General features: G+C 71.5%; 50 protein-coding genes. 34 read left to right on the plus strand and 16 right to left on the minus strand.

From position 1 onward, the window contains the following. On the plus strand, positions 1-828 hold an 828-nt coding region (locus tag E1286_RS17905; protein ID WP_132613919.1), incomplete at its 5' end, for an alpha/beta hydrolase. Next, positions 821-1,921, plus strand: a complete 1,101-nt coding sequence (locus E1286_RS17910; RefSeq protein ID WP_132613921.1) for an acyltransferase family protein — start codon at positions 821-823, stop codon at positions 1,919-1,921. The genes E1286_RS17905 and E1286_RS17910, both read left to right, overlap by 8 nt. Before the next feature lie 51 nt (positions 1,922-1,972). On the opposite strand, the gene E1286_RS17915 is transcribed toward E1286_RS17910, so the two are convergent. After that, a complete protein-coding gene (locus E1286_RS17915; RefSeq protein WP_132613923.1) occupies positions 1,973-2,599 on the minus strand; it encodes a MerR family transcriptional regulator in 627 nt (208 codons plus the stop codon). 16 nt (positions 2,600-2,615) lie between these two features. Next, a complete protein-coding gene (locus E1286_RS17920; RefSeq protein ID WP_132613925.1) occupies positions 2,616-3,626 on the minus strand; it encodes an N-acetylglucosamine kinase in 1,011 nt (336 codons plus the stop codon). 61 nt (positions 3,627-3,687) lie between these two features. Here E1286_RS17920 and E1286_RS17925 point away from each other — a divergent pair, with 61 nt between their 5' ends. From E1286_RS17925 to E1286_RS17950, 6 genes are all read left to right on the plus strand, one after another. Then, positions 3,688-4,617, plus strand: a complete 930-nt coding sequence (locus E1286_RS17925; protein ID WP_246074944.1) for a MurR/RpiR family transcriptional regulator — start codon at positions 3,688-3,690, stop codon at positions 4,615-4,617. Further along, positions 4,614-5,363: a sugar isomerase domain-containing protein gene (locus E1286_RS17930; protein WP_132613929.1), complete on the plus strand. Its 750-nt coding sequence runs from the start codon at positions 4,614-4,616 to the stop codon at positions 5,361-5,363. The genes E1286_RS17925 and E1286_RS17930 overlap by 4 nt, the downstream gene beginning before the upstream one ends. 65 nt (positions 5,364-5,428) lie before the next feature. Then, positions 5,429-6,790, plus strand: coding sequence for a cellulose binding domain-containing protein (locus E1286_RS17935; RefSeq protein ID WP_132613931.1), 1,362 nt, complete (start codon positions 5,429-5,431; stop codon positions 6,788-6,790). A 63-nt stretch (positions 6,791-6,853) separates the two neighbouring features. Further along, on the plus strand, positions 6,854-8,113 hold the full coding sequence (locus tag E1286_RS17940; protein ID WP_132613933.1) for an extracellular solute-binding protein: 1,260 nt from the start codon (positions 6,854-6,856) through the stop codon (positions 8,111-8,113). Beyond that, on the plus strand, positions 8,113-8,997 hold the full coding sequence (locus tag E1286_RS17945) for a carbohydrate ABC transporter permease (RefSeq protein ID WP_132613935.1): 885 nt from the start codon (positions 8,113-8,115) through the stop codon (positions 8,995-8,997). The genes E1286_RS17940 and E1286_RS17945 overlap by 1 nt, the downstream gene beginning before the upstream one ends. Further along, entirely contained in the window at positions 8,994-9,812 is an 819-nt protein-coding gene (locus E1286_RS17950; RefSeq protein ID WP_246074945.1) for a carbohydrate ABC transporter permease, read from the plus strand. The genes E1286_RS17945 and E1286_RS17950 overlap by 4 nt, the downstream gene beginning before the upstream one ends. Positions 9,813-9,825: 13 nt before the next feature. On the opposite strand, the gene E1286_RS17955 is transcribed toward E1286_RS17950, so the two are convergent. Together E1286_RS17955 and E1286_RS17960 are read right to left on the minus strand one after the other, a co-directional pair. Then, positions 9,826-10,320 (minus strand): GntR family transcriptional regulator, encoded by a 495-nt coding sequence (locus E1286_RS17955; protein WP_132613937.1) that lies wholly within the window; start codon positions 10,318-10,320, stop codon positions 9,826-9,828. 35 nt (positions 10,321-10,355) lie between these two features. Next, complete coding sequence (locus E1286_RS17960) at positions 10,356-10,832, minus strand: GntR family transcriptional regulator (protein ID WP_165969785.1); 477 nt, start codon at positions 10,830-10,832, stop codon at positions 10,356-10,358. 110 nt (positions 10,833-10,942) lie between these two features. Here E1286_RS17960 and E1286_RS17965 point away from each other — a divergent pair, with 110 nt between their 5' ends. Beyond that, entirely contained in the window at positions 10,943-11,266 is a 324-nt protein-coding gene (locus tag E1286_RS17965) for a hypothetical protein (RefSeq protein ID WP_132613941.1), read from the plus strand. Positions 11,267-11,276: 10 nt separating this feature from the next. On the opposite strand, the gene E1286_RS17970 is transcribed toward E1286_RS17965, so the two are convergent. After that, positions 11,277-12,221, minus strand: coding sequence for an N-acetylglucosamine kinase (locus E1286_RS17970; protein WP_165969786.1), 945 nt, complete (start codon positions 12,219-12,221; stop codon positions 11,277-11,279). A 79-nt stretch (positions 12,222-12,300) separates the two neighbouring features. On the opposite strand from E1286_RS17970, the gene E1286_RS17975 reads away from it, so the two are divergent. From E1286_RS17975 to E1286_RS17995, 5 genes are read left to right on the plus strand one after another with little or no spacing between them, the layout of a single operon-like run. Next, positions 12,301-13,170: a MurR/RpiR family transcriptional regulator gene (locus E1286_RS17975; RefSeq protein ID WP_132613945.1), complete on the plus strand. Its 870-nt coding sequence runs from the start codon at positions 12,301-12,303 to the stop codon at positions 13,168-13,170. Further along, entirely contained in the window at positions 13,171-13,905 is a 735-nt protein-coding gene (locus E1286_RS17980) for a sugar isomerase domain-containing protein (protein ID WP_132613947.1), read from the plus strand. A 19-nt stretch (positions 13,906-13,924) separates the two neighbouring features. After that, positions 13,925-15,334 (plus strand): N-acetylglucosamine/diacetylchitobiose ABC transporter substrate-binding protein, encoded by a 1,410-nt coding sequence (gene ngcE, locus E1286_RS17985; protein WP_132613949.1) that lies wholly within the window; start codon positions 13,925-13,927, stop codon positions 15,332-15,334. Further along, positions 15,334-16,245: a carbohydrate ABC transporter permease gene (locus tag E1286_RS17990; RefSeq protein WP_132613951.1), complete on the plus strand. Its 912-nt coding sequence runs from the start codon at positions 15,334-15,336 to the stop codon at positions 16,243-16,245. Before ngcE ends, E1286_RS17990 begins: the two co-directional genes overlap by 1 nt. Before the next feature lie 48 nt (positions 16,246-16,293). Beyond that, the gene (locus E1286_RS17995) at positions 16,294-17,160 is read left to right on the plus strand and encodes a carbohydrate ABC transporter permease (protein WP_246074946.1); all 867 of its coding nucleotides are present in this window, start codon (positions 16,294-16,296) and stop codon (positions 17,158-17,160) included. 67 nt (positions 17,161-17,227) lie between these two features. On the opposite strand, the gene metE is transcribed toward E1286_RS17995, so the two are convergent. After that, positions 17,228-19,369: a 5-methyltetrahydropteroyltriglutamate--homocysteine S-methyltransferase gene (gene metE, locus E1286_RS18000; protein ID WP_132613955.1), complete on the minus strand. Its 2,142-nt coding sequence runs from the start codon at positions 19,367-19,369 to the stop codon at positions 17,228-17,230. Between the two features lie 85 nt (positions 19,370-19,454). Here metE and E1286_RS18005 point away from each other — a divergent pair, with 85 nt between their 5' ends. Beyond that, complete coding sequence (locus E1286_RS18005; RefSeq protein WP_246074950.1) at positions 19,455-20,294, plus strand: LysR family transcriptional regulator; 840 nt, start codon at positions 19,455-19,457, stop codon at positions 20,292-20,294. On the opposite strand, the gene E1286_RS18010 is transcribed toward E1286_RS18005, so the two are convergent. Both E1286_RS18010 and E1286_RS18015 read right to left on the minus strand, forming a co-directional pair. Continuing rightward, positions 20,287-20,967, minus strand: coding sequence for a DNA alkylation repair protein (locus E1286_RS18010; RefSeq protein WP_132613959.1), 681 nt, complete (start codon positions 20,965-20,967; stop codon positions 20,287-20,289). The two genes, E1286_RS18005 and E1286_RS18010, sit on opposite strands and share 8 nt — an antisense overlap. Further along, positions 20,964-21,641: a TetR/AcrR family transcriptional regulator gene (locus E1286_RS18015; RefSeq protein WP_132613961.1), complete on the minus strand. Its 678-nt coding sequence runs from the start codon at positions 21,639-21,641 to the stop codon at positions 20,964-20,966. The genes E1286_RS18010 and E1286_RS18015 overlap by 4 nt, the downstream gene beginning before the upstream one ends. A 125-nt stretch (positions 21,642-21,766) precedes the next feature. On the opposite strand from E1286_RS18015, the gene E1286_RS18020 reads away from it, so the two are divergent. From E1286_RS18020 to E1286_RS18030, 3 genes are read left to right on the plus strand one after another with little or no spacing between them, the layout of a single operon-like run. After that, positions 21,767-23,131: an alkaline phosphatase D family protein gene (locus E1286_RS18020; RefSeq protein WP_223190073.1), complete on the plus strand. Its 1,365-nt coding sequence runs from the start codon at positions 21,767-21,769 to the stop codon at positions 23,129-23,131. A gap of 26 nt (positions 23,132-23,157) precedes the next feature. Further along, positions 23,158-24,636: a glycoside hydrolase family 3 protein gene (locus tag E1286_RS18025; RefSeq protein ID WP_132613963.1), complete on the plus strand. Its 1,479-nt coding sequence runs from the start codon at positions 23,158-23,160 to the stop codon at positions 24,634-24,636. 4 nt (positions 24,637-24,640) lie between these two features. After that, positions 24,641-25,315, plus strand: coding sequence for a pentapeptide repeat-containing protein (locus tag E1286_RS18030; RefSeq protein WP_132613965.1), 675 nt, complete (start codon positions 24,641-24,643; stop codon positions 25,313-25,315). Between the two features lie 18 nt (positions 25,316-25,333). Here E1286_RS18030 and E1286_RS18035 read toward each other — a convergent pair whose 3' ends face one another. Beyond that, positions 25,334-25,987, minus strand: a complete 654-nt coding sequence (locus E1286_RS18035) for an NIPSNAP family protein (protein WP_132613967.1) — start codon at positions 25,985-25,987, stop codon at positions 25,334-25,336. Positions 25,988-26,190: 203 nt separating this feature from the next. Here E1286_RS18035 and E1286_RS18040 point away from each other — a divergent pair, with 203 nt between their 5' ends. Both E1286_RS18040 and E1286_RS18045 read left to right on the plus strand, forming a co-directional pair. After that, positions 26,191-26,478, plus strand: a complete 288-nt coding sequence (locus E1286_RS18040; RefSeq protein ID WP_132613969.1) for a hypothetical protein — start codon at positions 26,191-26,193, stop codon at positions 26,476-26,478. Positions 26,479-26,523: 45 nt separating this feature from the next. Further along, positions 26,524-26,781 (plus strand): hypothetical protein, encoded by a 258-nt coding sequence (locus E1286_RS18045; protein ID WP_132613971.1) that lies wholly within the window; start codon positions 26,524-26,526, stop codon positions 26,779-26,781. Positions 26,782-26,992: 211 nt separating this feature from the next. Here E1286_RS18045 and E1286_RS18050 read toward each other — a convergent pair whose 3' ends face one another. Beyond that, positions 26,993-27,739 (minus strand): SDR family oxidoreductase, encoded by a 747-nt coding sequence (locus E1286_RS18050; RefSeq protein ID WP_132613973.1) that lies wholly within the window; start codon positions 27,737-27,739, stop codon positions 26,993-26,995. 65 nt (positions 27,740-27,804) lie between these two features. Further along, entirely contained in the window at positions 27,805-28,674 is an 870-nt protein-coding gene (locus E1286_RS18055; RefSeq protein WP_246074947.1) for a flavin reductase family protein, read from the minus strand. Between the two features lie 1,021 nt (positions 28,675-29,695). Here E1286_RS18055 and E1286_RS18060 point away from each other — a divergent pair. The 3 genes from E1286_RS18060 (at position 29,696) to E1286_RS18070 (ending at position 32,031) form a co-directional block, all read left to right on the plus strand. Continuing rightward, positions 29,696-30,433 carry a GntR family transcriptional regulator gene (locus tag E1286_RS18060; RefSeq protein WP_132613975.1) on the plus strand — a complete coding sequence of 246 codons (738 nt, stop codon included), beginning with the start codon at positions 29,696-29,698 and terminating at the stop codon, positions 30,431-30,433. Positions 30,434-30,635: 202 nt separating this feature from the next. After that, a complete protein-coding gene (locus E1286_RS18065) occupies positions 30,636-31,238 on the plus strand; it encodes a GNAT family N-acetyltransferase (protein ID WP_132613977.1) in 603 nt (200 codons plus the stop codon). A 112-nt stretch (positions 31,239-31,350) separates the two neighbouring features. Beyond that, positions 31,351-32,031: a copper homeostasis protein CutC gene (locus E1286_RS18070; RefSeq protein WP_132613979.1), complete on the plus strand. Its 681-nt coding sequence runs from the start codon at positions 31,351-31,353 to the stop codon at positions 32,029-32,031. A gap of 4 nt (positions 32,032-32,035) precedes the next feature. On the opposite strand, the gene E1286_RS18075 is transcribed toward E1286_RS18070, so the two are convergent. Genes E1286_RS18075 through E1286_RS18085 form a run of 3 tightly spaced genes read right to left on the minus strand, consistent with a single transcriptional unit; the run spans position 32,036 to position 35,662 of the window. Then, positions 32,036-33,178 carry a DUF6986 family protein gene (locus tag E1286_RS18075; RefSeq protein ID WP_132613981.1) on the minus strand — a complete coding sequence of 381 codons (1,143 nt, stop codon included), beginning with the start codon at positions 33,176-33,178 and terminating at the stop codon, positions 32,036-32,038. Further along, entirely contained in the window at positions 33,162-34,463 is a 1,302-nt protein-coding gene (locus E1286_RS18080; RefSeq protein WP_246074948.1) for an FAD-dependent oxidoreductase, read from the minus strand. Before E1286_RS18080 ends, E1286_RS18075 begins: the two co-directional genes overlap by 17 nt. Positions 34,464-34,489: 26 nt before the next feature. Further along, the gene (locus E1286_RS18085; protein WP_132613983.1) at positions 34,490-35,662 is read right to left on the minus strand and encodes a class I adenylate-forming enzyme family protein; all 1,173 of its coding nucleotides are present in this window, start codon (positions 35,660-35,662) and stop codon (positions 34,490-34,492) included. 114 nt (positions 35,663-35,776) lie between these two features. Between E1286_RS18085 and E1286_RS18090 the strand changes: the two genes are divergently transcribed. From E1286_RS18090 to E1286_RS18100, 3 genes are all read left to right on the plus strand, one after another. Then, positions 35,777-36,259: a hypothetical protein gene (locus tag E1286_RS18090; protein ID WP_132613985.1), complete on the plus strand. Its 483-nt coding sequence runs from the start codon at positions 35,777-35,779 to the stop codon at positions 36,257-36,259. Between the two features lie 147 nt (positions 36,260-36,406). Next, the gene (locus E1286_RS18095; protein ID WP_132613987.1) at positions 36,407-37,078 is read left to right on the plus strand and encodes a hypothetical protein; all 672 of its coding nucleotides are present in this window, start codon (positions 36,407-36,409) and stop codon (positions 37,076-37,078) included. Positions 37,079-37,165: 87 nt separating this feature from the next. Continuing rightward, on the plus strand, positions 37,166-38,911 hold the full coding sequence (locus E1286_RS18100; RefSeq protein WP_187368184.1) for a proline--tRNA ligase: 1,746 nt from the start codon (positions 37,166-37,168) through the stop codon (positions 38,909-38,911). A gap of 43 nt (positions 38,912-38,954) precedes the next feature. Here E1286_RS18100 and E1286_RS18105 read toward each other — a convergent pair whose 3' ends face one another. Further along, positions 38,955-39,479: a ferritin-like domain-containing protein gene (locus E1286_RS18105; protein ID WP_246074949.1), complete on the minus strand. Its 525-nt coding sequence runs from the start codon at positions 39,477-39,479 to the stop codon at positions 38,955-38,957. Beyond that, positions 39,476-39,982: a hypothetical protein gene (locus E1286_RS18110; RefSeq protein ID WP_132613989.1), complete on the minus strand. Its 507-nt coding sequence runs from the start codon at positions 39,980-39,982 to the stop codon at positions 39,476-39,478. Before E1286_RS18110 ends, E1286_RS18105 begins: the two co-directional genes overlap by 4 nt. A gap of 222 nt (positions 39,983-40,204) precedes the next feature. Between E1286_RS18110 and rimP the strand changes: the two genes are divergently transcribed. The 8 genes from rimP (at position 40,205) to truB (ending at position 48,038) form a co-directional block, all read left to right on the plus strand. After that, positions 40,205-40,690, plus strand: coding sequence for a ribosome maturation factor RimP (gene rimP / locus E1286_RS18115; RefSeq protein WP_132613991.1), 486 nt, complete (start codon positions 40,205-40,207; stop codon positions 40,688-40,690). A gap of 11 nt (positions 40,691-40,701) precedes the next feature. Further along, positions 40,702-41,706, plus strand: coding sequence for a transcription termination factor NusA (gene nusA, locus E1286_RS18120; RefSeq protein ID WP_132613993.1), 1,005 nt, complete (start codon positions 40,702-40,704; stop codon positions 41,704-41,706). After that, a complete protein-coding gene (locus E1286_RS18125) occupies positions 41,690-41,989 on the plus strand; it encodes a YlxR family protein (RefSeq protein ID WP_111180649.1) in 300 nt (99 codons plus the stop codon). The genes nusA and E1286_RS18125 overlap by 17 nt, the downstream gene beginning before the upstream one ends. A 125-nt stretch (positions 41,990-42,114) precedes the next feature. Continuing rightward, positions 42,115-45,207 (plus strand): translation initiation factor IF-2, encoded by a 3,093-nt coding sequence (gene infB, locus E1286_RS18130; protein ID WP_132613995.1) that lies wholly within the window; start codon positions 42,115-42,117, stop codon positions 45,205-45,207. A gap of 120 nt (positions 45,208-45,327) precedes the next feature. Continuing rightward, the gene (locus E1286_RS18135) at positions 45,328-45,624 is read left to right on the plus strand and encodes a DUF503 domain-containing protein (RefSeq protein WP_111180647.1); all 297 of its coding nucleotides are present in this window, start codon (positions 45,328-45,330) and stop codon (positions 45,622-45,624) included. 39 nt (positions 45,625-45,663) lie between these two features. Then, positions 45,664-46,128 (plus strand): 30S ribosome-binding factor RbfA, encoded by a 465-nt coding sequence (gene rbfA, locus E1286_RS18140; protein WP_132613997.1) that lies wholly within the window; start codon positions 45,664-45,666, stop codon positions 46,126-46,128. Further along, a complete protein-coding gene (locus E1286_RS18145) occupies positions 46,125-47,165 on the plus strand; it encodes a DHH family phosphoesterase (protein WP_132613999.1) in 1,041 nt (346 codons plus the stop codon). Before rbfA ends, E1286_RS18145 begins: the two co-directional genes overlap by 4 nt. Next, entirely contained in the window at positions 47,166-48,038 is an 873-nt protein-coding gene (truB, locus tag E1286_RS18150; protein WP_132614001.1) for a tRNA pseudouridine(55) synthase TruB, read from the plus strand. Positions 48,039-48,196: the final 158 nt, after the last annotated feature.

Consider the following 48,196-nt stretch of genomic DNA (forward strand, 5'->3'; position numbering starts at 1 on the left):
CCCGTGCCCCCGCTGGTCGCGACCCCGGCCGCACTCGCCGAGCGGTACGCCGCCGGCCGCGCCGAGATCCTGGCGGCCGAACGGGCGGCGGCCCGGCACGGCGACCACCGGCGCGCCGCCGTGGTGCGCGCGATGGCCGACCCCGCGCGGCGCTTCCTGTCGTTCGACGGACGTGACGGCGGCCGGACCGTCGAGGTGTTCGGCGATCTGGCCGGCGCCGAGCGCATCGCCGTGCTGGTGCCCGGCGCCGGCATCAGCCTGGACAAGTACCGAGCCTTGCGCGACGGCTCGACGAGCCTCAAGGACGCGCTCGGCGACCGGTCGGCCGTCGTCGCCTGGCTCGGGTACGCCACGCCGAACGGCGTGAGCCTCCAGGCGGTCACCCCCGGCCGCGCCGAGGAGGCCGCCCCCCGCCTGCGCGCCTTCGTCCGCGAGCTGGCCGCGGCCAAACCGGGCGCCAGGATCTCGCTGCTGTGCCACTCGTACGGCTCCGTCGTGTGCGGCCGGGCCGCGCCGGGACTGGACGTGGCCCACCTCGTCCTGTTCGGCAGCCCCGGCGCCGGCGTGCCGGACGCCGCCGCGCTGCGCACCCGTGCCACGGTGTGGGCCGGCCGCACGGCGGGGGACTGGATCGGCGGCCTGCCGCACGCCTCCATCGCGTTGCCGTTCGCCACGGTCGGGCTCGGCGAGGACCCGGTCGCGCCCGGGTTCGGCGCCCGGGTCTTCGCCGCGGGCGGCGGCGGGCACGGCGACTACCTGGCTGCCGGGTCCGCGGCGCTGGCGAGCATCGCGCGCATCGTTGGCGGACGGGCCGGCGGCGATGCGTGACCTGCTCACGCGGCTCGACGCCGCGACGCCCGCCGATCGCGACCGCGCGCTCGACGCGCTGCGCGCCCTGGCCGTCCTCGGCGTGGTGATCGGGCACTGGCTGGTGACCGCGCTGGTCATGGAGAGCGGGACGGTCCGCGTCGCCAGCCCGCTGCGGTCCATGCCGCAGCTCGCCCCGGTGTCCTGGGTGTTCCAGACGCTCGCGGTGTTCTTCCTGGTGGGCGGTCTGGTGGCGACGCGCGGTCACCTCCGTGCCCGGGCGCGCGGCGTGTCGTACGGGCGGTGGCTCGCGGGGCGGGCGGCCCGGCTGTTCCGGCCGGCGGCGGCCCTGGTGGCGGTGTGGGCGGTGGCGGCGCCGGCCATGCTGGCCTGGGGCGCCGAGCTGGAGAGCGTGTGGGCGCTGGTCAAGCTGGTGCTGTCGCCGATGTGGTTCCTGCTGGTGTTCGCCGCGCTGACCGCGGCGACTCCGCTGGTGTCACGGCTGCATCCGGCCTGGCCGCTCGCCGTGGTCGGGGTGGTCGATCTGGCGCGGTTCACCGTGGACGGAGCGGATGGGCTCGGGTGGGTCAACGTGGTGGCCGGGTGGCTGGTGCCGTACTGCATGGGGGCGGCCTGGGCCCGTCGCGGCCTGCCGGGGCGCGCGGCGGGATGGGCGCTGCTGGCCGGGGGTGGGGCTGCGGCCGTGGCGCTCGTCACCTGGGGCGGCTACCCAGCCGCCATGGTCGGCGTGCCGGGGGCGCCGCTGTCGAACCTCGACCCGCCCTCACTCGCCGCCGTCGCCTTCGGGCTCGCCCAGAGCGGCGCGGCCGTGCTGCTGCTCGGCCCGCTGCGGCGGCTGCTGCGCCGCCCGGCGGCCTGGGGCGCGGTGGCGCTCACCAACCTCGCCGCGATGACAATCTTCCTCTGGCACCAGACCGCGACGATCGCGGTCGCCTCGGTCGCCCTGCTCGCCGGGAGACTGCCCGGCCTGCACACCGCTCCCGACGGGCTCGGCTGGGTGCTGGCCCGGCCGGCCTGGCTGCCGGTGTTCGCAGCGGTGCTGCTGGTCTGCTGCACCGCGTTCCACGTCCACGAACGCCGTGCGGCCGGTTGAGCGTTTCACCGCGCGGGGGTGACGGGGGGACCGACTCGGCCTGCTGGCCGGTTACCGCGCGGGGGTGACGCGGAGGGCGGACTCGGACTCCTGGGCCATGCGGCGCAGCGTGTCGAGCGCCCGGCCGTACAGGACCGTGCCGAGCACCATCGCCTCGACGGCGGCGTCGCGCGGGCCGTCGAACGGGATCGCGTCCATCTCCACCTCCGCCACCAGCCTGCGCGCCGCCTCCGCGTACGGCGCCAGGTCGATCCGCAGGCCCAGCTGACGCATCCGGACCAGGGTGTGGGCCAGCTCGTCACGGGTGGGCGCGGCCGGGGCGACCTCCCAGCCGAGGTCGCCGAGGAGAGCGTCGACCTGGGCGCGCGCCGCCCGCCACTCGTCGCCGGGCTCGGGCTCGACGGGCGCGCTCAGGGCGTTGTGGGCGGTGCCCAGCGTCACGTGCATCGGCAGCGACGGGTCGTCGACGGCGGCGACGACCTTCTTGATGGAGGCGACCGAGAGCCGGCCGACGTCGAGCAGGGTGCGGATCAGGCGCAGCCGCCGCAGGTGGGAGTCGTCGTACTCGGCCCTGGTCGCGGCGGTCTGCTCGCCCGGGTGCAGCAGCCCTTCGCGCAGGTAGTACTTGATCGTCGGGATCGCGACACCCGACCTGACGCTGAGCTCCGAGATCCGCATCCGGCAGATAATAACGCTATCCACTCTCCGTCCCGCTTCTGGCTCGCTCCCCGTGCGGCCGGGCTCCGGTGAAGCGGGCATGGCGGGCGCGCGACTCCCGTAGGTCCAGGAACGCCTGCGCGGCCAGCCAGGCCGCCGCCCCCGCGGCGTCGCCCGCCACGGTGACCGTCCCGGCGCCTTCCAGGAGATCTCGTACGGCATCCCGTACGGGGCCCTCAGGCGTGAGGACGCCGCCGGACAGGACGATCGGCAGGCCCGGCTCGTGCACCGCCGAGACGGTCCTGACCAGGCGGCGTGCGGCTTCCTCGACGATCGACACGGCCGCCGGGTCGCCGGCTCGCGCCGCCCGGCTCACCAGCGGCGCCAGCTCGGCCAGCGCCAAGGGGTGGCGCGCGTGCACCGCCTCCGCCAGCCGCGCCACCGGATCGCCGTGGGTGGTGGAGGCGCCCTCACCGAGGAGGTGGCGGACGACCAGGGAGGTGAGCGGGCCCGGGGTGGCGGCGGCGGCGCGGATGGCGGTGCGGGCGGCGGCGCGGCCGATCCAGAAGGCCGAGCCTTCGTCGCCGAGCTGCCAGCCGTATCCGTCGGCGGTGGCGACCGGCGCATGACCGCGGATGCTCGCCGCCACGGCCCCCGTGCCCGAGATCAGCACGGTGCCCGACGGCGACGCCGTGCCGGAGACGAACGCGGTCACGACGTCGCCCACCGTACGCACGCGCGGGGCGGCGTCCTCCGTTCGCGCGGGAAAGGCTTCTGGGAGGGCGGCGCGCAGGACGCGGTCGGACAGGGACGCGCACAGCGCCGGGTTTCCGGCCAGCCCGACCACCACCGCCTTCACCCGCGACGGCGAGACCCCGGACAGCGCCGCCCACACGGCCTCGGCGAGGTTCGCGGAGGCGGCCTCCATGCCGAGCGTGACGGGGTTGGCTCCGCCGGCCGACCCGCGCCGCACCGGCTCGCCCTCCACCGTGAACAGCGCGGCCCGCGAGGATGTGCCGCCCGCGTCGACGCCCAGCACCAGCTGCATGTCAAAAATTATTGCCCAAATGCCCCTTGACTGCACCAGATATGGGCATAATTATCGCCGCGTGGACCTCCTCAACCGCATCGCGACCGACCGGCACGACATGCCCGAGGCGCTGCGCAAAGTGGCCGACGCCATTCTCGGCGGCCCGGCCGACGCCGCCCGGATGACCATCGTCGATCTGGCCGAGCGGAGCGGGACGTCCACCGCCACCATCACCCGTTTCTGCCGCGCCCTGGGCTTCACCGGGTACGCCGAGTTGCGCGTGGCCATCGCGACCGAGACCGGGCGGGTGGCGCAGCAGACCTGGGAGACCGACATCGGCCAGGAGATCCTGCCCGACGACAGCCTCGACCGGGTGCTCGGCGTCGTGTCCGCCAACGACATCCGGCTGATCCAGCAGACGCGCGACCAGCTCGACCTCGCCGTCGTCGACAAGGTCGCCCAGGCCGTGGCGCGGGCGGGCCGGGTGCTGCTGTTCGGGGTGTCGAGCAGCGCGGCGGTGGCCAGCGAGATGGAGTACCGCCTGCAGCGCATCGGGGTGCCGACCTGGAGCAGGTCCGACGCCCACACCGCGCTCACCGACGCGGCGCTGCTCGGCCAGGGCGACGTGGCCATCGGCATCTCCCACAGCGGCAGGACGCGCGAGGTCATCGAGGTGCTCGCGGAGGCGGGCAGCCACGGCGCGATCACCGTGGCCGTCACCTCGCAGCCCCGCTCGCCGCTGGCCGAGGTGGCCGAGCTGGTGCTCACCACGGCCAGCCGGGCGACCAGCTTCCGGTCGGAGGGGTTCGCCGCCATTCACTCGCAGCTGCTGGTGCTCGACGTCGTGTACGTGTCGGTCGCCCAGCGCACCTACGAGCGGACCAAGCAGGCCTTCGACGTCACGGTCCGCGCCGTCGCCGGACACCGTCTACCGGAGCAGCGTCCACCGGAGCAGCATCTTTCCGAGCAGCACCTTCCCCAGCAGGGCCTTCCAGAAGAGGAGTCATGACAGTAAGCCGCGAAGACTACGCCGGGCACGTCGCCGACCTCGTGCGGGTCATCCCCGAGGACCCGGAGATCCCGCGCGCCGCCGACCTGTTCACCAAGGCCCTGACCGCGGGCGGCGTCATCCAGGCGTTCGGCTCGGGCCACTCCGAGGCGGTGGCGATGGAGATCGCCGGCCGCGCGGGCGGTCTCGTGCCCACCAACCGCCTCGCGCTGCGCGACATCGTGCTGCACGGCGACGCGCCCCGCTCCGAGCTCGACCGCTACGACCTCGAACGCGACCCCACCATCGCCCGCACCATCCTCGACCTGGCGCCGGTCCAGGACCACGACCTGTTCGTCATCATCTCCAACTCCGGCGTGAACGGCGTCGTCGTCGAGCTCGCCACTCTCGTGAAGGAGCGCGGTCACGACCTGATCGCGATCACCTCGCGCGCCCACGGCGCAGCCGTCGCCTCCCGCCACCCCTCGGGGCGCAAGCTCGCCGACCTGGCCGACGTCGTCCTGGACAACCGTGCGCCGTACGGCGACGCCGTCCTGTCCCTGCCCGGGGGAGGCGCCTCCGTCGGAGCCGTCTCCACGATCACCTCCGCCCTGCTCGCCCAGCTCGTCGTCATCCAGACCGTACGCAACCTGCTCGAAGCCGGCGAAGTCCCGCCCGTCTACCTCTCGGCCAACGTCCCCGAGGGTGACGCGCACAACCTCCGGCTGGAGGCGCTGTACGCGGGCCGTATCCGCCGCGGCGCCTGACCCGGCCCCACGCCTAAGGGGCACGCACGACATCCGGGGACCACACACCCAAGGAGACCCCCGCCATGTCCCGAAATTTCGGAAAACTGCTCCTCTCCTTGTCCCTCACCCTCCTGCTCGCCGCCGTCGGCGCGCTGGCCGTCGTCGCCCCGGCCAGCGCCGACCAGGCCGTCCGCCTCCAGTACCGCACGAGCGCGCCCGGCGCCACCACCGCCCAGGCCGAGCCCTGGCTGCGCCTGTTCAACGACGGGACGACCACGATCCCGCTGAACCAGGTCAAGATCCGCTACTACCTGACCGGAACCGAGACCTACCGCTTCGCCTGCTCATGGGCGGTGGTGAGCTGCTCGACGGTCACGGGGGCCTTCGTCCGGCAGGAGGGCTCGGGGCAGTACCTGGAGGTCGGCTTCACCTCCGGCAGCCTGGCCCCGGGCCGGAACACCAGCGACCTGCAACTGCGCTTCTACCGCGCCGACTGGCAGACGTTCACCCAGAGCGACGACTACTCCTACGGCCCGCAGACCGCGTACTCCGACTGGGAGAAGATCACCGTCTACGTCGGCGGGGAGCTCGCGTGGGGCGAGCCGACGGGCGGCGACCCGGACCCGACCGACCCGCCGACCAACCCGCCGGGCGGAAGGGGCGTGCTGTTCGACGACTTCAGTTACGCCGGGCCGGCCGACCCGCTGCTGTCGCAGCGCGGCTGGACCGTGCGCTCCAGCTCGGGCGGGCCGGGCGTGCCCGGCGCGACCTGGTCGCCGTCGGCCGTGTCGTTCCCCGGCGGCCTGCTGACCCTCGACTCCTCCACGAACGGCACCGCCGCCGGGACCGTGCAGACCGAGCTGTCCACCGCCGCCCGCAAGTTCCACGAGGGCACCTACGCCGCCCGGGTGCGCTTCAGCGACGCTCCCACCAGCGGCCCGGACGGCGAGCACGTCGTGCAGACGTTCTTCACCATCACCCCGCTGGCCTTCAGCCTCGACCCGAACTACGGCGAGCTCGACTTCGAGTACCTGCCGAACGGCGGCTGGGGCGAGCCGTCCACCATCCTCTACGCCACCAGCTGGGAGACCTACCAGGGCGACCCGTGGCAGGCGGTCAACACCCACACCGCCGAGCGCACGTCCTTCGCCGGCTGGCACGACCTCGTCATCCAGGTCGCGGGCGGCCGGATCAAGTACTACGTGGACGGCCGGCTCTTCGCCGACCACGGTGACATGTACTACCCCGAGACCCCGATGTGGATCATGTTCAACCAGTGGTTCATCGATCTGCAGGGCGCGACGGGGACCCGTACGTACCGGCAGCAGGTCGACTACGTCTACCACAGCAAGAACGAGGTCGTCGCGCCCGCCGACGTCCTGAGCCGGGTCGCAGCCCTGCGCACGGCCGGCACCTCCTTCACGGACACCGTTCCCAGCCCGTGAACCGTCCCGCGCCCGTCCCCGCAGGGGGCGGGCGCGGGTCCACCCCCCACCAGAAGGAACACCATGAAATACCGCATTCTTGCCCTGGCGGCCGTGTTCGCGCTCAGCGCGTGCGGCGGCGGCGGTGAGCCCGAGCCCGGGGCGGCCTCGGGGGCCGCCTCCACGACGCTGACCGCCTGGATCATGGACGGCAGCGTCACGCAGGACCTGCTGAAGAAGTTCGAGACCGAGTACGAGGCGGCCCACCAGGGCATCGACCTCGACATCCAGATCCAGGCGTGGGACGGCATCGGCGAGCGCGTCACCGCCGCCCTGGCCAGCACCGACGCCCCCGACGTGATCGAGGTGGGCAACACCCAGATCGCCCAGTACGCGGCCAGCGGCGGCGTGACCGACCTGACCGGCAAGATCGCCGACCTGAAGGGCGAGGACTGGCTGCCGGGCCTGGCCCAGCCGGGCAACATCGACGGCAAGCAGTACGGCATCCCCTGGTACGCCGCCAACCGCGTGGTCGTCTACAACAAGGACCTGTTCGCCGACGCCGGCATCACAGAACACCCGAAAACCCGCGACGAATGGATAGAAGTCACGACAAAACTCAATAAAGACGGAAATCAGGGCATCTATTTAACCGGCCAGACCTGGTACGCCCTCGCCGGCTTCGTCTGGGACGAGGGCGGTGACCTGGCCGTCCAGGAGAACGGCCAGTGGAAGGGCGCGCTCGACACCCCCCAGGCCATGGCCGGCATGCAGTTCTACAAGCAGCTGCAGGCGCTCGGCAAGGGCCCCAAGGACGCCGACGAGGCCACCCCGCCCCAGCACGAGGTCTTCGCCCAGGGCAAGGTCGCCCAGATCGTCGCCGTCCCCGGCGCCGCCGCCCGCGTGCTGGAGGTCGAGCCAGGGATGAAGGACAAGATGGGCTTCTTCCCCATCCCCGGCAAGACCGCCGACAAGCCCGGCACCGTCTTCACCGGCGGCTCCGACCTCATCATCCCGGTCGCCTCGCAGCACCAGACGGAGGCGTACGAGCTGGTCAAGGCGCTGGCGGGGGAGAAGTTCCAGACCGAGCTCGCCACCACCATGAGCTTCGTGCCGAACCGCACGTCGCTGGCCGGCGTGCTGTCGGGCGACGAGGGCACCGCGGCCATGGCCGTGGGCGCCGCCAACGGCCGCGCCACCCCGAACACCCCGAACTGGGCCGCCGTCGAGGCGACCTCGATGATCAAGCAGTACATGACCGCCGTGCTCACCGGCGCCGACCCCGCGACGGAGGCGAAGAAGGTCTCCGAGTCGATCACCACGACGTTGAACAGCGGATCCTGATGTGGGCCAGGACCCGGTCGTACTGGCCCTACCTGCTCATCGCGCCGGCGGTGGTGGGCGGGGCCTTCCTCCTGCTCTATCCGCTGTTCAAGGCGGCGGTGATCTCGTTCCAGCACTTCCGCATGGGGGAGCTGATCAGGGGCGGCGCGGTCTTCGTCGGGCTGGACAACTACGCGGAGCTGCTGACCGGCACCGAGTTCTGGGAGGTGCTGCTGCGCACGGCCGTGTGGACGGCGATCAACGTGGTGCTCATCGTGGGGCTCTCCACCGGCATCGCGCTCATGATGGTCCGCCTCGGCCGCGGCCTGCGCCTGGCCCTCATGAGCGCCCTGGCGCTGGCCTGGGCCATGCCGATCATCGCCGCCACGACCGTCTTCCAGTGGTTGTTCCAGTCGGAGCTGGGGCTGGTCAACTGGCTGCTGGTCACACTCGGCCTCGAGTCGTTCCAGGGCTACACCTGGTTCGCGAACGGCACCGCCACGTTCGCCGTGCTCGTCGTGCTCGTGGTGTGGCAGTCGGTGCCGTTCGCCGCGCTCACCCTCTACGCCGGGCTCACCACGATCCCGGCGGAGCTGTACGAGTCGGCCAGGATCGACGGTGGCACCGGCTGGCAGGTGTTCCGGCAGATCACCTTCCCGATCCTGCGCCCGTTGTTCGCCCTGGTCGCGTCGCTGGAGGTCATCTGGGTGGCCAAGTGCTTCCCGCAGATCTGGGTGCTCAGCCAGGGCGGCCCCGACGACGCCACGACCACCCTGCCCGTGTACGCCTTCAAGATCGCGCGGGTGCTGCACCGCTATGACCTCGGTTCGGCGGTGGCCATGCTCACGGTCGTCATCCTGGCGATCGCCCTGGTCAGCAACCTGCGCAGGATGGTGCGTCAGTGAAGAGGCTCCTGCTCAACACGGCGGCCGTCGCCGTACTCGTGACCACGATCTTCCCGGTCTACTGGATGTTCCTGACCGCGTTCAAGCCGACCAGGGACATCCAGTCGCCCACGCCGACGTTCTGGCCCGCCGATCCGACGTTCGACCACTTCGTCACGGCGATCAACGCACCGGGGTTCTGGACCTACTGGCGTAACAGCCTGCTGGTCACCGTGGGCGCGGTGCTGCTGGCGCTGATCGTGGCGCTGCTGGCGTCGTTCGCGATCGCGCGGATGCGGTGGCGGGGGAGAGGCGTGTTCGTCGTGGCGGTGTTCGCCGCGCAGATGGCGCCGTGGGAGGCGCTGCTGGTGCCGGTGTTCATCATCGCCCGCGACACCGACCTGCTCGACTCGCTGGCCATGCTGACCGGCGTCTACTTCATGATCACGTTGCCGTTCACGATCGTCACGCTGCGCGGGTTCCTGGACGCGATCCCCCTGGAGCTGGAGGAGGCCGCCCAGGTGGACGGGTGCAGCCGGATGGCGGCCTTCCGCCGGGTGGTGTTCCCGCTGCTCGCGCCGGGCCTGATGGCGACCTCGCTGTTCGGCTTCATCACGGCGTGGAACGAGTTCGCGTTCGTCAACGTGCTGATCATCAAGGACCAGGACCAGCGGACGCTGCCGGTGTGGCTGTCGTCGTTCCGCGACGTGTTCGGCACCGACTGGGGCGCCACGATGGCCGCCGCCAGCCTGTTCGCGCTGCCGGCCCTGCTGCTCTTCCTGTTCCTGCAGCGCAACGTCGGCACCGGGATGACGGCGGGAGCGGTCAAGGGGTGAGCGCCGCCGCGGGTCACCCGGACGCTTCCTCGGGCCACTCTCCGGGATCGCACACGTAGGTGCCCCGCTGCGGCACCGTGACGACCCAGCGCCGCTCCCGCAGGTGCGAGACGGCTCGCCGCGCGGTGCCCCGGGCGACGCCGTACTGCCGCATCAACGTCGTGTCACTGGGGATCGGCCGGTTGGGCCGGAGCTCGCCGCGCCTGATCCGGGCGACCAGGTCCTCGGCGATGCGGGCGTGCAGAGCCCTCGTCGGCTTCACCCGGGGCACGCCCGCGGGCCCGACGAACGTGCCCTCGCCGCGGACGGTGTGGACGAGCCGCCGCCTGCGCAGCTCCCTGGCCACGTTGCGCGCGGTGGTCCGCGCGATGCCGAACTCCGCCTCCAGCGCCGCCTCGCTCGGCACGGGCTCACCGGTGCGCAGCTCTCCGCCGGCGATCCGCTCATGGATCACGTCGGCGACCTGCACGTACAGGGGGATGGGGCCATCGCGGTCGAGCACGCTCATAAGCGTAGACGTCTAGATACGAGCGAGCAGGCGAATCACTCCTCCGGCCACGACTCCTTCGGGGAGACGTAACTGCCGCGCTGGGCGACGGTGTAGATCCAGCCCTGCTCGCGCAGCAGCGCCATGGCCCGCCGTACGGTCTCGCGCGCGACGCCGTACTGCTTGACCAGCGCCGTCTCGCCCGGAATGGGGCGCCGTGGGAGGAGCTCGCCCGCCTTGATCTGACCGCTGACGTCCGCCGCGATCTGCTGGTAGATCGGCATCTTCCGCTTCTGGCGCGGGGCTCCCGCCGGCGGGCCGACGAAGGACCCCTCTCCCTGCACGGTGTAGAGGAGGCCCTCCTCCCGCAGCAGGTTCACCGCCCGCCGGGCGGTGGTCCTGGCGACGCCGAACTCCTGCTGGATCTCGGCCTCGCTCGGCACCGGAGATCCGGCGGCGAGCCCGGAGACCCGGCGTCGCAGGATGTCGGCGATCTGGATGTAGACGTGGGTGTCCCCTTCGTAGTCGAGCACGTAGGCAACATAGGCCAAGACGGGCGAGAGCTCTCATATCGTGCTGTCTGTTCAGACAGATTGAGCGCTCCATGCAGACAAGAGCAGACGACCAGAGATATGGTTCCTCCGTGATCAGTAATCGACCCGGTGACGGCCCCGCGGAGGACCTCCCAGCGGAGGAGGGCCGGTTCCACTCGGCCCACGTGCCCGACGTCCCCGGCTGCACCGAGCTCGACTGGGAGCCCGTCCGCAACGGCGGCTACGCCCGCGTCCGCGCCTACACGTGCGACTGCCAGCCGACGTTCTACGAGCTCTGCTACGCCCACGGCCAGGCGTTCATCCGCCGCACCCGCCGGATGAACGGCAAGACCCTGATCGACGAATGCGCCCACGGCCGTCCCGTCAAGACGCTGGCGGTCTGGGCCATGCTCCTCGCCGGAGCGGCCAGGTAAGAGGCTCGCCTCAGGGGCCGGCGGTGAAGGCGGTGTGCAGGGATCTCGCGGTGGTCTCGGGGAGGAGGTCGCGGGCGGCCAGCCAGGCGGCCGCGCCCGCCGCGTCGCCCGCCGTCGTGACGGTCTCGCCCGCGAGCAGCTCCGTGACCGCCCGCCGTACGGGCCCGTCGTTCGTCAGGACGCTGCCGGCGAGCACCACCGGCCCCGACACGTGCACCCGCCGCAGCGTGGTCACCAGGTGGCGGGCCGCCTCCCGGGTGATCTCGGCGGCCGTCGGGTCGCCCTGCTCAGCGGCCCGGCTGACCGGCCGCGCCAGCGACGCCAGCCGCATGTGGTCGGCCTGCGCCAGCCGTACGATCCGGTTGGCCACCTGGCGCTGCCCGGCGGGCCGCTCGTCGCCGAGGAAGTCGGCCACGACGAGGTCCGCCAGCACGCCTTCGGCCCGCTCCTGGTCCAGGGCGGCCACCACGGCCTTGGCGGCGGCGCGCCCGATCCAGAAGCCCGACCCCGCGTCGCCCAGCAGCCAGCCCAGGCCGTCGGCGATCACCTCCTGCCGGAAGCCCGCGATCCTGGCCGCCACCGCGCCCGTGCCCGACAGCAGCAGCGAGCCGTCCGGCTCGGGCGAGCCCGCCGCGTACGCGATCGGCACGTCGCCCGTGCACCGCGGCCCCTCGGCGATGCCCACCGCGGCCCAGACCTTCGCCAGCTCGGGCGCCAGCTCGTCCACGAGCCCCGCCACCCCGGCCACCGAGGCGACCACGCGACGCCCGTCACCGGGCGGCAGCGCCGCGCCGAGCGCCGTCTCGATCGCCGCCACCGACCTGCCGAGCCCGTGGGCGCTCGGATTGCCCGCACCCGCCCGCGCATAGCCGACGCGCGTGCCGTCGAGCGCGTGGACGGCGACCCGGGTAGAGGTGGCACCGGCATCCACACCGACCACTAGCGATTCGGTCACGGTCAGAGTCTGGGGCTTGACGTGGCCCATAAGCAAGAATAATTTTCGCCAGAAGACCGAGTATTCGGAAGGAATATTCGTGACTTCAGGAGCGCTCGGGCGCGTCGAAACAGAACTACCCGGCTTGCCGGAGGCCTTGCGCAGAGTCGGCGAGGTGATCCTCGGCGACCCGGCCGAGGCGGCCCGCTCGACGATCATCGCGCTGGCCGAGCGCGCGGGCAGTTCCCCCGCGACGGTGACCAGATTCTGCCGGGCGTTCGGGTTCTCGGGCTACGCGGAGCTGCGCGTCGCCCTCGCCACCGAGACCGGCCGGGCCGCGCAGGCGGGCTGGGGCGCGGGGGTCGGCCACGAGATCGGCCCCGACGATCCGCTCGACGCCGCCATCGAGGTGATGGCGGCGGCCGACACCCGGCTCATCCAGGACACCGCGGCCGGGCTCGACCTCGACGGCGTCGCCCAGGTGGCCGACGCCGTCGTGGCGGCACCGCGGGTGCTCCTCGCCGGCGTGTCCACCAGCGGCAACGTCGCCACCATGCTCGAAGGGCGGCTGCGCAGGATCGGCATCCCGGCCTACGGCGCGGGCGACGCCCACGTGGCGCTGTCGGAGGCGGCGCTGCTCAAGTCGGGCGACGTGGCCGTCGGCATCAGCCACAGAGGACGCACCCGCGAGGTCATGGAGGCGCTGGCGGAGGCGGGCAGCCACGGCGCCACGACGGTCGCGGTCACCTCCTTCGCCCGCTCCCCGCTGGCCGACCTGGCCGACCTGGTGCTCACCACGGCCAGCAGGGAGACCACGTTCCGGCTCGGCGGGCTGGCCGCCGTCCACTCGCAGCTGTTCGTGCTGGACGCCGTGTACGTGGCGGTCGCCCAGCGCACCTACGAGCGGACGAACGAGGCGTTCGAGCGCACGATCAGCGCAGTGGAGAGCCACCGCGTGGAGAGAGGCTGAATGACGTACGCATCCAAGGTCCTCGACCTGGCCCGCCAGGTCGCCGAGAGTCAAGCGGGGCCGGTGGGCGAGGCCGCGGCGCTGCTGGTGGCCGCGATCAGGGCCGGAGGCGTTGTAAACGCTTTCGGTTCCGGGCACTCCGAGGCCATCGCCATGGAGATCGCCGGCCGGGCCGGTGGCCTCGTCCCGAGCAACCGCCTCACGCCGAGGGACCTCGTCCTGTACGGCGGCAAGCCGCCGAGCGTGCTGACCTCGGAGCTGGAGCGCGACCCGGCCGTGGCGCAGGAGATCTACGACCTCGCGCCGGTCGCGCCGGAGGACGTGTTCGTGCTCGTCTCCAGCTCGGGCGTCAACGGCACCGTGGTGGAGCTGGCCCGGATCGTCAAGGATCGCGGCCACCCGCTGATCGCGATCACCTCGGTCGAGCACAGCACCCGGATGACCTCGCGCCACCCGTCGGGCCGCAAGCTGCTCGACCTGGCCGACGTCGTGCTGGACAACGGCGCGCCGTACGGCGACGCCGTCCTGGAGCTGCCCGGGGGCGGCAGCTACGGCGCGGTTTCCACGATCACCTCCGCGCTGCTGGCGCAGATGGTGGTCACCGAGGCGGTGGACGAGCTCGTTGCGCTCGGCGAGACGCCGCCCATCTACCTGTCGGCCAACGTGGCCGGCGGCGACGAGCACAACAAGGCACTGGAGAGCCGATACGCAGGGCGCATCAGGCGCGGATCATGAAAAGTCAGGAGTAGTCGATATGCCTTCCACCCCCCACCTCAGCAGGCGTGATCTTCTTCGTGCCGCGGCGCTCGTGCCCGCGGCCGGGGCGCTGGCCGCGTGTGCCGCCCCCGCCTCCCAGCCGGCCCAGACCGCCTCCGCGGCGCCGGCCGCCACCAGCGCGGCCAACCCGCTCGGCGTGGGAGACAAGCCGCTGGAGGTCTGGATCTTCGACGGCGGCTTCGGCCACCAGTACGCCACCGACATCCACCAGCCGCTCTTCAAGAGCAAGTATCCGAACGTCGAGATCAAGCACAACGTCACCAAGGAGATCACCAAGATCCTCCAGCCGCGCTTCGCCGGCGGGAACCCTCCTGAGGTGATCGACAACGCCGGCGCCGACATGATGGACTTCGGCGCCCTGGCCCAGGACGGGCAGCTGCAGGACCTGTCGCCGCTGCTCGACGCGCCCTCGTGGGACGACCCCAACGTCAAGGTGCGCGACACCATCGACCCGTCCGTCATCGAGATCGGCACCTACGACGGCAAGTTCAGCGTCCTCGGCTACGTCAACTACATCCACGGCATCTGGTACTCGCAGAAGGTCTTCACCGACAACGGCTGGGAGGTCCCGAAGACCTGGGACGCCTTCCTCGCCCTCTGCGAGACCATCAAGAAGTCCGGCGAGATGGCTCCCTTCACCTACGCAGGCAAGCACCCGCAGTACGCCTACGAGCCGCTGCTCACCATGGCCGCGAAGATCGCCGGCAACGAGGTGCTGGTCAACATCGACAACCTCGAGGACGGCGCCTGGAAGGTCGACGCCATGAAGACCGCGGCCGAGAACATGGCCGAGGTGGGCGCCAAATACCTCATGCAGGGCACCGCCGGCCTCGACCACGTGCAGACGCAGACCGCGCAGAACAAGTTCCAGGTCGCCATGCTGCCCTGCGGTTCGTGGCTGGAGAACGAGCAGAAGTCCACTACCCCGGACGACTTCGCGTACGCGATGTTCCCCATCCCCGACATCACCGGCTCCGACGCGTTGCCGTACGGCACCCTGCACACCCAGCCGGGGGAGAACTTCATGGTCTCGGCCAGGAGCGCCCACCCGCAGGCCGGCATGGAGTACCTGCGCGCCATGCTGTCGAAGAAGGCGGCCGGCGACTTCAGCGAGCTGGTCACCACCCTCACCGTGGTCAAGGGCGCCAGCGAGGGCCGCGAGATCTCGCCCGGCGTCACCAGCGCCACCCAGGCCGTCGCGGCGGCGGGCACCAACACCGTCTACTACCGCATCTTCGCCTGGTACGGCCAGCTCAACGACGAGTGCAAGGCCGCCACTGGCGAGCTCATGACCGGTGGCCTGACCCCGGACGCCTATCTCGAGCGCATGCAGAAGAAGGCCGACGAGATCAAGAACGACTCCTCGATCAAGAAGTTCACCCGGTAATGACTTTCAACAGGTATCGCCGCGGGCTGTTCATCACCTCGTTCCTGGCAGCCCCGGTGATCCTTTATCTCGTCTACGTGATCTCCCCGAACGTCCAGGCGTTCTACATCGCGATGACCGACTGGCGTGGCGTGTCCGCCACGCCGGCGTTCATCGGCCTGGAGAACTTCGAGCGGCTCCTCGGTGACAACGTCTTCTGGAAGGCCGTCAGCCACAACGCCGCGCTGCTCGTGCTGCTACCGGTGATCACGATCGTCATCGCCCTGTTCTTCGCCTTCCTGCTCAACGTGGGCGGGCGGCAGGGCGTGTCCGGGATCCGGGGGTCCACCTTCTACCGGGTGGTCTTCTTCTTCCCGCAGGTCCTGGCCGTCACGATCGTGGCGGTCCTGTTCCAGCAGGTGTTGCGGCCGGACGCCAGCGGCATGCTCAACGGGCCGCTGATGGCGCTCGGGATCAACCCGATCGGGTTCCTGTCCGACTCGGGCCTCGCGTTCTGGTCGGTGCTGGGCGTGCTCGTCTGGCAGGCGGTCGGCTTCTACGTCGTGCTCTTCTCGGCCGGCCTGGCGAGCATCCCCAAGGAGATGTTCGAGGCCGCGCAGATCGACGGGGCCGGCCGGGTCAGCATGTTCTTCCGCGTCACGCTGCCGCTGCTGTGGGACACCGTCCAGGTCGCCTGGGTCTATCTGGGCATCCTCGCCATGGACGTCTTCGCGATCGTCTGGGTGATGACCGTCCAGCAGGGCGGCCCCGACTGGTCGACCACGGTGATGGCGGCCGAGATCTACCGCAACGCCTTCGGCTACTTCCGCTTCGGCTACGCCTCCGCCCTGGGCGTGGTGATGTTCCTGTTCACCGTCGGCTTCGCGATCCTGTCGCTGCGCCTGTCGCGGCGTGAACGAATCGAGTACTGAGAAATGGCAACGATGACCTCGGCTGCGCCCTCAAGGAGCGTCGCCCGTGTGGAGCGGAGGCGGCGGCTGGGGCCGCTGGGCGTGCTGACGCACCTCGCGCTGGTGATCTGGACCCTGCTGGTGTTGGTGCCGCTCCTGTGGACCTTCCTGGCCTCGGTCAAGAGCGAGGACGAGATCTTCGGCTCGGCGTGGTCGCTCCCTGAGACGCTGCGCTGGGACAACTTCGCCAGGGCCTGGGAGCAGGCCCACATCGGCCAGTACATGATCAATAGTGTGATCGTGGTGTCGTTCAGCACGTTCGGCACGATGCTGGTCGGCTCGATGGCGGCGTACGTGCTGGCGCGTTATCCCTTCCGGGGCAACCGCACGATCTACACGCTGTTCGTCGCGGGCCTGGCGTTCCCGTTCTTCCTGGCGCTGTCGCCGCTGTTCTTCGTGGTCCAGAACATGGGCAACGTCCCGCTGATCGGGCAGTTCATCGGGCTGAACACGCACGCGGGCGCGGTGCTGGTGTACATCGCGTACTCGATGCCGTTCACCATCTTCTTCCTCGCGGCGTTCTTCCGTACGCTGCCGACCTCGGTCGGGGAGGCCGCGATGGTGGACGGCGCCTCGCACACCAGGGTGTTCTTCCAGATCATGATGCCGATGGCCAAACCCGGCATCATCAGCATCACGATCTTCAACATCCTGGGCCAGTGGAACCAGTACCAGATCCCGCTGATCCTGCTGCAGGACCGCGACAAATGGGTCCTGAGTCAGGGCATCGCCGACATCTCCACCGCCGCCGGCTACGACGCCGACTGGGCGGCCCTGTTCGCCGCCCTGACGCTGGCCATCCTCCCCATGCTCGTCGTCTACACGGTCTTCCAGCGCCAGATCCAGTCCGGCCTGACGGCGGGCGCGCTGAAATGACGTCGGCCTGGGTGGGGCAGTTCCCGCTGCTCCACCCACCGACCCCGTTCACCGGCGGCGGTCGCCGCTAGAGCTCGGCCCGCAGCCTGCGCGTGGCCGCCACGACGTTCGCCAGCGACGCCTCGACCTGCTCGTACGTCCGCGTCTTCAGCCCGCAGTCAGGGTTGATCCACACGCGCTCGGCCGGCAGCACCCGCAGGGTCCTGCGCAGCAGGTCCTCGACCTCTTCCGCGGAGGGCACGCGCGGCGAGTGGATGTCGTAGACGCCCGGACCGAGGCCGCGCTCGAACGCGTCCACCGCGCCCAGGATGCGAGCCCCCGACCGGGCCGACTCGATCGTGGTGACGTCCGCGTCCAGAGCGTCGATGGCGGCCAGGATCTCGTCGGCGTCCGAGTAGCACAGGTGGGTGTGGATCTGCGTGCGGTCGCCCGCCCCCGAGGTGGCCCGCCGGTACGCCGCCACCGCCCACTCCAGGTAGCCGCCCTGCGCCGCCCGCCGCAGCGGCAGCAGTTCGCGCAGCGCCGGCTCGTCCACCTGGACGATCGGCACTCCGGCGGCCTCCAGGTCGCGCACCTCCTCCCGGACGGCGTCGGCCACCTGGAACACCACGTCGCGCAGCGGCAGGTCGTCGCGGACGAACGACCAGGCCACGATCGTGACCGGCCCGGTGAGCATGCCCTTGACCGGCTTGTCCGTCAGCGACTGGGCGTACCGCGCCCACCGCACCGTGATCGGCGCGGGCCGGCTGACGTCGCCGTACAGGAGGGGCGGGCGGGTGCAGCGCGAGCCGTACGACTGCACCCAGCCGTTCGCGGTGACGGCGAACCCGTCGAGGTGCTCGGCGAAGTACTGCACCATGTCGTTGCGCTCGGGCTCCCCGTGCACGAGGACGTCGAGCCCGAGCCGTTCCTGCAGCCGGATCACCCGCTCGATCTCGGCCTCGACCCGCCGCTCGTAGTCCTGCTGGGGCAGCGTCCCGGCGGCCGCGGCGGCGCGGGCCGCGCGCAGCTCGCCGGTCTGCGGGAACGACCCGATCGTGGTGATCGGCAGCGGCGGCAGTCGCAGCCGGTCGCCCTGCGCGGCGGCGCGCACCGCGTACGGGCCGCGCCCCTCGGCCGCGACCGGCGCCGGCGCCGCCTCGGACGGCAGGGACACCGGCACGCCGCGGACATCGCCCCGGGCCAGCGCCACCACCTCGGCCGCCTTCTGCTCCGCGAACGCCAGCCGCTCCTTCAGCGCCGGGTCGAGCCCCGACTCCGCCTCGACGTCGTACGGCACGTGCAGCAGCGAGCAGGACGTGCTCACCGTCACCCGCGAGGCCCTGATCGCGCCCAGCGCGGCGAGGGCCCGCTCGGGCGGGGTCCGCCACACGTCACGTCCCGACACCACCCCCGCGACCACGGTCTTCCCGGTCAGGTCGATCTCCGGCACGCCGCCCCTGACCAGGTCGACCCCGAGGGCCTCCACGGGCGTGGCGGCCAGCACCGGCAGCGCCTCGCCGAGGTCGCCGAAGTAGGAGGCCACGAACAGTCCCGGCCGCTCGGACAGCGCCCCCAGCCGTTCGTAGGCGTCGCGTACCGCGGCCAGTTCCTCCGGGGTGCGGTCGGCCACCAGCGCCGGCTCGTCGAGCTGCACCCACGCCACCCCCTCGGCGGCCAGCGCGGCGAGCAGCTCCGCGTAACAGCCCAGCACCTCCTCCAGCCGGTCCAGCGCCGAGCCCAGCAGCAGGAACGTCACCGGCCCCACCACGACGGGACGCGTCTCGAAGCCGAGCGCGCGCGCCTCGCGCACCTCGCCGAGCGGCTTGCCCGCGTCCAGCTTGAACACGGTCCGGGGGCCGATCTCCGGCACGATGTAGTGGTAGTTCGTGTCGAACCACTTCGTCATCCGCAGCGGCGCGAGCCCTTCGGTGCCGCGCGCCATCGCGAAGTAGGGGTCCTCGGCCGCGCGATACCGCTCCGGCACCGCGCCGAGCATGACCGCCGTGTCCAGCACCTGGTCGTACAGCGAGAAGGTGTTCGACGGCAGCCCCTCCAGCCCCAGCTCGGCCAGCCGGCGCCAGGTCCTGGCCCGCAGCTCGGCGCCCGTCCGCTCGAGCTCCGCCCGGCCGGACCGCCCGTCCCAGTACGACTCCAGCGCCCGCTTCAGCTCCCTGCGCGGCCCGATCCGCGGGTATCCGAGCACGGTGGACTGGGGAAATACCGACATCTTACGTCTCCTCGCACGGTGGATCAGAATGCTCGGCATCCTGCCGACTGCCCGGCGAGTGGTGCACCATGTATTGGTGCTGCTTATGCTCAGGGAGATCCACTGCTTCACGCGGGTCGCCGCCAGGCTCAGCTTCTCGGCCGCCGCCGCCGACCTCGGGATGTCCCAGCCCGCCATGAGCCAGGCCATCACCCGGCTCGAACGCGCCACCGGCCTCCGGCTCTTCGCCCGGACCGCCCGCGAGGTGCGGCTCACCGCCGAGGGCAAGACGCTCCTCGCGTACGCCGAGCAGGTGATCGAGTCGGTCGGCGCCTTCACCGCCGAGGCGGCCCGGCTGGCACGGCCGACCATTCACCTCGCTTATCCACCGCCGGTCGGAGCGCTCGCGGCACGCATCGCCAGGCGGCTCGCGAGCCGCACGCCCGCGATCGGCGTGGAGTTGCGGGCGGCCGGGCGCGGGGAGGCGGCGCGGGCGCTGGCCGGCGGCGAGGTCTCGGCCGCGATCCTGGCCACCCCGGCGCCCGCCGGGCTCGTCACGGCGGCCAGGTTCCATGTCACCGTCGACCACCTGGCCGTGCCGGTGGGGCACCGGCTGGCGTCGAGTCTGCGCGTCACGCCCGCGGACCTGGCCGGACAGGTACTGCTCACGCCCGCCGGTCGGCCCTGGGCGGGGCTGCCGGGCCGGGCGCGCCTGGTGGCCGAGGACGACTTCGCCGCCGCGCTCGACCTGGTGGCCGCGGGTGCCGGGCTGCTGCCCGTCCCGCACCTGCTGGTCAGGACGGTCAGGCGCGACGACCTGCGGTTCGTGCCGCTGGAGGCGGGCGACCTGCGCATCACGTACGCCCTGGCCTGGTCGAAGGAGCGCGTCACGCCGGAGCTGATGGCTCTCGTGCAGGCGGTGCAGGAGGCGCTGTGGACTAGGTGAGGGAGAGGTTCTTCAGCGCCTCGCGGCGGCTCAGGCCCGAGATGCCCTTGGCCTTGACGTAGCGGATCACTTCGGCGGGATTGGTCTTGGCGTATTCGCGTAACGCCCAGCCGATCGCCTTGCGGGCGAAGAAGTCGGTGTCGGACAGGCTCGGCTCGATGCACGCGTACAGCAGGGCGGTGTCGGTGCGGGCCTTGAACCGGTTCTGGCACAGGATCGCCGTACGGCGCTTCCACAGGTCGGCGTCGCCCGCCCACTCCAGCATGAGCGGCCGCATCGTGTCGGGGTAGGCCGCCAGCAGGCCGCCGACCCGGTGGGTGGCCAGCTCGTCCACGAGGTCCCACCAGGCGCCGGTGACGATCATCTCCTCGTACATCGGCACCGTGTAGAGGGTCTGGAACTCCCGGTAGAAGTGGTGACCGGACAGCTCGATCGCGGCGTAGCGCTCCTCGCGGTATTGGGCCTCGCGCCACAGGGACAACACCGCCCGCCGCCACTCCGGCGCGGTCGCCAGCCGGTGCTCGGCGAACACCTTGCGCAGCGCCCCCCGCCGCGGCACCGCCTGCACACCGAGGAACGGCATCGACGACTTCATGTACGCCCGCATGACCTCGGCCTTGCCGGGCTGGGCCGCCTCCTGCAGGGCCAGGCGGACCGCCTTGCCGAGGCTCATCCCGCGGCGGCGCTGGTGGGGGTGGTGCGCTCGCCGGTGGCCAGACCGTCGAACAGCACCGTGATGTAGTGCTCGGCCAGGGCGTGGGGATTGAGCCTGCCGCCGGGGCGGAACCAGCGCACCGCCACCCAGATCGTGTCGCGGATCATGCGGTAGGTCAGCTTGGGATCGACGTCGGCCCGGAACAGCCCGGCCGCCTGCCCCGCCTTGATCTGCTCGACCCAGATCTGCTCGACTTCCTCCTCGGCCTTGACCAGGTAGTTGAAGCGCTCGAACTGACGCAGGTAGTTCCAGTCGTTCTGCATCACCGTGATCGCGGCGCGGTGCGGCTCCAGCGTGGCGAAGCCGATGCGGACCATCTCCGAGAGCACCTCGCGGGCGTCTGTGCTCGTGTCGAGCGCGCCGCGGTAGCGGGCGATGATGTCGTCGAGGAAGGTGGACAGCACCTCGTCGACGATCGTCTCCTTGGAGTCGAAGTGGTGGTAGAGGCTCCCGGACAGGATGCCGGCCTCGTCGGCGATCTGGCGTACGGTCGTGGCCTGGAAGCCCTTGCGTGCGAAGAGCTCCGCGGCGAGCTTGACGAGGTGGTCGCGGCGCTCGGACGCCGACCCCGTCGAGGTCGTGCGCTGACGCTTCGCCGTGGTGGCGGTGCCGGAGTTCTTTCGCGTGGTCACGCCACCATTATGAGCCCTCAGACAATCGCTTGTTCTCGCAACCGGCCCAGCTCATGCGGCATTCGGGGGCAAACCAAGCGCTTGGTGAGCTTTACCCTGCCGTTCCTCGGTCACGATAGAAAAGTATGGCCGACCCTTTCACCCTCGGCGTCGCGTCGGGTGAGCCACTGCCCGACGGCGTCATGCTCTGGACCCGCTTGGCCGTCGACCCCCTGAGCGCCGATCCCGCCCGGCCCGGCGGCATGGCCGCGCGGGCCGTCGAGGTGAGCTGGCAGCTCGCCGAGGACGAACACTTCACGCGAGGGCTGCGCCAGGGCGTCACCGAGGCCCAGCCGGCCTGGGCGCACAGCGTGCACGTCAGGGTCGCCGGTCTCAAGCCCGGCACCGACTACTACTACCGGTTCAGGGCGAGCGGCGCGCAGAGCCCCGTCGGGCGCACGCGGACGGCCGACGACCCGGCCTCCACCCGGCCCGTACGCTTCGCCGTGGCCAACTGCCAGCGCTACGAGCACGGCTTCTACACCGCCTACCGCCACCTCGCGGCCGAGCGGCCCGACGTCGTCTTCCACGTCGGCGACTACATCTACGAGTCACGCCAGGCCGCGAACGTCGTACGCCCTCTCGGGACGCTGCCCGGCGAGACCGACACGCTGGCCGAGTACCGCCTGCGCTACGCCCGCTACAAGTCCGACCCCGACCTGCGGGCCGCCCACGCCGCCGCGCCCTGGGTGCCCACCTGGGACGACCACGAGGTCGCGAACAACTACCGGGGCACGGGCGACGGCACCGCGGCGTTCCTGCGCCGGCGGGCCGCGGCCTACCAGGCGTACTTCGAGAACCAGCCGATCAGGGTGCGCCCGCGGGGCGGCGGCCTGCAGATGTACCGCAGGCGGACGTACGGCGCCGTCGCCGACTTCCTGGTGCTCGACGTGCGCCAGCACCGCGACGCGGGCACCATGCTCGGGGCCGCGCAGGAGGAGTGGCTGATCTCCCGCCTGGTCACCGGGCGGGTCAGGTGGCGCGTGCTGGTGCAGCCGTTGTTCTTCGCCCGCCGTTTCGTGCCGGGGCCGGCGCCGAACCTGCGTACCGACTCCTGGGACGGTCACCAGGAGCAGCGGGCGCGCATCCTGGCGGCGGGGGCGCCCGGCCTGGTGGTGCTCAGCGGCGACGTGCACAACGCCTGGGCCGGGGAGCTGAAGGCCGACTTCCTCGACCCGGGCTCGGCCACGGTGGGCGTGGAGTTCGTGGCCAGCGCGATCAGCAGCAGGCCCCCGGCGACCGACGGCCCCGCCGTGCTGGCCGCCAACCCGCACCTGAAGTTCTTCGACGGCCACCGCGGTTACCTGTCGGGCACGGCGGGCTCCAACGAGCTGCGGGTGGCCTTCCGGGCGATCGACCACGTCGACCGGCCCGGCGCGCCCGTCACGACCGTCGCGGAGTTCCGCACAGGGGGAGACGGGCTGACGTCAGAAAATGCCCCTAGCAAATAGTAAAGTTTCCTATTAGATTCAGGGGCATGCTCCTCAGCGGTGACCTGCTTCGCCTCGCCGACGCCGTCCTCTTGCCCGGCTTCGCCGGGCACGGCCCACCCGACTGGATCCGCCGCCGGCTCGGCGAGGGGCTGGCCGGGGTGGTGCTGTTCTCACGTAACATCGCCGGTCCTGAGCAGGTCGCCCGGCTGACCGCCGTCCTGCGCGCCGAGAACCCCGCGGTGCTCGTCGGCACCGACGAGGAGTCGGGCGAGGTCACCCGGCTCGAAGCCGCCACCGGCAGCGGCCGCCCCGGCGCGTACGCCCTCGGCGTCGTGGACGACGTGCGGCTCACCGAGGCCGTGGCCGCGGACCTCGGCGGCGACCTGGCCAGGGCCGGCGTCACGATCGACTTCGCGCCCTCGGCCGACGTCAACTCCAACCCGGACAACCCGGTCATCGGCCTGCGGGCCTTCGGCGCCGACCCCGATCTGGTCGCCCGGCACACCCGGGCGTTCGTCCGCGGCCTGCAGTCCGCCGGGGTGGCCGCGTGCGCCAAACACTTCCCCGGCCACGGCGACACCTCGGTCGACTCCCACCACGGCGTGCCCGTGGTCGCCGAGCAGGGCATCGAGGAGGCGCTGCGCCCTTTTCGCGCGGCGATCGCGGCGGGCGTCAAAGCCGTCATGACCGGTCACCTGCTCGTGCCCTCGTACGACGCCGAGCGGCCCGCCACGCTCAGCCCCAAGGTGCTCACCGGGCTGCTGCGGGAGGAGCTCGGGTTCGACGGCATGATCATCACTGACGGCATCGAGATGGCCGCGGTGTCGGGGGCGTACGGCATCGGGGGCGCCTCCGCCCGCGCCATAGCCGCCGGCGCCGACGCGATCTGCGTCGGCGGCGAGCGGGCCGACGAGGCCACCGCCGCCGGGATCCGCGACGCGATCGCGGCGGCGGTGGCCGAGGGGCTGCTGCCCGAGGAGCGTCTGGCCGACGCCGCTCGAAGGGTCCGCGAGCTGGCCGCCTGGACCACCTCCTCGGGCAGCCCCGCCCCGGCGGAGCCCGGGATCGGGCTGGTCGCCGCCCGGCGGGCGATCCGGATCACGCGCCGCTCCACCGCTCGGGTCCTGCCGCTGGCGGATCCCGCGCACGTCGTGGAGCTGGCGCCCGAGATGAACCTGGCCATCGACAAGAAGACTCCGTGGGGTGTGGGGGAGCCGCTGGCCCGCCTCGTGCCCGGCACCGCGGTCACCCGCCTCACGTCCGGCGAGGCGACCGGCCCCACACTCGAACGCCTGATCGCGACGGCCGCCGACCGGCCCCTGGTCGTCGTGGTCCGCGACGCGCACCGCCACCCCTGGCAGGCCGACGCCCTGCGCCACCTGCTGAGCGCCCGCCCCGACGCCGTCGTCGTCGAGATGGGCCTGCCCGCCCGCGCCGACCTGGGCGCCGTGCACATCGCCACGCACGGCTCGGCCCCCGCCTGCGGCCGGGCGGCGGCGGAGGCACTGAGCGGTAGGCTCTGAGATCGTGAACTTCGACGGCGAGGACCTCTCCCGCAAGCCCCTGGCCGACCGCCTGGCGCCGGGGGAGACGCACGTCTTCCACGACTGCGACCTCACCGAGGCCGACCTGTGGGGCGCGTCTCTGGCCGGGGCCAGGTTCGAGTCGTGCGTGCTGGAGCAGACCGACTTCCGCAAGGCCGACCTCGACGGAGCCGTGTTCACCGGCGGGGGCGGCATGCGGGCCCGCTTCAGCGACGCCGACCTCATCGACGCCTCCTTCACCGACGTCGACCTGTCGTCGGCGCAGTTCGGCGGCGCCCTGCTGACCGACGCCACGTTCACCGGCTGCCGCATGATCGGCGCCTGCCTGACCGGCTCGCGGGGCACCGGCTTCACCGTGACCGGCTGCAACCTGACGCTGGCCAACCTCGGTGGTTGCTCGTTCCGCCGCGAGCACATCGAGGGCGTCCGCTTCGACGACGCCGACCTGGCCGGCTGCGACTTCACCCAGGCCACCCTGACGGACTGCCGGTTGATCGGCGCGCGCCTGTTGAAGACCGTCTTCGCCCAGGCCGATCTGCGCGGCGCCGACCTGGGCGACATCGACGACGACACCAGGCTCCGCGCCCTGGCCGGCGCGGTGATCACCCAGTCGCAGGCCGCCGCCATCCTCGCCGCCCGCGGCCTCACCGTCATCTGACGGACCGCGGGGAGACGGTCAGCGCAGCGACGAGCGGGCCGTGGGCCGCAGGCGCAGCCGTACGGGGGCGGCGGTGAGGCACGGCTCCAGCATCGGCAGGTCCACCTCCCGCTCCGCCTCCGGCGTGTCGAAACGGGCGAACCACACGAACACCTTCACCCCGGTCCGTACGGGCAGCCGCGGAAAGGTGTTCTGCGCGGGCTCGGTCTCGAAACAGGCCACCGGCGGCACCCCGGCCTCGGCCAGCACCGGCGCCGCCGCACGGGCGAAGAGACCGGCGAAGCCATCCGTGACGTGATAGACCGTGGCGACGTACGACGACGGCGGGGCTTCGGCCGCGCCCACCGGCGGACGCTCCGAGACCTGGAACTCCGGGCCGGCCGGGCGTAACAGGAGCACGTCGTCGGAGCTCTCCATCGTGGCGTTGGCCGCGTCGCGGTGCGCGCGCCACACGGGGCCGCCGTAGAACGCCTCGAGCGACGCCCGGCGCGACTCCATGTCAGGGAAGGCCCGCACCCACGGGAACGTGTCGGGCGCGTCGGGATCGCGGAAGGTGCCGGTGACGCGTATGCCGACCGCTTCCTGCGGCTCGACGAACTCGCGCTCGAACAGCGCGATGAGCTCGTCGCGCCGTCCGGGGCGCATCGTGTAGTTGCGCAGCTCGTAGATCATGCGCGGATGGTAGCCATGGTCACCGACATCCGACCGTCGAACAATATTCTGATTACTCATAGCTACCGATTGGCAACGCAGGGTTATATGCTCGCACTGCCTTGATCCCCAGGGGTCAAGGAAGGTCAAAGGAAGGGCGTGCGCCTCGGGGCCCCGGCGTCCGCCCGTCCCGGAAGGCTTTCCCCACTGGCGAAGGAGCAGAAGTGATCAAAAGGACGTCCGCCGTCGTGGCGATGCTCGCAGCGGTCGGCGGCAGCGCACTACTGGCAGCCCCCGCTCATGCCGACGACGGCTGGCGCAGCCCCTGGTCCGGTGCCAACTGGGGGGTGAACCGCAGCGCCAACGGCGACTCGCTCCAGACGGGAAACAACTTCGGCGACGTCCTCGCCGGCATCCGCGGCGCGGGCTTCTCGACCAACGTCAACAACACCAACGGCATCGCCGCGACGTCCGCCCACGGCGGCATCACGGTGATGTACATCTTCGACTGACCGGCTGACGTTCCGCACACAAGCACTCTCTGGAAGGACATCGACATGATGAAGAAGCTCTGCGTGACCGGTCTCATCGCCGCCGCGGCGGGCGCGACCCTGATGTCGGCTCCCTCGTACGCCGACGTCAACGCGGGCAACACCAGCGTCAACCGCGCCTCGTCGCAGTCGGGCAACAACTTCGGCAACGTCGTCAGCACCAACGTGAACGGCCGTGCCGCGACGGGTGTCAACACCGTCAACGGCAACGCCGTGATCGGCGCCTACGGCAGCGACCTGCTCGTGGACGACGTGGTCGACTGACCTGCCGACGCTCGCCGCGCCCCCGCGGCGCGTCCGGAGCGCGTGCGAGCCGGGTCCCGTGACGGCCCCGGCTCGCGCCGTTCCCGCACCGCCTCCGGTGCGGGTGCGGTGACGCGCCCCAGCCCCGGGCCGGGTCGAGCTCGCCGAGAAGGTTCTTGCTGCCGTACCCCATGTCCTTCTCCAGGCCGGGAGCGACCCGGCCCGGTCCATGTCAGCAGGTGATCCCGCCGTCCACCGGGATCACCGTCCCCGTCAGGTACGCCCCCGCCCGCGAGGCGAGGAAGATCGCCGCGCCGGCCATGTCGTCCGGCCGTCCGATGCGCCCCAGGGGCACGTTCGCCGCGATCGACTTGCGTGTCTCCGGGTCGTCGAGCGCGAACGCCATCATCTTCGAGTCGAACGGCCCCGGTGCGATGGCGTTCACCGTGATGTGCTCCTTGGCCAGGTGCTTGGCCAGGTGCCGGGTCAGCATGTGCACGGCCGACTTCGTCGACGAATACGCGTAGGTCGGCAGCGCTGGCACCTTGATGCCGTCGATCGAGCCCACGTTGATCACCCGCGCCGGGTCTTCGGCGCTCGCCGCCTCCCGCAGCTGGGGCAGGAACTTCTGGGTCAGATGGAAGACGCCCTTGACGTTGATGTCCCAGAGCTTGTCGAAGGCGTGCTCCGGATACTCCTCCAGCGGCGCGCCCCAGGTCGCCCCCGCGTTGTTCACCAGCGCGTCCAGCGGCCCGTCCACCGCCGCCACCAGCGTCTCCAGCCCCTCGGGCGTCGACAGGTCGGCCGGTACGGCGACGCAGCCCAGCTCCGCGGCCGTCTTCTCGACCTCGGCCGACTTACGGGCGGATATATAGACGTTCGCCCCTGCCTGTACGAAGCCGGCGGCGATCATGCGTCCGATGCCGCGCGACCCGCCTGTGACGACGACCGTCTTGCCTTCCACCGAGAACAGAGTCATGTTCCGGAAGCATGCCATACCGAACGGTCGGTTGCCAGAAGCCGGGATGCGCCCTGGCACCGGTCTCAGCAGGCAGGCGCGGGCTCCAGCAGTGCGGCGGGCTGCGGCGGTGCGGCGGTCTCCGGCGGTGCGGCGGTCTCCGGCGGTGCGGCGCTGAAGGAGCCGTACGCGCCGCGGAAGAAGACCAGCGGGTCGCCGTCCGCGAGGGCGGCGAGCCGGAGCACCCGGGCCACCACGATCGTGTGGTCGCCCGCCGGGTGCTCGGCCTCGATCGCGCAGTCCAGCCAGGCCAGCGCGCCGACCAGCACGGGGTTGCCGCCGGGGGAGCCGGTCCACGACAGGCCGGCGAACTTGTCGCCGCCACGGGAGGCCAGCCGGGCGCAGACGTCCCGCTGGTCGCCCGCGAGCACGTTCACGGTGACGACTCCGGTGCCGCGCACGCGCGGCCAGCTGGAGCTGGTGTGCGCCACGCAGAACGCGACCAGGGGCGGGTCGAGCGAGACCGAGGTGAAGGAGTTGACGGCCAGCCCGTACGGCCGCCCGTCCCGCGGGTCCACCGCCGTGATCGCCACCACCCCGGTCGCGAACGTCCCCAGCACCTCCCGAAACCGCCGCCCCTCGACCACCCCGGCCACACGCGGGCCGGCCGGCCCAGGCACACGCGGGCCGGCCGGCCCGTCCTCGCTGTGGTCGCTCCGCCCATCCGCACGGTCGTTGGGATGTCCCTCTGCGCTGCCGTTGAGCCGGCGCTCCAGCCGCCGCTCCACTCGATCGCTTGAGCGGTCGTTCGGCTGGTCGGCCTCGGCGGTGGTGGGGCCGGCACCGGACGTGCGGAGGGGCGGCAGGATGACGCCCCGGCGGGTTCTGCGCCTGCGGGGCACGAGGATGCCGCGGCAGCCGTCCGCCTTGCCGGTCCGGGCAGCGCGTGTGCTCATGTCCGCCTCCAAGTCCACCGCACCAGATCAAACCAAGCGCTTGCTTGGACGGTAGGGTTGGCGGAGAGTGCTGTCAAGTGCCCCCGGACCCCCGGACGGCTCGCCCCGATCGCCTCTCTCGGAGTCTGCATGACCATCCCTCAGCCCGCGACGACCCGACCAGGACGGTCTCGGTCCGGCGACGGGATCGGTACCGGCGAAACCATTGGTCCCACCCTTACGAAGCGCCCCACAGCCCAGGCCCCAAGGGTCGATGATGAGGGAGGCGTCAACGCGGACGGCTCGGACTTGGCGGCACACGTGAGAGGTACGTACGGGACGGCGGCCCCGACGAGGGGGCCACGGAAGACGGTCCCGTGTGTCCGTCATGACGTCTCCCGGATCGGCCGCCCCTGCACTCGCGCCCCGCCTGACGACGACGAAGCCCCCATCGGCTGATGGAGGCGTCGGGTCCCTTCGGAGGAAAGCGCGCCCTGGCGGGCGTGGGGGACCCGCCAGGACGCGCTTCCTGCCCCGCGTGCGGCGGCGCCAGGACTCCGGCGAGGGATGGAGTCCTAGACCGCTGGTTCGCACACGGAGTCGATGGGGGAGCACGAAGGCCCCTGCTGCCGGCAACGTGCGTCGATGCGTCGAGCTGCGCCGACCAGGTCATCAATGGAGTGCGCGACGGGGGCGCCACCCTCCTCGTTCGCGACAAAGGATCCGTCAGCGCACCACACGGTCAGCTCAGCGAACACCGATGGCACGGAATCACCACTGCTCTGGTAGGTGTGGGTTGACCCATCGCGACTCAACCCGTAACGCAGTAAACGCGTTGCTTCGCGGGGGTCATGCCAGGGCAGTAATGGCGTACCCGTGCGGACCGGCAACACTGGCCCTCACCCCCTCACCGGCCTTTAGATGGATTTGTACCAACGAATGGATGATGGGCCGGTCGAAGGGGTGCGGTCAAGGGGTTGTGGCCTGCTAGAACCAGATCGTCTAAATTGTTGGAACAAAAGGGGTGAAAGTGGCAAGGTCGGTGCTGTATCAGCAGGTGGCTTCGGAGTTGCGACGAGCCATCTACTCGGGTGTCCTCGGCCCCGGGGCGCAGCTTCCGACCGAGGCACAGCTCATGGAAGACCATGGGGTGAGCAGGAACACCGTGAGGCTGGCCCTGGGCGAACTCGTCAACGAGGGACTCGTCACGCGTACGCCGCGCCGCGGAACCGTGGTGAGAGACCGCCGGCCGCTGCTGATGTATCCGCAGCGGGAGCTGGAGCCACAACCCCGTGGGGAGCTGAAAGAGGCCTTCGCCTATGCCGTGTCGCAGGAAGGCCGCGAACCCAGCCAGTACATCGAGGTCCTGACGGTGTCTCCGGTCGAGGAGATCGCCAGCAGGCTTCAGCTGGCAGATGGGGAATTGGCGGTGGTGAGACGCCGTCTGCGTTTCGTCGACGGTCAGCCGTACAACACCAACGATTCCTACTTTCCCCGTGATCTGGTGGCCGATTCCGAGATCGCCAGGCCCGGAGACATCGCGCGAGGGGCGAACCGGGTGCTGGAGGAGCTCGGGCATGCGCAGGTGCGCGTCGTCGACGACATCTGGGCGCGCATGCCCAACCAGGAGGAGGCAGAACGCCTTCAATTGGAACTCGGCACACCCGTCATGGTCTATGTCCGAGTTGGGTACGACCGGGCCGACATGCCCGTTCGTGTCGCCGTGTCGGTGCTGCCCGCCGACAAGCATCTGATCAGGTACGAGCTCGATCGCCGCTAAGGGCTCAGGGTGAAGGGGTGATCCCGCCGGCCGGGCGCAGCGAGAAATAAGCCGCCTCGCTGGCCATGGGGAGTCGTGCATACTCCCCTAAATCGCCATTTATCCATATATATCGGGTTAAGGCCCCATTTCGGCCCCACGCGACATTGCCTCATCACGCTACGTGTCAGCCTGGAAACCCAACGCGACGAAGGGCTCACTTATGCACACCCCCACCCTGCTTCATCCTCTCGCGCTCCGCAGAGCCGAGCCAGCGGACCTTCCCGGCGTACTGAAGCTGCTCGCCGACACCTCCGAGTGGCTCCACACGCAGGGAGTGCGGCAATGGCCCCGCGGAGGCTTCGGCCCCGAGCGGATCGAGCCGCTGATCGAGGAGCGGGTGCTGTTCCTGCTGGACGACGAACTTCGCTACCTCGACCCCGGCGCCTCGGCGCCGCCGGTCGCCACCATAGCCCTCGACGAGCACGCCGACCCGGAGTTCTGGACTCCCGGCGACGGCCCCGGCGCGGCCCTGTACGTCCACAAGCTCGCCGTCGCCCGCAACTGGTCGGGCAGCGGCCTCGGCGACGCCCTGCTGGACTGGGCCTGCGCCGCGGCGTACGCGGCCGGGCTGCCCTGGCTGCGGCTCGACTGCGCGAAGACCAACCTGCGGCTGCAGGACTACTACAGAAAGCGCGGCTTCCGCCACATCCGCACGGTGGACCTGCCCCACCGCGCCTCGGGTGCGCTCTTCGAGCGCCCGTCCGAGGACGTGTCCCCCACGGTGTTCCGCGACCTCACGGCGGCGGAACTGATCAGCGCCTGACCGGCTCGACGGCGGCCCGGCCCCACGCCAGGGGCCGGGCCCGGCTTCTCGCGGGGGGCTTTGCCCGTGATCCACAGCAGAAAGGGGCAGAGCACCATATAACCTCTGCTGCATGACCGGATCCCTGCTCGAGGTGATCGCGCTGAACGTGCGCGACGCCGTGGCCGCCGAACAGGGCGGAGCCGACCGGCTGGAGGTCGTCGCCGACATGGCGGCCGACGGGCTGACCCCCTCGCCGGAGACGGTCGCCGCGATCGCGGCGGAATGTCCCCTTCCGCAGATGGTGATGCTCCGCTGTGACGCGAACTTCGCCGCCGACCCCGACGTCCTCGACCGGCTGCGCCGCGACGCCAAGGATCTCGCCCAGGCGGGCGCGGCGGGATTCGTGTTCGGCTTCCTGGACGGCGCGGGCGCCGTCGACCTGACGGCCACCGAGGCGCTCATCCACGCCGTCTCCCCGCTGCCGTGGACGTTCCACCGCGCCGTCGACCACGCCGCCGACCTTCAGGCGGCCTGGCGGGCCGTACGGCTGCTGCCCAACCTCGCCACGGTGCTGACCTCCGGCGCCCCGACGGGCGTGGGCGACGGCCTGGGCGCGCTGAAGGCACGCGCCGACGCCGGGGACGCCTCCATCATCCTGGCCGGCGGCGGCCTGCGCCCCGGCCACGTGCCGGCCCTGCTCGGCTACGGCATCCGCGCCTTCCACGTGGGCTCCGCCGTACGGGCGAGCTGGTCGGACCCGGTCGAGCCGCACCTGGTCCGTCAGTGGCGCGATCTGGTCGAACGCGACTGACCCGTCAGGGGAGAGCCGCGTCGGCCCGGCGCAGGGCGGCGGCGAGCGTGCGGATCGTGGCGGGCTCGTCCATCACGCCGCCCTCGGCCGCGCGCCGCTCCTCCCAGGCCCGCACCCGCTCCCGATAGGAGTCGTAGCGGGCCAGGTGGAAGGCGTAGACGGTGGCGAAGCGGCTCACCAGGTGCGACGGGTGCATGTCCCAGCCCTGGTAGAAGCCGTGCCGCAGCGAGTGCCTGACCAGCTCGGCGTGACGCCGCCACAGTACGTGGACGTCGAGCGTCCGGTCGGAGGCTGGCGCGGCGGCCAGTGACCCGTCCGACAGCTCCACCCCCGTGCCGGCGAGCGCCGTCTGCATCACGTGGCGCGCGTGGTCGCAGGCCGGGTGGTCGAGCCGCTGCTCGTGCGGCGGCAGCCCGATCGCGGCGGTGTAGTCGAAGACCCCGAAGTGCGCCGCCGCCAGCCGCCCGCCCAGCGACTCGTTGAGGTCGCCGCGCAGGAACGCCAGCGTCTGAGGCGCCTCCACCTGCATCTCGAACCGCAGCCGCACCCCGAGCGCCGCCTCCAGCCCGGCCAGCACGCCCGCGAACTGCCCGAGGTAGGACTCCATGAGGATCTTGGGGAAGGTCACCGTGAAGCCGTCCGGCAGCCCTCCGGCCCGCTCGGCCACCCCCGTGACGAACCTCTCCAGCGTCCGCGCCGACCGTTCCGGGTCGCCGTCCGCGAACGACTTCACCCGGGGCCCCCACCGCCGCGGCAGCGTCCCGGCGTCGCTCATGGCGGCCACCGCGGCGACGGACTGATCCACGTGACCGTCCTCGACCGGTCCGGGACGCAGGCCGTAGCCGTCCTCGAAGTCGATCCGCAGGTCCTCGACCGGCTCGGTGGCCAGCTTCAGCAGCACCTTGTCGTGGACGACCGCGGCGAGGCCGCCCGGCACGCCGAAGACCTCGGCCATCTCCTCGGCGCTCGCCAGATGGGACTTGAGCAGCGACAGCGCCCGCTCGCCCCAGTCGGCGACGGTGCGCTCGGTGAACCGGTCGGCGGGCACGTACACGGTGTGGACGGGCTGCCAGGCGGGCTCACCGGCGGGATAGCGGGCCCGCTGCAGCCGGTACGCCTCCTCGAACCCCTCAGGGACGGCACGCACGGAGCATGGCCTCCAAACCCACGAGCTTGACGCGTTCGCCGCGCCCCAGCGTCTTGGCCAGCTCCGCCTCGGCGGCCTCGACGGCCAGCCACTCGTCGTACGTCACCGGCCGCACCCCGCGCGAGGCCAGCAGCGCGCCGATGCCGTCGTGACCCACGCGCTCGCGCCCGTCGAGGTCGGCCAGCAGCGTCCGGACGGTCTCGGCCGCGTCGGACTTGTTGGTGCCGATCACCCCGGTCGGCCCGCGCTTGAGCCACCCCGCCACGTATTCGCGCTCGCGTACCCGCCCCGCCTCGTTGGGCACGGTCATGGTCCGCTCCGAGAACGGCACCCCCGGCAGCGGCACGCTCCGGTAGCCGACCGAGCGCAGCACCATGCCGACCGGCAGCGTCTCGAACTCGCCGGTGCCGACCACGCGGCCGTCCTCCGACAGCCGGGTGCGCTCCAGCTTCAGGCCCTCGACCCGTTCGCTGCCGAGGATCTCCACCGGCCGCATCCAGAAGCGCACGTCGAGCCGGCGCGGACGCCCCACCGGCTCGCGGGCGGCCCACGACTGCAGCACCTTGATGTTGCCCTGCACCTGCCGCGGGAAGTCGCCGCCCAGCACGACGGCCTCCTCGGGGCGTACGCAGACGTCGGCGTTGGCCAGCTCGCCCAGCTCGCGCAGCTCCTTCAGGGTGAACTTGGCGTGCTCCGGCCCGCGCCGGCCGATCATGTGGATGGCCTTCACCTGGCTCTCGCCGAGGCGTTCGAGCACCTCGTGGGGCACGTCGGTGGCGCTCAGCTCCTCGGCCGTCTTGGCCAGGACGCGTACGACGTCGACCGCCACGTTGCCGACGCCGATCACCGCGACCTCGGAGGTGTCGAGCGTGAACCGGTCCGGGTCGACGTCGGGGTGGCCGCAGTACCAGTTGACGAAGTCGGTCGCCGCCACGCTGCCCGGCAGGTCCTCGCCGGGGATGCCGAGCTTCCTGTCGACCATGGCGCCCGTGCAGTAGACGACCGCGTCGTAGACGCCGAGCAGGTCCTCGACCGACAGGTGCTCGCCGAGCGTGACGCCGCCCAGGAAGCGCACCTGGGGAAGCTCCAGCACCCGGCGCAGGTAGTTGGCGATCGACTTGATCGAGGTGTGGTCGGGCGCCACGCCGTACCGCACCAGCCCGTACGGCGTCGGCAGGCGTTCGAGCACGTCGACCGCGACCGGCTCGGCCGACTGCTTGACCAGCGCCTCGGCCGTGTAGATGCCGGCCGGTCCCGATCCGATGACCGCCACGTGCAAGGTCACGCTGCCTCCCTCTGCCGATGCTCGGTTCACGCGGGCACGCGTCCCACCAGATGCAACCGGCCAATGTGATCGATGTATCCCCGGTCGCCGGTGCGGATGAACCCGTCTTTGGCGAATGCCGGGCGCCGGGGGATATCGCCGACATATCCGCTCATCACCGCCCGGGAGCGGAGGAGCACCTCGCCCTGCTCCCCGGCGGGCAGGATCCGGCCCTCGACGTCTCTGACGGACACGTCCACCCCGCCGCGCGGCCTGCCGACGCTCTCCTCGGCGTCCTCCGGAGGGTCGCCGGGCGCCGTGCCGAGCCCAAGACCGGCCTCGGTGCAGGTGTAGCGATTGCAGACGGGCACGCCGTACCTCTCGCGCAGGCCCCTGATCAGATCCGGCGCGGCCGGGGCGCCGCCGCACAGGACGAGCTCCAGGTCCGGCAGATCCGCGCCGAGCGCCAGAAGGCGCGACAACTGGTACGGGCTCCCCTGCAGCACCCCGATCCGGTGCCGGCGCAGCACCTCCAGGGCGGCTTCCGGAGTCCATTCTGGCAGGACGTGACAGGTCCGCCCCATCTGCAGGAAGACCGGCAGCCGGGTGGCGAACCCGAGCCGCCCGAGCGGGTGCGGCACCAGACGCGCCTCACCCGTGCCCCAGCGCAGCCCGGCGCCGTGGGCCCGGATCGCCTCCAGCTGCCGCTCGCCGAACAGCACGCCCTTGGGCGGCCCCGTCCTTCCCGAGGTGAACGTGATCACCACCGGCCGCCCGGGATCGGGTGGGAACGGCGGAGGCGGCGGCTCGGCCCTGCGCAGCCCGCCCAGCCGGTCGGGATCGTAGGAGTGCGGCTCGCGCGGGCGCCGGTCGAGCGGCAGCGTCACGACGTCGATCCCGGTCAGCGGCGGCAGCACGCCTGGGGCGGTGACCACGATGGCCGGGTCCAGCGCGGCCGGCAGCTCCGCCCGCCGCGCCCCGACGCCGGCGGTGACCGCGCCGATCTTGGCGGCCGCCACGTAGCAGATCACGAACTCGGGCCCGTCGGGCAGCGCGAGGATCACGAGGTCGCCGATGCGGCACCCGCGATGGGCCAGCCCGGCGGCCACCTCGTCGGAGAGGCGGTCGAGCTCGGCGAACGACAGCGGCACAGGTCCGCTGAACACGGCCGCGCGCTCCCCGAACCTGCGCGCGGCCTCTCCGGCCAGCAGGCGCAACATGGCAGCTCCCGGGGCAGAGGGCGCACCTCCACGCTACTCGCCCGCCGTGCTGTGTGAAGTGGGAAGCGGTTCATGGCAAGGACTTGCGGGAAGGTGAGGGGGCGATCAGAGTGGATGCTCGTGAAGCGAAAGCACGCGCTGCGACGGCCGGAGGGCGGGCCGTTCCCTGATCAAGGCGACGATCTCTCGCTCACCAGCGCGCGCAGGTACGAAGCCTTCGGCCGGGTGATGGCCGCGCTGGCGTCCGAGGCCGACTTCATCGAGTCGTGCCGCGACCTGACCTGGTGGCGCGGGTCCGACCACAGCTGGCACATCGAGTGGCGTGACGGCCCGTACGCGTCGGAGGCGGCCTCCCTCCTCGCCGACGAGGTGCGCGACCCCGACTACGACGGCTCCCTGGTCACCCAGGCCGGTCCCGGCGGCGACGGCTCGGCGGTGCTCGACGTGATGGGCGTGCGGTTCGAGCTGCGCGCGATCGACCCGATGGGACGGGCCACCGTACGCGCCCGGCCCGGCCTCTGGCGCCTGGCCGAGGCCCTCGACACCACCCGCCGCACCAACACCCGTCATCCCTGGGAAGAGCTGCTCGGTGGTTAGCCGGCCCACATCGGGGAATCCCTCTGTGGGACAGAAGTGACCGTTTTGTCCCTATGATGACCCAAATTTGCCTTTTTTGTACGGTTACATAATCTGGTGGTGGTCATCCCTATCTGTAACCGGGGGAGGTTTGACCAGGGACTGGAGATGAACAACACCACCATCGAGTACGCAGACTTCGCCGAGTACGACAGGCGGCAGCGCGCGATCGAACGTCACCTGCTGGTGGCCTTCGCCGGGGGACTGACCGTCGGCCTGATCGGCATCCTCTTCGCCGGGAACGGCCCCGGATGGGTCGGCCAGATCTACGATCCGTACGCCTACCTCGCCCTCTCGCTCGCCGTGGGCGCGAGCGCTTCCGGCTTCGCCTGGGCGCTGGTGACCACGTTCCTGGCGGCCGTCGCCGCCCTGGTCGGCACCATGGCCGCGGGCGCGCTGCACGGCCGCGACATCTTCCAGATCGTCGGCTCCGACGCCGCCGGGCTCAACTGGACGCTCGTCCTGCTCGTCGGTCTCGGCCTGCTGGCGTACGCCACGCGCAGGGACGACGGCTGGGGGGACCTGGCCGCGGGGGCCGTCGGCGCGGCGCTCATCGCCGACGTCGTGGACCGCGCGACCCCCGGTTTCATCGAGAGCGAGCAGTCGTTCTGGCCAGGGCCCGCGATGGCGATCGGGCTGTTGTCCCTCGTCCTCGTGCTCGCGCTGCGCAGGAACACCCGGGGACGCCTGCGCGCCCTCGCGCTGTCGGTCGTCTTCTCGGGAACGTTCGCGGCCTGCCTGGCCGCCTTCGTCGCGGGCTGGTTCCCCCTGGCCGTCTGAGGGTCGCCGCGCGATAACGACGAGCGCCGTACCACGGCGAGTCGATAGCCTGTAATCCTCCATCAGGGTTTCGAGCAAGGAGTGGCCGTGTTGCTGCGCATGTCGTCGTTGTTTCTTCGCACCCTGCGGGACGACCCGGCAGACGCGGAAGTCCCGAGCCACAAGCTGCTCGTCCGCGCCGGTTACGTCCGCCGGGTCGCGCCCGGGATCTACTCCTGGCTGCCCCTCGGCAAGATGGTGCTGGAGAACGTCACCAGGATCGTCCGGGAGGAGATGAACCGGATGGGCGGTCAGGAGGTGCTCTTCCCCGCCCTGCTGCCCCGCGAGTACTACGAGGCCACCGGCCGCTGGACCGAATACGGCGACAACATCTTCCGCCTGCAGGACCGCAAGGGCGCCGACTACCTCCTCGGCCCCACGCACGAGGAGCTCTTCACCGACATGGTCAAGGGCGAATACTCCTCGTACAAGGACTATCCGGTCATCCTCTACCAGATTCAGACCAAATACCGCGACGAGGCGCGGCCCCGCGCGGGCATCCTACGCGGGCGCGAGTTCCTGATGAAGGACTCCTACTCCTTCGACCTCGGCGACGACGGCCTCAAGCGCTCCTACGAGCTGCACCGCGAGGCCTACATCCGCACGTTCGACCGCCTCGGCATCAACTACAAGATCGTCTATGCCCAGTCGGGCGCCATGGGCGGCTCGGCCTCCGAGGAGTTCCTCGCGGCCACGCCCACCGGCGAGGACACGTTCGTGGCCTGCCGCTCCTGCGGCTACGCCGCCAACGCCGAGGCCGTCACCACCCCCGCGCCGGCTGCCCGTTCCTACGACGACGTGGCGCCGATGAAGGTCCTCGACACACCCGACACCCCCACCATCGAGACGCTGGTGTCGTACGTCAACGAGCACCACGGCCTGTCCGTCACCGCCGCCGACACGCTCAAGAACGTCGTGGTCAAGGTCTCCACGCCCGGCACCGACAAGGTCGAGACGCTGGTCGTCGGGGTGCCCGGCGACCGCGAGGTCGACTTCAAGCGCCTGGAGGCGGCGCTGTCGCCCGGCGAGCCCGCCATCTTCGAGGCCGCCGACTTCGACAAGCACCCCGGCCTCGTCCGCGGCTACATCGGCCCGCAGATCCTGCGCGAGCTCGGCATCCGCTACCTCGTCGACCCCCGGGTCGTCACCGGCACCTCGTGGGTGACCGGCGCCAACGAGCCCGGCCGGCACGCCGTCAACGTGGTCGCCGGCCGCGACTTCACCCCCGACGGCACCATCGAGGCCGCCGAGGTGCGCGCCGGCGATCCCTGCCCGCGCTGCGGCTCCGCGCTGTCCATCGACCGCGGCATCGAGATCGGCCACATCTTCCAGCTGGGCCGCAAATACGCCGACGCCGCCGGCCTCGACGCCCTCGGCCCCGACGGCAAGCCGATCCGGGTCACCATGGGCTCCTACGGCATCGGCGTCTCCCGCGCGGTGGCGGTCATCGCCGAGCAGGCGCACGACGAGCTCGGGCTCGTGTGGCCGCGCGAGGTCGCGCCCGCCGACGTCCACATCGTCGGCACGGGCAAGGACAACCAGGTCGAGGCGGCGCTCCAGCTCGGCGCCGAGCTGGAGGCGCGCGGGCTGCGCGTCCTCGTCGACGACCGGCCGCAGGTGTCGCCCGGCGTGAAGTTCAAGGACGCCGAGCTGCTCGGCGTGCCGACGATCGTCGTGGTCGGCCGCGGCCTGGCGCAGGGCGTGGTGGAACTGCGCGACCGCGTCTCGGGTGAGAAGTCGGAGATCCCGCTGGCGGAGGCCGCCGACCGCGTCCAGGCTGCCTGCGCCGGCTGATCCCGTACGCCGCACGCCGCGCGGGCCGACTCGGCCCGCGCGGCTACTCTGTCATGCCGCTGCCCGCCCCCGACGAGGGCGCCGCGGACGGCGTCGCTGTGGGGGCCGCTGATGGGGCCGGCGTCCGGGTCGAGCCCGGCATGCCGGGGAAGGCCGGCGGCTGGGCCGGGCGGAAGGCGTACGCGCGGGTCACCGCGTCCTGCATGGCCTTGGCGGCGTAGCGGCGCAGCGACGGATCCTGGGCGGAGGCCAGCTCCAGGTAGGCGGCGGTGACGCCGTTCTCCAGGTGCACCGCCAGGTTGGTGGCCAGCGTGGCGTTGGAGGGGAAGAACGGCAGCGTGTAGGAGGCCTCCGCCTCGGCCGGCTTGCCGCCCCTGGCCACGAGGTAGGAGCGCAACTGATCGCGCCGGGCCCGGTGCACGTCGAAGGCGTCCTCGACGCGCTCGCGCAGGGAGCCGGACGTGCGCGCCCCCAGCAGCCCGTAGGCGAACAACACCGCGTGCTCGGCCGCCAGGGCCTTGCGCAGCTTCTCGGCGTCGTCCGCCGCCGTCAGGGCGCGCCCTCTCACAACGACCTCGGCAGGGCGACGGCGTGGGCCGCCTCGCAGGCCCCGATGCTGGCGATGAGCTGCGCGACTCCGGGGGAGACCCCGGCCAGCTGCCGCGTACGCAGCTCCGCCGCCGCGCGCTCGGCGTCGCGCAACCGCGACAGGGACGGCTTCGCCGACGGCGACGCAGAAGGCGAGCCCGACGGCCGCGGCGACTGCGACGCTGGCTGGGGCACCGACTGGGGCGGCGACTGGGGCGCCTGCGGCACGTGCTTGCGCAGCTCGGCGAGGTGGGCCTGGTGGCGCTGCCGGAACGGGATCAGCTTGTCACCCCCGTCGGCGATCAGCGACGAGTAGAGCGCGATCGTCCGCTCCTTCTCGGCGATCAGCTGCCTCAGCAGCCGCGTCTCGGCGGAGTCTTGGGCCGGGGCGGACGGCCGGGGCGGCCCTGACGAGCTGCAGGCGGTGAGAGCGGCCGCTCCGCCCGCCAGCAAGGCTCGCCGAGACAGGTGACGCGGGCGCACAGGCGTGGACCTCCAGTGACTACGGACGCAGATAGCATCGTACGGGCTGGTGCCCCGGATCGCCGTCAGGCGACGCTCCGCCATTCGACGGTGACGAGTGGCGCTCTCTCCGTGCCTTCGTACGGATAGGGTGTCAACTGTCGTCGCTGGCCGAGCTGTCAGACGGCGGAGAGCCAGAGGCGAGGTCCGCCCGGCTGAGACATGACAATAGGGGAGGTCGATATGGGCAGCGCATCACCCCGCGACCACCTGATGAAGCTCCTGGAGCCCGTGGTCAGCGCGGAGGGCCTCGATCTGGAGGACATCACGGTCACCCAGGCGGGCAGGCGACGGATCCTGCGCGTGATCGTCGACCGTGACGGCGGCGTGAGCCTCGACGACGTGGCCGACGTGAGCCAGGCCGTCTCCGCGGCGCTCGACGACGACGACGCGATGGGCCAGAGCGCCTACACGCTCGAGGTCTCCTCGCCCGGTGTCGACCGTCCGCTCACCGAGCCGCGCCACTGGCGGCGCGCGGCCAAACGGCTGGTGAAGGCGGAGATGAGAGACGGCACCGTGATAGAGGGCCGCATTCTGGGCGCCGACGAGAGCGGCGTCGACCTCGACGTCGCCGGCACGGCGCGCAAGCTTGATTACAAGGACCTGGCCCGGGGACGGGTACAGGTGGAATTCCGCCGGATCGACGACGTCGACGGCGACGAGGGCTAGGGGGAGCCGCCGTGGACATCGACATGAGCGTCCTGCGCAGCCTGGAGCGGGAGAAGGACATCTCCTTCGACCTGGTCGTCAAGGCGATCGAGGACGCGCTGCTGATCGCATACTTCCGCACCGACGGTGCCGCTTCCAAGGCGCGGGCGGAGCTCGACCGCGCGACCGGTCACGTCACGATCTGGGCTGCCGAGATCGACGAGGACGGCGAGGTCGTCAGGGAATACGACGACACACCCAACAACTTCAGCAGGATCGCCGCGACCACCGCCAAACAGGTCATCCTGCAGCAGTTGCGCGACGCCGAGGACGAGATCAACTTCGGCGAGTTCGCCAGCCGCGAGGGCGAGCTGGTCTCCGGCGTCATCCAGCAGGGCAAGGACCCGCGCGTGGTGCTGGTCGACCTCGGCAAGATCGAGGCCGTGCTGCCGCACGCCGAGCAGGTCCCCGGTGAGGAATACGCGCACGGCGAGCGTATCCGCGCCTACGTGGTGCAGGTGAAGAAGGGCCACAAGGGCCCCTCCGTCACCCTGTCGCGCACGCATCCCGGGCTGGTGAAGAAGCTGTTCGCGCTGGAGGTGCCGGAGATCGCCGACGGCACCGTGGAGATCGCGGCGGTGGCGCGCGAGGCGGGCCACCGTACGAAGATCGCCGTCAGGTCGCGCAAGGCGGGCGTCAACGCCAAGGGCGCGTGCATCGGCCCGATGGGCTCGCGCGTGCGCAACGTGATGACCGAGTTGCACGGCGAGAAGATCGACATCATCGACTGGTCGGAAGATCCGGGCGAGTTCGTCGGGAATGCCCTGTCGCCCGCACGTGTTTCCCACGTCGAGGTTCTCGATCTGGACGGGCGGGTCGCGCGAGTGACGGTGCCCGACTACCAGCTCTCTCTGGCGATCGGCAAAGAGGGGCAAAATGCGCGGCTCGCGGCCAGGCTCACCGGATGGCGGATCGACATCCGTCCCGACACCCAAGCCGAGGACGCCGCCGGTTCCGTAGATGCGTCAACACGGTAAGCTGGAATATGGTGGCCAGGCAGCCCCGCAGCGCACCTGTGTGGGTTGCAGGGTTCGCACGGCTCAGTCCGAGCTGCTCCGCCTGGTGCGGGTAGAGGATCATGTGGTCCCCGACCTGCGAGGACGGCTCCCTGGTCGCGGTGCTTCACTGCATCCGTCCTTGAGTTGTCTGGAGCTTGCCGAGCGTCGCCGAGCGTTTCCGCGCGCGTTCCGCGTTGCGGGGCCGCTTGACGTGTCGCCCGTGCGGGCGCACCTGGAGGGAGAACCACGAAATGTCATGTAGGACGCCGAGTTGATGGGCGGAGTCAGATTGCTATGAGCGCCTGATGAGCACGCGGCGATGAAGACGTCAAGGTAGCGACGGTCCGGACGGCACAGCCAGCCTCCCGGGCCGAGTAAGGGAGTGCAGTGGCGAAGGTCCGGGTATACGAGCTCGCTAAGGAGTTCGGCGTAGAGAGCAAGGTCGTCATGGCCAAGCTCCAAGAGATGGGAGAGTTCGTCCGTTCGGCGTCCTCGACCATCGAGGCGCCGGTGGTCCGCAGGCTCACCGAAGCTTTGGGCGCCTCTAAGGGGGGCCCCTCCAGGGGCGGCGGTCAGCCGTCCAACAGGCCGCAGCCGCCAAGGGCTGCGCCCCGGCCGGGCGAGAGCCAGGCCGGCAACGGCGCCGGACAGGCGCCGGTTCCAGCTCCGCCGCGTCCGGCTCCCAAGCCCGGTCCGCGGCCCAGCCCCGCGGGCGGCGGTCAGCCGCGTCCGCAGGTGCCGCCGATGCCGCAGCAGCAGCAGCAGCCGCAGCCGCAGCAGCCCGAGGCTGCGCGCGGCGAGACCTCCGGGGCTCCTCAGGCGCGTTTCGAGAGCGGCGCGCCCACTCGTCCGGCTCCGGGCCCGAGGCCCGGTCCCGCCGCACGTCCGGGTCCCAAGCCCGGCCCGGCGCCCCGCCCGGGGCCCTCGGGTGGCGGCGGTTCCCAGCAGGCGCCGCGTTCCGGCGGCCCCGGTGGCGGCGGCCCGCGTCCCGGTCCGGGTCCCAAGCCCGGCCCGCGTGGCCCGCGTCCCGGCAACAACCCGTTCTCGTCCAACGCCAGCGGCATGGGTCAGTCGCGCCCGCGTCCGGGAGGCAACCGCGAAGGTGGCGGTCCCGGTCAGCGCGAGCGTCGTGACGGTCCGCCGCGCGACGGCGCGATGCCGCGTCCGCCGCAGGGTCGTTCCGGCCCCGACGCCAGGCCCGGCTCCGGTGGCGCGCGTCCCGGCCCGCCGCCCGGCGGCCCGCGTCCGGGTCCCGGTGCGGGTGGTCCCCGTCCGGGTGGCCCGCGGCCCAACCCGATGATGATGCCGCAGGGTCGTCCTGCCGGTGGTCCCGGCGCCGGTCGTCCCGGTGGCGGTGGCGGCGGCGGTCGTCCCGGCGGTGGCGGCGGTGGCCGTCCCGGCGGTGGCGGCGGCGGCGGTCGTCCCGGTGGCGGCGGCGGTTTCGCCGGCCGGCCGGGTGGCGGCGGTACCGGTCAGCGCACCGGCACCGGCGGTCCCGGTGGCGGCGGCTTCGGCGGTCGTCCCGGTGGCGGCGGTCGTGGCCGTGGCGGCGGCACCGCGGGAGCCTTCGGGCGTCCCGGCGGCCGTCCGGCCCGTGGCCGCAAGTCCAAGCGTCAGAGGCGCCAGGAGTTCGACAACATGTCGGCGCCGGCGATCGGCGGTGTGCAGGTCGCTCGCGGTAACGGCGCGACGATCCGGCTGCCGCGCGGCGCGTCGCTGTCCGACTTCGCCGACCGCATCGGCGCCAACCCCGCCTCGCTCGTGCAGATCATGCTGCACCTCGGCGAGATGGTGACGGCGACGCAGTCGGTCAACGAGGAGACGCTGCAGCTGCTCGGCGCCGAGCTCGACTACAACATCCAGGTCGTCAGCCCGGAGGAGGAGGACCGCGAGCTTCTCGAGGCCTTCGACATCGAGTTCGGCGAGGACGAGGGCGACGAGGCCGACCTGGCCGCGCGTCCCCCGGTCGTGACCGTCATGGGTCACGTCGACCACGGTAAGACCAAGCTGCTCGACGCCATCCGCAAGACCAACGTGGTGGCGCGCGAGGCGGGTGGCATCACCCAGCACATCGGTGCTTACCAGGTCTCCACCGAGCACGAGGGCCAAGACCGGAGGGTCACCTTCATCGACACCCCGGGTCACGAGGCGTTCACCGCCATGCGTGCCCGAGGCGCCAAGTCCACCGACATCGCGGTGCTGGTGGTCGCGGCCGACGACGGGGTGAAGCCGCAGACGATCGAGGCCCTCAACCACGCCCAGGCGGCGGAGGTGCCGGTCGTGGTCGCGGTCAACAAGGTCGACAAGGAGGGCGCCGACCCCAACAAGGTGCGCGCCCAGCTCACCGAGTACGGCCTGGTGGCCGAGGAGTTCGGCGGCTCGACCCTGTTCGTCGACATCTCGGCGAAGAACGGCACGGGCATCGACGAGCTCCTCGAGGCGATCCTGCTGACCGCCGACGCCGAGCTCGACCTGCGGGCCAACCCGACGATGGACGCGCAGGGCATCGCGATCGAGGCTCACCTCGACAAGGGCCGCGGCCCTGTCGCGACCGTCCTGGTCCAGCGCGGCACGCTGCGGGTCGGCGACTCGATCGTGTGCGGCGAGGCCTTCGGCCGAGTCCGCGCGATGCTCGACGACAACGGCGACGCGGTCGAGGAGGCCACGCCGTCGCGTCCGGTCCTGGTGATGGGTCTGACGGCCGTGCCGAGCGCCGGTGACAACTTCATCGTGGTCACCGACGACCGGATGGCCCGGCAGATCGCCCAGCAGCGCGCGGCGCGCAAGCGCAGCGCCGACATGGCGAAGTCGAGCCGTCGCCGCACCCTCGAAGAGCTGTTCAGCGACCTCGAGAAGGGTCGCGTCGACGAGCTCAAGCTCATCATCAAGGGTGACGTGTCCGGTTCGGTCGAGGCCCTGGAAGACGCCCTGCTCAAGATCGACGTCGGCGACGAGGTCAGGCTCCGAGTCCTGCACCGCGCGGTCGGCGCCATCACCGAGTACGACGTCAACCTGGCCGTCGCCGACGACAACGCGGTCATCATCGGCTTCAACGTCCGCCCCGAGCCTCGGGCGCGCGACCTGGCCGAGCGCGAGGGCGTCGACATCCGCTACTACTCGGTCATCTACCAGGCGATCGAGGAAATCGAAGCGGCGCTCAAGGGCATGCTCAAGCCCGAGTTCGAAGAGGTCCAGATGGGCACGGCGGAGGTCCGCGAGGTCTTCAAGGTGCCGAAGATCGGCAACGTCGCCGGTTCGCTGGTCCGCTCCGGCGTGATCGTCCGCAACAGCAAGGCCAGGGTGATCCGCGATGGCGTCGTCATCGCCGACAACCTGACCGTCTCGTCGCTGCGTCGGTTCAAGGATGACGCGACCGAGGTCCGCGAGGGCTTCGAGTGCGGTATCGGGGTCGGCTACAACGACATCCGGATCGACGACGTGATCGAGACGTTCGAGATGCGGGAGAAGCCGCGCGTGTGACGCGCGGCCGGGCGCCCGGCGGGACATCCGCCGGGCGCCTCTCGCACGCCCAGGCCTGGTTCCCACCGCAGCAGGCCGGCCGTGCTTCCACCCCACCAGGCCAAGCGGTGGTTACCAACGATGTATGTGGGTGCTCTTACCCTGGACATCCTGCTGGGCGACGTCAGGTCGCTGAAGCAGAAGCGCTCTGTCGTCCGGCCGTTGATCGCCGAGCTGCAGCGCCGTTATCCCAGCGTCGCGGTGGCCGAGACCGGACATCTCGACCTGCACCGCAGGGCTGAGGTCGGCGTGGCGGTGGTGTCGGCCTCCGCGGGCAACTGCAAGGAGGTCCTCGACGCGTGCGAGCGTATGGTGGCTTTCCGTCCCGAGATCGAGCTGCTGTCGGCCCGGCATCGGCTCTACAACGACGAAGATTGAACGAACAGCACGCCAGGTCGTGCGTGAGGGGGAGCGAACATGGTGGATGCCGCACGAGCGCGCAAGCTCGCCGACCGCATCCAGCAGATCGTCGCCGAGATGCTGGAGCGCCGGATCAAGGATCCCCGTCTGGGCTTCGTCACCGTGACCGACACGCGCATCACCGCTGATCTGCGCGATGCGACGGTGTTCTACACGGTGTTCGGCTCCGAGGCGGAGCGGGCCGACAGCGCGGCCGCTCTGGAGAGCGCCAAGGGCATCATCCGCTCCGAGGTGGGCCGTCAGACCGGTGTGCGTTTCGCTCCCACGCTGACGTTCAAGCATGACCCGCTGCCCGACAGCGCCCGCCACCTCGACGACCTCATCAATGCCGCGCGGGCGCGCGACGCCGAGGTGGCCCGTCAGGCGCAGACCGCGGCCTACGCGGGTGAGCCCGACCCCTACAGGAAGCCGGAGGAAGGCCCCGGCGAGGGGCCCGAGTCCGGCGGGGAAGACCAGGCGTGACACCCGACGTGCGCGACCGGGCCGGCCGTCCGCACCGCGTGGACCGGCGGCCCATGGAGAGCTGCCCGATCCCCGACTCCCAGTGGGAGCGGGCCCTTGAGCTGATCGGCCGCGCCGACGAGGTGGCGCTGGCCTGCCACGTCACCCCTGACGGCGACGCGCTCGGCTCGATGCTGGCGGTGGCCTTCACGCTGCGCCGGATGGGCAAGCGGGTGGTGGCGTCGTTCGGCGACCGCCACTTCGTGGTGCCGCGGCTGCTGCGGTTCCTGCCGGGCCAGGACATGCTCGTGGCACCGGAGGACTACCCGGCAGAGCCCGAGCTGATGATCGTGTTCGACGCCTCGACGTTCGAGCGCCTCGGGCTGCTGTGCTCGAACGCCGCCACCGCGCGCGAGGTCATCGTGGTCGACCATCACCCGTCCAACGGCGGGTTCGGCACGCTCGGCCTCATCGACGCCAAGGCGGCGGCCACGGCCATGCTGGCCGAGCAGCTCGTCTACCGCCTCGGCGGGCGACTGGACCGTGACATCGCCACCTGCCTGTACGCCGGGCTGGTGACCGACACCGGCTCCTTCCGCCACTCCTCCGTCACGCCCGCCGTCCACCAGATGGCGGCCAGGCTCGTGGCGACGGGGCTGCGTACCGACGAGATCGCCCGGGAGCTGTGGGACCGCTCGCCGTTCGGCTACCTCAAGGTGCTCGCCGCCGCGCTCGACCGGGTGACGCTGGAGGACGGCCTCGTCTCGACGTACGTCACGCGGGTCGACCGGGCCGCGTACGGGCTGCCGTACGCGGAGCTGGAGGGCATCATCGACATCGTCCGGCGCACCGACGAGGCCGAGGTCGCGGTCGTCCTCAAGGAGGACGACCAGGGCGACTGGCAGGTCTCCACCAGGTCCAAGGGCCGCGTCGACGTGGGATCGGTGTGCGCGGCGCTGGGCGGCGGCGGCCACCACAACGCGGCCGGCTACACCTCCCACGACTCCGTGGCGGAGACCATGGCGAAGTTCCGGCGCGAGCTGCGGAAGGTCTGCTGAATGGCCGAGAGCGGTCTGATCATCGTCGACAAGCCGGCGGAGTGGACCTCCCACGACGTGGTGGCCAAGATGCGGCGCATCGCGGGCACCCGCCGGGTGGGCCACGCGGGCACGCTCGATCCGATGGCCACGGGTGTGCTGGTGATCGGCGTGGAGAAGGCGACCAGGCTGCTCGGGCACCTGACACTGACCGAGAAGGTGTACGAGGCGACGATCCGGCTCGGCGTCAGCACCAACACCGACGACGCCGAGGGCGAGGTCACCGCCACCTCCTCGGCGGCCGGCGTCACCGAGGCGGAGATCCGCAAGGGCATCGAAGCGCTGACCGGTGAGATCATGCAGATCCCGCCGCAGGTGAGCGCGATCAAGGTGAACGGGCAGCGGGCGTACAAGATGGCGCGCGCGGGCGAGGAGGTCGAGCTCGCGGCCAGGCCCGTCACCGTGCGGGAGTTCGACGTACGCGGGATCCGGGCCGGCGGTGACGTCGCCGACGTGGACGCGGTCGTGACCTGCTCCAGCGGCACCTACATCCGCGCGCTGGCCCGCGACCTGGGGGCGGCGCTCGGCGTCGGCGGGCATCTGACGCGGCTGCGGCGCACCCGCGTGGGGCCGTACGACCTGTCGCTGGCCAGGACGGTCGAGCAACTCGCCGGGGAGTGCGTGATCCTGCCGATCGCCGAGGCGGTGGCGGCGGCGTTCCCGCGCCGCGACGTCACGGCGGAGGAGGCCCGCGTCGTCGGCCACGGCGGCCGGCTGCCCGCGGCCGGCCTCGGCCCGGGACCGATCGGCGTGTTCGGCCCGGACGGCGCCTTGCTCGCGCTGGTCGAGGAGCAAGGCCGCACGGCCAAGCCCGTCGCGGTCTTCGTCAGCTGACCCGCCCGCACACCGGAGCGCTGGGTGCGGTGGACCGGGGATCGCCCCCCGCCACCCCCAAGAGGCGAGCGGCGTCTGCGGTGTCCGCGGCGCACCAGGCACTACTTCCCAGACGCGGGCGCTCGGTGCGGAGGGCGTGGCAGGGTACGCCCTGGAAG

The sequence above is a fragment of the Nonomuraea terrae genome, from assembly GCF_004348995.1.
Taxonomy (GTDB): Bacteria; Actinomycetota; Actinomycetes; order Streptosporangiales; family Streptosporangiaceae; genus Nonomuraea; species Nonomuraea terrae.

Bases quoted from the DNA above. Each gene is read 5' to 3' on its own strand.
- E1286_RS17940 (WP_132613933.1), top strand. From the start codon at position 6,854: ATGAAATACCGCATTCTTGCCCTGGCGGCCGTGTTCGCGCTCAGCGCG.
- rimP (WP_132613991.1), top strand. From the start codon at position 40,205: ATGGGCAGCGCATCACCCCGCGACCACCTGATGAAGCTCCTGGAGCCC.
- E1286_RS17990 (WP_132613951.1), top strand. From the start codon at position 15,334: ATGACTTTCAACAGGTATCGCCGCGGGCTGTTCATCACCTCGTTCCTG.
- rbfA (WP_132613997.1), top strand. From the start codon at position 45,664: ATGGTGGATGCCGCACGAGCGCGCAAGCTCGCCGACCGCATCCAGCAG.
- E1286_RS18020 (WP_223190073.1), top strand. From the start codon at position 21,767: ATGGCCGACCCTTTCACCCTCGGCGTCGCGTCGGGTGAGCCACTGCCC.
- E1286_RS17945 (WP_132613935.1), top strand. From the start codon at position 8,113: ATGTGGGCCAGGACCCGGTCGTACTGGCCCTACCTGCTCATCGCGCCG.
- E1286_RS18035 (WP_132613967.1), bottom strand. From the start codon at position 25,987: ATGATCTACGAGCTGCGCAACTACACGATGCGCCCCGGACGGCGCGAC.
- ngcE (WP_132613949.1), top strand. From the start codon at position 13,925: ATGCCTTCCACCCCCCACCTCAGCAGGCGTGATCTTCTTCGTGCCGCG.
- E1286_RS18135 (WP_111180647.1), top strand. From the start codon at position 45,328: ATGTATGTGGGTGCTCTTACCCTGGACATCCTGCTGGGCGACGTCAGG.
- E1286_RS18125 (WP_111180649.1), top strand. From the start codon at position 41,690: ATGCGTCAACACGGTAAGCTGGAATATGGTGGCCAGGCAGCCCCGCAG.
- E1286_RS18090 (WP_132613985.1), top strand. From the start codon at position 35,777: ATGCTCGTGAAGCGAAAGCACGCGCTGCGACGGCCGGAGGGCGGGCCG.
- E1286_RS18045 (WP_132613971.1), top strand. From the start codon at position 26,524: ATGATGAAGAAGCTCTGCGTGACCGGTCTCATCGCCGCCGCGGCGGGC.
- E1286_RS18070 (WP_132613979.1), top strand. From the start codon at position 31,351: ATGACCGGATCCCTGCTCGAGGTGATCGCGCTGAACGTGCGCGACGCC.
- E1286_RS18085 (WP_132613983.1), bottom strand. From the start codon at position 35,662: ATGTTGCGCCTGCTGGCCGGAGAGGCCGCGCGCAGGTTCGGGGAGCGC.
- E1286_RS18055 (WP_246074947.1), bottom strand. From the start codon at position 28,674: ATGAGCACACGCGCTGCCCGGACCGGCAAGGCGGACGGCTGCCGCGGC.
- E1286_RS17915 (WP_132613923.1), bottom strand. From the start codon at position 2,599: ATGCGGATCTCGGAGCTCAGCGTCAGGTCGGGTGTCGCGATCCCGACG.
- E1286_RS18010 (WP_132613959.1), bottom strand. From the start codon at position 20,967: ATGAGCCTCGGCAAGGCGGTCCGCCTGGCCCTGCAGGAGGCGGCCCAG.
- E1286_RS18095 (WP_132613987.1), top strand. From the start codon at position 36,407: ATGAACAACACCACCATCGAGTACGCAGACTTCGCCGAGTACGACAGG.
- E1286_RS18050 (WP_132613973.1), bottom strand. From the start codon at position 27,739: ATGACTCTGTTCTCGGTGGAAGGCAAGACGGTCGTCGTCACAGGCGGG.
- E1286_RS17980 (WP_132613947.1), top strand. From the start codon at position 13,171: ATGACGTACGCATCCAAGGTCCTCGACCTGGCCCGCCAGGTCGCCGAG.
- E1286_RS18025 (WP_132613963.1), top strand. From the start codon at position 23,158: ATGCTCCTCAGCGGTGACCTGCTTCGCCTCGCCGACGCCGTCCTCTTG.
- E1286_RS17930 (WP_132613929.1), top strand. From the start codon at position 4,614: ATGACAGTAAGCCGCGAAGACTACGCCGGGCACGTCGCCGACCTCGTG.
- truB (WP_132614001.1), top strand. From the start codon at position 47,166: ATGGCCGAGAGCGGTCTGATCATCGTCGACAAGCCGGCGGAGTGGACC.
- E1286_RS18005 (WP_246074950.1), top strand. From the start codon at position 19,455: ATGCTCAGGGAGATCCACTGCTTCACGCGGGTCGCCGCCAGGCTCAGC.
- E1286_RS17955 (WP_132613937.1), bottom strand. From the start codon at position 10,320: ATGAGCGTGCTCGACCGCGATGGCCCCATCCCCCTGTACGTGCAGGTC.
- E1286_RS17910 (WP_132613921.1), top strand. From the start codon at position 821: ATGCGTGACCTGCTCACGCGGCTCGACGCCGCGACGCCCGCCGATCGC.
- metE (WP_132613955.1), bottom strand. From the start codon at position 19,369: ATGTCGGTATTTCCCCAGTCCACCGTGCTCGGATACCCGCGGATCGGG.
- E1286_RS17920 (WP_132613925.1), bottom strand. From the start codon at position 3,626: ATGCAGCTGGTGCTGGGCGTCGACGCGGGCGGCACATCCTCGCGGGCC.
- E1286_RS17935 (WP_132613931.1), top strand. From the start codon at position 5,429: ATGTCCCGAAATTTCGGAAAACTGCTCCTCTCCTTGTCCCTCACCCTC.
- E1286_RS18065 (WP_132613977.1), top strand. From the start codon at position 30,636: ATGCACACCCCCACCCTGCTTCATCCTCTCGCGCTCCGCAGAGCCGAG.